Origin of the sequence: Nostoc sp. (genome assembly GCF_036916985.1) — a bacterium.
In the GTDB taxonomy this organism is placed as follows: Bacteria; Cyanobacteriota; Cyanobacteriia; order Cyanobacteriales; family Nostocaceae; genus Nostoc.
This window is the reverse complement of record NZ_JBALFD010000030.1, coordinates 1-44,019: the sequence shown is the minus strand read 5'-3', so window position 1 is coordinate 44,019 and position 44,019 is coordinate 1. Positions and strand designations below refer to the sequence as shown.

Annotated in this window: 41 protein-coding genes, 2 tRNA genes and 1 pseudogene; 27 read left to right on the top strand and 17 right to left on the bottom strand. The window is 41.1% G+C overall.

From position 1 onward, the window contains the following. Positions 1-182 precede the first annotated feature (182 nt). Positions 183-1,049, top strand: a complete 867-nt coding sequence (nadC, locus tag V7L07_RS12030; protein WP_335058031.1) for a carboxylating nicotinate-nucleotide diphosphorylase — start codon at positions 183-185, stop codon at positions 1,047-1,049. Positions 1,050-1,064: 15 nt separating this feature from the next. On the opposite strand, the gene V7L07_RS12025 is transcribed toward nadC, so the two are convergent. Together V7L07_RS12025 and V7L07_RS12020 are read right to left on the bottom strand one after the other, a co-directional pair. Next, complete coding sequence (locus V7L07_RS12025) at positions 1,065-1,397, bottom strand: XisI protein (RefSeq protein WP_335058025.1); 333 nt, start codon at positions 1,395-1,397, stop codon at positions 1,065-1,067. 73 nt (positions 1,398-1,470) lie between these two features. Continuing rightward, positions 1,471-1,773: a hypothetical protein gene (locus V7L07_RS12020; protein ID WP_335058023.1), complete on the bottom strand. Its 303-nt coding sequence runs from the start codon at positions 1,771-1,773 to the stop codon at positions 1,471-1,473. A gap of 417 nt (positions 1,774-2,190) precedes the next feature. On the opposite strand from V7L07_RS12020, the gene V7L07_RS12015 reads away from it, so the two are divergent. Next, complete coding sequence (locus V7L07_RS12015; protein ID WP_335058021.1) at positions 2,191-2,859, top strand: Uma2 family endonuclease; 669 nt, start codon at positions 2,191-2,193, stop codon at positions 2,857-2,859. Between the two features lie 45 nt (positions 2,860-2,904). On the opposite strand, the gene V7L07_RS12010 is transcribed toward V7L07_RS12015, so the two are convergent. After that, the gene (locus tag V7L07_RS12010; RefSeq protein WP_335058019.1) at positions 2,905-3,408 is read right to left on the bottom strand and encodes a GNAT family N-acetyltransferase; all 504 of its coding nucleotides are present in this window, start codon (positions 3,406-3,408) and stop codon (positions 2,905-2,907) included. 723 nt (positions 3,409-4,131) lie between these two features. Here V7L07_RS12010 and V7L07_RS12005 point away from each other — a divergent pair. Next, positions 4,132-5,076, top strand: a complete 945-nt coding sequence (locus V7L07_RS12005; RefSeq protein WP_335058017.1) for a hypothetical protein — start codon at positions 4,132-4,134, stop codon at positions 5,074-5,076. Between the two features lie 168 nt (positions 5,077-5,244). Here the strand turns inward: V7L07_RS12005 and V7L07_RS12000 are convergent, their stop codons facing one another. Beyond that, positions 5,245-6,915 (bottom strand): ABC transporter ATP-binding protein, encoded by a 1,671-nt coding sequence (locus V7L07_RS12000; RefSeq protein ID WP_335058015.1) that lies wholly within the window; start codon positions 6,913-6,915, stop codon positions 5,245-5,247. A 301-nt stretch (positions 6,916-7,216) separates the two neighbouring features. Between V7L07_RS12000 and V7L07_RS11995 the strand changes: the two genes are divergently transcribed. After that, the gene (locus V7L07_RS11995) at positions 7,217-7,465 is read left to right on the top strand and encodes a hypothetical protein (protein ID WP_335058013.1); all 249 of its coding nucleotides are present in this window, start codon (positions 7,217-7,219) and stop codon (positions 7,463-7,465) included. 18 nt (positions 7,466-7,483) lie between these two features. Here the strand turns inward: V7L07_RS11995 and V7L07_RS11990 are convergent, their stop codons facing one another. Then, positions 7,484-8,266 (bottom strand): TrmH family RNA methyltransferase, encoded by a 783-nt coding sequence (locus V7L07_RS11990; protein WP_335058010.1) that lies wholly within the window; start codon positions 8,264-8,266, stop codon positions 7,484-7,486. A 75-nt stretch (positions 8,267-8,341) separates the two neighbouring features. Next, positions 8,342-8,423, bottom strand: a tRNA-Leu gene (locus V7L07_RS11985). Positions 8,424-8,838: 415 nt separating this feature from the next. Here V7L07_RS11985 and murA point away from each other — a divergent pair. Then, positions 8,839-10,206, top strand: coding sequence for a UDP-N-acetylglucosamine 1-carboxyvinyltransferase (gene murA / locus V7L07_RS11980; protein ID WP_335058029.1), 1,368 nt, complete (start codon positions 8,839-8,841; stop codon positions 10,204-10,206). A gap of 916 nt (positions 10,207-11,122) precedes the next feature. On the opposite strand, the gene V7L07_RS11975 is transcribed toward murA, so the two are convergent. Beyond that, the gene (locus tag V7L07_RS11975) at positions 11,123-12,727 is read right to left on the bottom strand and encodes an iron uptake porin (protein WP_335058008.1); all 1,605 of its coding nucleotides are present in this window, start codon (positions 12,725-12,727) and stop codon (positions 11,123-11,125) included. Positions 12,728-13,132: 405 nt separating this feature from the next. Between V7L07_RS11975 and V7L07_RS11970 the strand changes: the two genes are divergently transcribed. From V7L07_RS11970 to V7L07_RS11950, 5 genes are all read left to right on the top strand, one after another. Beyond that, positions 13,133-14,074, top strand: coding sequence for a metal ABC transporter substrate-binding protein (locus tag V7L07_RS11970; protein WP_442936049.1), 942 nt, complete (start codon positions 13,133-13,135; stop codon positions 14,072-14,074). A 28-nt stretch (positions 14,075-14,102) separates the two neighbouring features. After that, positions 14,103-14,873: a metal ABC transporter ATP-binding protein gene (locus tag V7L07_RS11965; RefSeq protein ID WP_335058004.1), complete on the top strand. Its 771-nt coding sequence runs from the start codon at positions 14,103-14,105 to the stop codon at positions 14,871-14,873. An 11-nt stretch (positions 14,874-14,884) separates the two neighbouring features. Then, on the top strand, positions 14,885-15,757 hold the full coding sequence (locus V7L07_RS11960) for a metal ABC transporter permease (RefSeq protein ID WP_335058001.1): 873 nt from the start codon (positions 14,885-14,887) through the stop codon (positions 15,755-15,757). A gap of 75 nt (positions 15,758-15,832) precedes the next feature. Next, positions 15,833-15,905 (top strand) — tRNA-Phe (locus V7L07_RS11955). Positions 15,906-16,244: 339 nt separating this feature from the next. Continuing rightward, a complete protein-coding gene (locus tag V7L07_RS11950; protein ID WP_335057999.1) occupies positions 16,245-17,663 on the top strand; it encodes a hypothetical protein in 1,419 nt (472 codons plus the stop codon). A gap of 65 nt (positions 17,664-17,728) precedes the next feature. On the opposite strand, the gene ccmS is transcribed toward V7L07_RS11950, so the two are convergent. Both ccmS and V7L07_RS11940 read right to left on the bottom strand, forming a co-directional pair. After that, positions 17,729-18,157, bottom strand: coding sequence for a beta-carboxysome assembly chaperone CcmS (gene ccmS / locus V7L07_RS11945; RefSeq protein WP_292740741.1), 429 nt, complete (start codon positions 18,155-18,157; stop codon positions 17,729-17,731). Between the two features lie 38 nt (positions 18,158-18,195). Next, positions 18,196-20,004: an ABC transporter ATP-binding protein gene (locus V7L07_RS11940; RefSeq protein ID WP_335057997.1), complete on the bottom strand. Its 1,809-nt coding sequence runs from the start codon at positions 20,002-20,004 to the stop codon at positions 18,196-18,198. 247 nt (positions 20,005-20,251) lie between these two features. Between V7L07_RS11940 and V7L07_RS11935 the strand changes: the two genes are divergently transcribed. The 3 genes from V7L07_RS11935 (at position 20,252) to V7L07_RS11925 (ending at position 23,606) form a co-directional block, all read left to right on the top strand. Continuing rightward, on the top strand, positions 20,252-21,100 hold the full coding sequence (locus tag V7L07_RS11935) for a prohibitin family protein (protein ID WP_335057995.1): 849 nt from the start codon (positions 20,252-20,254) through the stop codon (positions 21,098-21,100). 82 nt (positions 21,101-21,182) lie between these two features. Further along, a complete protein-coding gene (locus tag V7L07_RS11930; RefSeq protein ID WP_335057994.1) occupies positions 21,183-21,599 on the top strand; it encodes a DUF1824 family protein in 417 nt (138 codons plus the stop codon). A 78-nt stretch (positions 21,600-21,677) separates the two neighbouring features. Then, on the top strand, positions 21,678-23,606 hold the full coding sequence (locus V7L07_RS11925; RefSeq protein ID WP_335057992.1) for an ABC-F family ATP-binding cassette domain-containing protein: 1,929 nt from the start codon (positions 21,678-21,680) through the stop codon (positions 23,604-23,606). A 156-nt stretch (positions 23,607-23,762) separates the two neighbouring features. On the opposite strand, the gene V7L07_RS11920 is transcribed toward V7L07_RS11925, so the two are convergent. Next, positions 23,763-23,966, bottom strand: coding sequence for a hypothetical protein (locus tag V7L07_RS11920; RefSeq protein ID WP_335057990.1), 204 nt, complete (start codon positions 23,964-23,966; stop codon positions 23,763-23,765). Positions 23,967-24,134: 168 nt separating this feature from the next. On the opposite strand from V7L07_RS11920, the gene V7L07_RS11915 reads away from it, so the two are divergent. The 3 genes from V7L07_RS11915 to V7L07_RS11905 all read left to right on the top strand — a co-directional run bounded on the left by V7L07_RS11915 (position 24,135) and on the right by V7L07_RS11905 (position 29,181). Then, positions 24,135-28,187: an NB-ARC domain-containing protein gene (locus tag V7L07_RS11915; protein ID WP_335057989.1), complete on the top strand. Its 4,053-nt coding sequence runs from the start codon at positions 24,135-24,137 to the stop codon at positions 28,185-28,187. Between the two features lie 261 nt (positions 28,188-28,448). Beyond that, entirely contained in the window at positions 28,449-28,703 is a 255-nt protein-coding gene (locus V7L07_RS11910) for a UPF0175 family protein (protein ID WP_335057987.1), read from the top strand. Next, on the top strand, positions 28,696-29,181 hold the full coding sequence (locus V7L07_RS11905) for a DUF3368 domain-containing protein (protein ID WP_335057985.1): 486 nt from the start codon (positions 28,696-28,698) through the stop codon (positions 29,179-29,181). The genes V7L07_RS11910 and V7L07_RS11905 overlap by 8 nt, the downstream gene beginning before the upstream one ends. Positions 29,182-29,233: 52 nt before the next feature. Here V7L07_RS11905 and V7L07_RS11900 read toward each other — a convergent pair whose 3' ends face one another. Beyond that, positions 29,234-29,479: a hypothetical protein gene (locus tag V7L07_RS11900; RefSeq protein ID WP_335057983.1), complete on the bottom strand. Its 246-nt coding sequence runs from the start codon at positions 29,477-29,479 to the stop codon at positions 29,234-29,236. 384 nt (positions 29,480-29,863) lie between these two features. On the opposite strand from V7L07_RS11900, the gene V7L07_RS11895 reads away from it, so the two are divergent. Together V7L07_RS11895 and V7L07_RS11890 are read left to right on the top strand one after the other, a co-directional pair. Next, the gene (locus tag V7L07_RS11895) at positions 29,864-30,082 is read left to right on the top strand and encodes a hypothetical protein (protein ID WP_335057981.1); all 219 of its coding nucleotides are present in this window, start codon (positions 29,864-29,866) and stop codon (positions 30,080-30,082) included. Between the two features lie 85 nt (positions 30,083-30,167). Next, on the top strand, positions 30,168-30,563 hold the full coding sequence (locus tag V7L07_RS11890; protein WP_335057979.1) for a hypothetical protein: 396 nt from the start codon (positions 30,168-30,170) through the stop codon (positions 30,561-30,563). A gap of 143 nt (positions 30,564-30,706) precedes the next feature. On the opposite strand, the gene V7L07_RS11885 is transcribed toward V7L07_RS11890, so the two are convergent. Then, complete coding sequence (locus V7L07_RS11885; RefSeq protein ID WP_335057977.1) at positions 30,707-31,150, bottom strand: DUF4288 domain-containing protein; 444 nt, start codon at positions 31,148-31,150, stop codon at positions 30,707-30,709. 291 nt (positions 31,151-31,441) lie between these two features. Between V7L07_RS11885 and V7L07_RS11880 the strand changes: the two genes are divergently transcribed. The 4 genes from V7L07_RS11880 to V7L07_RS11865 all read left to right on the top strand — a co-directional run bounded on the left by V7L07_RS11880 (position 31,442) and on the right by V7L07_RS11865 (position 34,573). After that, positions 31,442-31,807 (top strand): hypothetical protein, encoded by a 366-nt coding sequence (locus tag V7L07_RS11880; protein WP_335057975.1) that lies wholly within the window; start codon positions 31,442-31,444, stop codon positions 31,805-31,807. Between the two features lie 278 nt (positions 31,808-32,085). Continuing rightward, positions 32,086-32,847 carry an ATP-binding cassette domain-containing protein gene (locus V7L07_RS11875; protein ID WP_335057973.1) on the top strand — a complete coding sequence of 254 codons (762 nt, stop codon included), beginning with the start codon at positions 32,086-32,088 and terminating at the stop codon, positions 32,845-32,847. Then, complete coding sequence (locus V7L07_RS11870) at positions 32,844-33,476, top strand: ABC transporter permease (RefSeq protein WP_335057971.1); 633 nt, start codon at positions 32,844-32,846, stop codon at positions 33,474-33,476. Before V7L07_RS11875 ends, V7L07_RS11870 begins: the two co-directional genes overlap by 4 nt. Positions 33,477-33,664: 188 nt before the next feature. Further along, positions 33,665-34,573: a glycine betaine ABC transporter substrate-binding protein gene (locus V7L07_RS11865; RefSeq protein WP_335057969.1), complete on the top strand. Its 909-nt coding sequence runs from the start codon at positions 33,665-33,667 to the stop codon at positions 34,571-34,573. 69 nt (positions 34,574-34,642) lie between these two features. Here V7L07_RS11865 and V7L07_RS11860 read toward each other — a convergent pair whose 3' ends face one another. The 3 genes from V7L07_RS11860 to V7L07_RS11850 all read right to left on the bottom strand — a co-directional run bounded on the left by V7L07_RS11860 (position 34,643) and on the right by V7L07_RS11850 (position 36,703). Beyond that, positions 34,643-35,272 carry a Uma2 family endonuclease gene (locus V7L07_RS11860; RefSeq protein WP_335058027.1) on the bottom strand — a complete coding sequence of 210 codons (630 nt, stop codon included), beginning with the start codon at positions 35,270-35,272 and terminating at the stop codon, positions 34,643-34,645. Positions 35,273-35,405: 133 nt separating this feature from the next. Next, positions 35,406-35,669, bottom strand: a complete 264-nt coding sequence (locus V7L07_RS11855; protein ID WP_179067877.1) for a hypothetical protein — start codon at positions 35,667-35,669, stop codon at positions 35,406-35,408. Positions 35,670-36,103: 434 nt separating this feature from the next. Further along, entirely contained in the window at positions 36,104-36,703 is a 600-nt protein-coding gene (locus V7L07_RS11850) for a DUF1802 family protein (protein WP_335057967.1), read from the bottom strand. A 142-nt stretch (positions 36,704-36,845) separates the two neighbouring features. On the opposite strand from V7L07_RS11850, the pseudogene V7L07_RS11845 reads away from it, so the two are divergent. Both V7L07_RS11845 and V7L07_RS11840 read left to right on the top strand, forming a co-directional pair. Continuing rightward, a pseudogene (locus V7L07_RS11845) lies at positions 36,846-37,094 on the top strand (aldo/keto reductase); the annotation flags it as partial. Between the two features lie 919 nt (positions 37,095-38,013). Continuing rightward, the gene (locus V7L07_RS11840) at positions 38,014-38,733 is read left to right on the top strand and encodes a hypothetical protein (protein WP_335057965.1); all 720 of its coding nucleotides are present in this window, start codon (positions 38,014-38,016) and stop codon (positions 38,731-38,733) included. 82 nt (positions 38,734-38,815) lie between these two features. Here V7L07_RS11840 and V7L07_RS11835 read toward each other — a convergent pair whose 3' ends face one another. After that, complete coding sequence (locus V7L07_RS11835) at positions 38,816-39,748, bottom strand: alpha/beta fold hydrolase (RefSeq protein ID WP_335057963.1); 933 nt, start codon at positions 39,746-39,748, stop codon at positions 38,816-38,818. An 80-nt stretch (positions 39,749-39,828) separates the two neighbouring features. Between V7L07_RS11835 and V7L07_RS11830 the strand changes: the two genes are divergently transcribed. Further along, positions 39,829-40,776: a shikimate dehydrogenase gene (locus V7L07_RS11830; RefSeq protein ID WP_335057961.1), complete on the top strand. Its 948-nt coding sequence runs from the start codon at positions 39,829-39,831 to the stop codon at positions 40,774-40,776. 175 nt (positions 40,777-40,951) lie between these two features. Here the strand turns inward: V7L07_RS11830 and V7L07_RS11825 are convergent, their stop codons facing one another. Next, on the bottom strand, positions 40,952-41,737 hold the full coding sequence (locus tag V7L07_RS11825; RefSeq protein ID WP_104904777.1) for an RNA polymerase sigma factor SigF: 786 nt from the start codon (positions 41,735-41,737) through the stop codon (positions 40,952-40,954). 534 nt (positions 41,738-42,271) lie between these two features. Here V7L07_RS11825 and V7L07_RS11820 point away from each other — a divergent pair. Both V7L07_RS11820 and V7L07_RS11815 read left to right on the top strand, forming a co-directional pair. Then, positions 42,272-43,000: a Bax inhibitor-1/YccA family protein gene (locus V7L07_RS11820; protein ID WP_335057959.1), complete on the top strand. Its 729-nt coding sequence runs from the start codon at positions 42,272-42,274 to the stop codon at positions 42,998-43,000. Positions 43,001-43,219: 219 nt separating this feature from the next. Beyond that, entirely contained in the window at positions 43,220-43,705 is a 486-nt protein-coding gene (locus V7L07_RS11815) for a PCRF domain-containing protein (protein WP_335057957.1), read from the top strand. The last annotated feature ends 314 nt before the right edge of the window (positions 43,706-44,019 follow it).

The following is a 44,019-nucleotide window of genomic DNA, read 5'->3' as shown; positions in this document are numbered from 1 at the left end:
CTCAGCGTCGCTTTCGTTCGCTTCGCTTCAGGCACTTATTCAATATAGCGAACCCAATTCATTGTGTCAACTACTTTTTCCAAAATATTTTGGGATTGTTTCTTGGTCACTATCAAAGCCTTAGAGAGTAAGGGTTTTAGGCTATAGTATTGCTGGATGTCACTAAGGAAGCAATTAAAGTGGTGAGGAATTCTGGTATTTTGCCGCCCTGGTTAGTTTTAGATCCACTGTTGCATAGCTGGTTGATAGAGGATATTGGCAGAGGCGATCGCACTACAAATACGCTACTCATAGAAAATGTGACGCTAGGTTCTGCGAAATGGATCGCTAAGGCTTCTGGGGTTATTGCTGGCTTACCTGTTGCTGCTAGGGTGTTTCAGATTTTGAATGAAAAAGTCAGCTTTGTGACGGTTGCGGCTGAAGGTGCATGGTGTGAGCCGGGACAAGTGGTAGCTGAAATTCATGGTTCGCTGGATGCGCTGCTAATGGGGGAACGGGTGGCGCTCAATTTGGCTATGCGCTTGAGTGGGATTGCTACGCTGACTAATATATATATAGAGAAAATTGCCGATTTACCTGCTCAGTTGGTGGATACGCGTAAAACTACGCCAGGGCTGAGACTGTTGGAAAAGTACGCGACTGCTTTGGGTGGGGCGATTAATCACCGTATGGGTTTGGATGATGCGGTGATGATTAAGGATAATCACATTGCGGTGGCTGGGGGAATTGGAGAAGCTGTTACCCGCATTCGTTCTCAGATTCCTTATCCCTTGACAATTGAGGTAGAGACGGAAAGTTTAGAGCAGGTGAAAGAAGCTTTGCAGCACAAGGCTGACATTATTATGTTGGACAATATGCCTTTGGATATGATGCATCAGGCGGTGCAGTTGATTCGCCAGCAGGATAGTCGGGTGAAAATTGAAGCTTCGGGGAATGTGACTTTGGAAACGATTCGCGGCGTGGCGGAAACGGGTGTTGACTATATTTCTAGCAGTGCGCCGATTACTCAATCGAAGTGGTTGGATTTGAGTATGAGGATTGTACTTTAAATATCATGAGGTGAATCATCCTATTGCAAAGTCGGTGTAGTGTCGCATTTTTGGAGGATCAAAGCCTAAAACAATGTCTTCTTTGGGGACACCGAGTTCAACTAACTGGTTTGCAATCCCAACTTCGGTACCATCTTGTTGAATCCAAATTTTGCCATCAATGATGTCTAGGTGAAGGACAGTGCCATACAGTCGCTTTGAGCCGCGCCAACCAACGTAGACTAGTTGGTAGTGGTCGCGTTCGGTATCGAAAATAGTTTGGGCTTGGATGCGATCGTCCCACACAAGTTTAGCGCGTTCTGTTAGCAGATTTTGGATGTGTTGTCGGTATTCGTTGACGGTAGCCATTGTTGAATTACCTCCCCATCAATATTGTAAATCAACAGGAAAAGCTGGTTTTATCGAATCAATGTCCTAATTCTTAGTTTCCTTTTAAGGCTCTTTGGCGGTTACCTGGTAAAAATCCTAATACTTTTGATAGTATCGGTGGTAACAACGGTCTGATTAAGGTTGGTAAATTATTCATAATTACTTCTGTGAAGTTATTTAGAATATTCAAGGTTTCCTCAACCCAAGTGCGCTGCCTCTGAGTAATTTCCATATTTACCAAATGAAGCTTGTCTTCTAATTTTCCTCTTTCTTCATGATAGTAATTAAAATCATTTTTACTGAGTTTTCCTGCATTGTGCCAATTAGAAACATCATCTCCTAATTTCTCAGTCATAGAATAAATCTTAGCATGATGTTCTGAATTTTCTAAATCTTCAGTAGAGTATCTATGAATTTCTAAAATCCAGAATCCTTGCTTTTGGTGTATCTTCGCCTCAAGTAAATCGATTTAATTAAAAGCTCTTTTAAAAGCAACTTGAATTATTTTCGTAGTCATAAATAGCCAAGGTATGGAATAAATTATCTCAAGAGCGCACTAAAGGAAAGTGCAGACAAGTGTTATGTTTATTGTTTTGACACATATCCAATTATTTTCCCATAGAAATATTACTGAGTTAATGTATACACATCTACTAAATAGAAATACTTAATATATTGCACCAAGTTTGGTCAAGCTACGATGTGAAATAAGAAGATCGAGAAAAAAGCGATCGCTAACCCATCCTCTAAGAATTACCTGAGAATGATTGCAATGGTTACACAGCTACCATCTTCCACCCAAAAAGGCATTATTTACCCTGACAGCGATGGACAGCCAATGGCAGACAATACTAAGCAGTTTGAATTAATTGTCTGGATTAAAAATAATTTAGAACTGCTGTTTGGCAATGACCCAAATGTGTTTGTCGCTGGAGATTTGTTGTGGTATTCGGTGGAAGATGATAACAAGCTCCGTCAAGCTTCTGATGTGATGGTAGTATTTGGTAGACCAAAAGGATACCGAGGTTCTTATCAACAGTGGCTTGAAGACAACATTCCCCCGCAGGTGGTATTTGAGATTTGGTCGCCTGGAAACCGGATCTCTAAAATGGCGAAAAAATTAGAGTTTTATGAGCGCTACGGTGTGGAAGAATATTATCTGTATGAACCTGATGTGGTTGACTTGACAGGGTGGCAGCGACGGAACTCAAGATTAGAAGTGATTGACCAAATGGTTGGTTGGATTAGTCCTCGATTGGGGGTGCGTTTCGAGTTGACTGAGGAAGAACTGCAAATTTATCGTCCTGATGGCGATCGCTTTCTCACCTTTTTGGAACTAGATCAACAACGACAGCAAGAAAGACAACGAGCAGAACAAGCTGAAGCCCAGTTAGAAGCTCTCCGTGCTTTACTACAAGAACGGGGAATTAATTTAGACTAATTGTGAGCGAATTTAATTTACAAGTCTTAGAAAATAGCGATCGCTTTAAACAAAAGGTTTACTAATTCGTAGTCCCATGATCACTAAGTCCCGTTCAACACTATCAAGTTCGGCAATGTTAGGTAAATGTCCCCAGCGCTGAAAACCAAACGTTTCAAAGAGTTTTAAACTGGGCAGATTGTGGGCAAAGATGAAGCAAACTAGGCTCTTTATACCTAAACTAGGACTTTCGTTAATTGCTTGTGCTAAGAGTTGCCGTCCTAAGCCACACCGATGAAAGTTAGGGGCTATGTAAATACTAATTTCGGCAGTTTTACTATAGGCGGGTCGCCCATAAAAGGATTGGAAACTAAGCCATCCAGCGATTATTCCGTCTATTTCAATTACCCACAGTGGGCGTTGTGAAGGCGATCGCCCTTTAAACCAAGCAAGACGACTTTCCACTGATACTGGTTCTAAGTCAGCCGTTGCCATGCGGCTGGGAACTGCGGCATTGTAAATTGCCACAATTGCAGGTAAATCAGTTTCAGCCGCATGGCGAATAGTCATTGCTACCGTCTCGGAAAAAATTTTCAGAAAATATTCAAAAATAATACAGTGTTAACAGTAGCAATTCTACGGATTCTATCGTAATTGTCACAGATACTTTACCAGATAGGCGCTTCGTACCTTACATAAGATAATGGCTAACTCTACTAGCAAGTATGCGAGGGGCCACTACGAAAAACACCACCGTTGCCATAACAGAGGAAAATTCCAACGCACTACCTACTGTATTTTGTGTAGCAGAGAGACTTTATAACTCCTTACTTTTAAATTCTTAAGTTTTTATTCCTAACGCATTGTTCAGCATTCATCCTAGAGAAATAGATAATTTTTTATGATGTCAGCAAAAATGATCTATTTCTCTGAATATTTATATAGTATTTTTCTCATCTTGAGATAATTTATTTTTTTAATTCAGTAGATATAAATATTGTCGCAACGTTTTTATTACTATAAGTTTTTATCCACTGAAAACATCTAAACCCTTTATTAGCAAGATTTACAGATAATTTAATTATATTTTTATACATATCAAGCTTAGGTTCATATCTAAAACTAAATTGTATTTTGCAGTCATGTTTACAAAAAATGGTTTTAACTTCGTATTAATCAGTACAAATTTTATATATAGCTAAAGACAGAGGCTACTACCATATATAAGCCCTTAAAATTAATAAATATAATTCTAAGTATCAACTCAATAGATTAAAATTAAGTGAAATTATTATGTATATTAATTGCTTAAAAAATAATAAAAATTTTACTGAGCATCAAGATAGTAACATTCCAAATATTGTCGAAATAGCGCTTTTTATAGATCAAATAAAAATTACTATTTGGCTTTTTGGTATTCCATCTTGGCTTTTCGGAATAACCGATAGAAGCATAGCTGCATTTGCCAATGGTTATTTATCTCCTATAGAAATATTTCAGCTATTTACAGCCTCTTTCTTTTTCGTGAGTTGGCTATATCTCAAGCCGGAAGAAAGCTTTAATAGGAATGATTTAGACCCCAGCCAATATGAAGAATATCTTGCTCGCACTCAAGCTAACAAGCTTCAATTAAAAAAGCGACACATGATTAGCCAAGAGTATATCTTACCTTTCCCTTATATTTGCCAAATCTATCATCTATTGAACTTAAAACATTTGGAAACAGTTCATAGGTTTAGCCTAAATAATCTTAAAATTCTTAGTATTAGCGAGTTTCAAACTACAAGTGCTGGTGGTAAAATCACATTTCAAACTATATTAGATTCGCCAGCTAATCCTCTGAGAATTTGGCGACAACCAACTGTAGAGGTGGATTTAATATTACATACTCCCTACACTGTAGAACTGAGTATTCCAGTCTACAATAACAAAAGGATAATTGTTATATTTCATGCTTTCCCTTTAAATCACTCAGAACATCAGTTGTTTATAGATATTTATAGTGATCTAGGGTGGCCAAAGCCATTGTTACAAATAATATTGCATTTTGCTTCTTGTTTAACACTCTTTGAAGATTTGCCATATCTGAGAGCTTTAACCGAAAAAAACATAGAGCGCTTATTCAATTTAAGTAGGACTTCAAATCACGAAAGTGCGTTGCTGTTTAAAAGGTTCGTTGAGCTATATGGTTCAAGTGGAGAAGCAACTAAATTACTTGAAGGAAGAGAAAAGAGTTAGGAATTTTAAAGAAGCTAACTCTTGATTTGATTTAGGGACTACCAAGAAATAAATCATCCAAATAAACGTAGACGCAAAGCGGCTTGCCGCAGAGAACACAGAGAGAAGAGAAATAGAGAGGATTTTTGCGTCAGTTTTGGGATATTTTTTTATTTGGAAGTCCCTTAGTTAAGCACGTGCTAGTAAGGGAGCAGCAGCTAGTAAGGTTTTGGTATAAGTATGCTGAGGATTAGCGAAAATCTGTTTTGTCAGACCGAGTTCGACAATTTTACCGCCATTCATCACGGCAATGCGATCGCACAAAAATCGAGCTAACCAAAGGTCATGAGTAATGAATAGATAAGTTAACTCAAACTCTTCCTTTAATTGCAACATCAAATCCAGCACTTGCGACTGGACGCTAGCATCTAGCATACTCACTGGTTCGTCGCAGATTAAGAGTTTCGGGTGAGTAATCAAAGCACGAGCGATCGCAACTCGTTGCTGTTGTCCCCCAGACAAATCTGATGGATATCGCTCATAATACACTTCTGGCGGCGTTAACCCAACTTTATTTAGCATCCACAAAACCTGTTCTTTTGCCTTGGCAGGATTGGCAAGATTGTGGATAAATAAAGGATCGGCGATACTTTGTCCCACTGTCATCGCTGGATTGAGACAAGCATGAGGGTCTTGAAAAACCATTTGTATTTGTCGCCGTGAGGAACGAATTTCTTGACGAGATAGTTTAGTTAAATCCTGTCCTAAAAACTCAACTTTGCCACTAGTGGGGCGAATTAGTTGCAAAATTGTTCGTGATAGTGTACTTTTTCCACAACCTGATTCCCCGACTAAGCCGAGAATTTCTCCTGAATAAATATCTAGGTTGATCCCATCTACTGCTTTAATTGTCTGTGTTTGTGTATTAAACAGTCGTTCGATAAAGTTAGGTTCTATGGTGTAGTGTTGCTTGAGTTCTGTGACACTCAAAATTGGGGATTGCTGATTAATAATCGGTAATTGCTTTTCTGCATCATTGGCAATGATCAATTCTCCATCATCATTTACTGCTTGAATATGTAAAGCTGCTTTTAAGAGTGATCGCGTATATTCATGTTGAGGTTGCCTAAACACGGTTTCTGTAGCACCCATTTCAACCATCTTGCCGTTGTACATCACGCCAATGCGATCGCAATACTCAGCCACCATTGCTAAATCATGAGATATCAGCAACAATCCCATGTTTTCTTCACCGCACAGGCGAGTTAATTCTTGCAATATCTGCGCGGAGACGGTGACATCTAAACTGGTGGTGGGTTCATCGGCAACAATTAACTTGGGGTTGAGAAGTAAAGCTAAAGCGATCGCTACCCTTTGGCGCATCCCACCGCTAAACTCATGAGGAAACTGATTCCAGCGACTAGCAGGAATATTCACCTTTGCCAAGGTAGCAAGTGCTTTTTCTTTCGCTTCCCGCGTTGATAATTGTGGTGAGTGCGCCTGGAGAGTTTCGATACAATGTTTACCAATAGTCATCAACGGATCGAGGCGTGTCATGGGATCTTGAAAAACTAAGGCGATCGCTTCTCCCCGAAATTTCCGCAACTGGTTAGGTGTCAAGTCAAACACTGACTGTCCTTGAAATATCACCCGTCCCTGAACACGACTAGAGGGTGGTAGTAAACGCATTACTGCCCGTCCGATAGTTGACTTACCACAACCCGACTCCCCCACCAATCCCATTCTTTCACCTGGTTGCAAGGTGAAAGATACATCATCAACCGCCCAGCTTGCTTCTTCTCCACTCCGTTGAGGATAGGCAACTCGCAGATTTTCGATACAGAATAAGGCTTCACTCATAGTTTAGTTATCAGCCCTGAGCTACCAGTTTTTATAATTTCAAATTTAGGATAGTCTATCAAATTAAGTATTAGACCTGTTTTATAAAACTTACCTAAACGTAGCCAAACTTGATTTAGTGTACCCGTAGCGATCGCAATAAATTTCCAGTCTTAGCAATTAGAGACAGTTATCGATATTCTTGATAAGCACTGCTAAAGTTGATACAGCACACAACTATGATGTTATAAGTGCAAAATTTAAATCTGTAGGAACTAGAATCAAAATTAAGTCAGTAAATCAGGATTTTCAAGTTAATATTATGGAGCAAAATCAGCCAGAACAGCGCCGCGCTGCCGATCAAGTGTTTCAAGAATCCCTCGAACAGTTAGAGGATATCTTACAAGAAAATTCGACTGAGGAAGAGGAGATACCCCAACTGCATACTAGTAATTTCACTGAAGCTGAACTCGATCAAGACTTGATAGATATTGATTTAGCGGCTCTTGAAGACGCGGTTGCTGATATTGAAAAATATCTCGAAGAAATAACAAAAACCCAATTGGGGTAAAAAGTTAGTTAAAATTTATTACTGACAAATTAGTTGCCGTTGAGCTTCGTACAACATTAAAGCAGCTGCGATCGCTACATTCAAAGATTCCACTCCAGGACTCAAAGGAATTCTGACTTGCTGATCTGCGATCGCTGCTAAATCTGCTGACAATCCAGCACCTTCATTTCCCAGTAAAATCAGACTGGGTTTTCGCCAGTCTACTTCCCAATAAGTTAAAGTCGCGCTAGGTAAGGTTGCTACTACCTGCATTCCTGCTTGCTGACTTTGTTGGACTGTCGTTTTCAAATCTTCGGTTACGGCTATTGCTAGGCGGAACCATTGCCCTGCGGAAGCACGCAGAACTTTAGGACTATCTAAATCTACGCTATCTCCACTGACCCACAACCCCGATGCTCCAGCTGCGGCAGCAGTGCGAATCATTGTACCCAGGTTGCCGGGATCTTGTATTGTTTCTAAAGCTAGCACTAAACCAGTCAATGGTACTTGAGTTTGGCGTTCCCTGCGTTTTGCCGTTGCCACCACCCCATCTGGTTGAACTGTAGTAGCGATCGCATCCAAGACTTCTCTACTGACAATTTCGGCGCGATCGCATCGGCTACAAGCTTCATCCCACAGCAAAGGATGGGCTGCTTGCCAATCTGGGGTACAACACACGGTTTCTAGTGGGTAATTCACCGCACAAGCCTCTTCTAACAGGTGTGTCCCTTCTAGTAAAAATAACTGCTGTTTGTGCCGCTCCTTGGTGGAGTGCAGTTTGCGAATTTGCTTAACTAGAGAATTTTGTAAACTGGTCAACACAATTTTGGATTTTGGATTTTGGATTTTGGATTTTGGATTAATCTAAAATCGGCAATCTAAAATCCAAAATTAATATGCGGAACCCGGGACTTGAACCCGGAAGCCTTGCGGCACTAGAACCTGAATCTAGCGCGTCTGCCAATTCCGCCAGTTCCGCTGGCACTTTTAACTTATCGACAATTTCCTATTATTGCGTAATTTTCTACCTTTGTCAAGTAAAAATCTAACGCCTAGTTAATAATCTCAGACTGGAAACGAGTCTGATGATTCAAGCGATCGGTCAAATCAAAATATTAACTGAAACAATACAGCATTGATTTTTAGAGAATACTTAAGTTATTTTACTGAGTATTTAATTTTGCTTAAAACTACTAATTCTTCGTTATTTTTTATTAAATTTTTCAAAAGCTCAAAAGCCTTGCTATGAATTGTTTTCAGCCTCTAATTTTCATCCAAAAAGCCATTTTTTTATGCAAGATGCTGCTTTAAAACGTGGACATTTTGAATCTTTACTGTAGAATCAAAACCAACTTCAAACATATAAAATACGTATTACTTTTGGAGGTAGGCTTATTAATCCTTCTACCAGCTTACCAGATGCCAAAATTGCTCCAGAAGCAGACTCCTCAGTCTTGCAAATTTGGGGTGGGCATCCTTTGCGAGGTCATGTGAAAATTAGCGGGGCAAAAAATGCAGCACTGGTAATCATGGCTGGAGCCTTGCTGTGTCCGGGCGATTGTCGTATCCGCAATGTCCCCTTGTTAGCGGACGTAGAGCGTATGGGTCAGGTGTTATTGGCTTTGGGTGTGCAATTAACACGACAAGGCGACATTTTAGACATCAACGCCAGCGAGATTAAAACATCAAAAGCTCCCTACGAACTAGTTACCCAGCTGAGGGCGAGTTTTTTCGCCATTGGAGCCATTCTGGCAAGACTAGGAGTAGCACAGATGCCATTACCAGGCGGTTGTGCTATTGGGGCAAGACCTGTTGACCTGCATGTTCGAGGACTGCAAGCAATGGGAGCGGAAGTACAAATTGAGCATGGCATTTGTAATGCCTACGTCCCTGGCAGTAGCCGGAGATTAAAAGGTGCGAAGATTTACTTAGACATCGCTAGTGTTGGAGCGACGGAAAATTTGATGATGGCGGCTACCCTGGCAGAGGGTGAAACGATCATCGAAAATGCTGCCAGAGAACCGGAAGTAGTCGATTTGGCTAACTTCTGTAATGCGATGGGAGCGAAGATTAAAGGGGCGGGGACTAGCAGAATTATTGTCGAAGGAGTCCCCAAATTGCATTCTGTTGACTACAGTATTATTCCCGATCGCATTGAGGCTGGAACATTTTTGTTGGCAGCAGCAATTACCCGCTCAGAACTTATCCTCTCACCAGTGGCTCCAGAACACCTTATACCAGTCATTGCCAAGCTGCGGGATATTGGAGTGACAATAATTGAGGACAAGCCTGAACACTTACGCATTCTGCCTGCGGAAACCCTCAAGGCAACGGATATTGAAACTCAATACCATCCAGGTTTTCCCACAGATATGCAAGCGCCATTCATGGCTTTGCTGACATTGGCAGAAGGCGACAGCGTGATTAACGAATCTGTCTTTGAAAATCGCTTGCGTCATGCCTCAGAGTTAAATCGCTTGGGGGCCGATATTCGTGTCAAAGGCAATGCTGCTTTCGTTCGGGGAGTACCAAAATTATCTGGCGCACCAGTATTAGGTACAGATTTACGAGCATCGGCAGCGCTAGTCATCGCCGGACTAGCAGCAGAAGGACAAACCACAATTCAAGGATTACAGCACCTCGATCGCGGCTACGATCGACTTGATGTGAAGTTGCAGCAATTGGGGGCTAAAATCCTCCGAGTGGGCGAAACATCAGCAGATGCAGAAGTTGCTCCCACCATCAGCAGCTTGTCAAGTTGAAATTGATTTGGTTAAAACTGACGCTGGGATGAGGGAGATAAGTTCACTAGGGGTGTAGGGGTATAAGGGTGTATTGGCTCTGGTGCGTTGGACGAGGATTGAAACCTCGTCCAGCGCGGTCGTCCCAAGGAACGGGGCTTTTAAAGAGAGGGGTTGTAGGTGTTGCCTCTTTTTTCCCTACACCTCGACACCCGCCCCAACGGGGCTTGGTAAAACTTTCCCTCCCTGCTTCCCTTCATTTCCCCATCTATACCTTGCGATCTGCTAAATTCTCCTGATAGATAGAGGCTTTTAAGCTTTGTTAATATCTTTTTTTGATGAATATTCAGGAAAAATCTGTGTTGGCTGTTACAATATTGTTAAGAAAAGTTGCCCGTTGCATTTTGGGAACGCGCAATTGGGTTTTAACTCTCTTGAGAAGACAACGCAAAAAAACATTTTCTAGACCAGCTGTGGGAGGCTGGTCTTTTTGTATTAAAGGTAGTTTAGGATTCGTATTTGATTTTTGAAAAAACTCAGTACACGTCTATTCCCTGTTCCCTCTCTATAGAAGCTACGGTGTACACACAAGTCCTAAAAACCTTGTTTGATAAGACTTTCCTCGTTCCCAGTCTCCGACTGGGAATGCATTCATTGAGTCTCTGACTCAATATCTGACTTGAGGCAGAGCCTCTAAATCAGGCATTCCCATGCAGAGCTTGTGTTCGAGAGCAACGAGAAAACAATGAAAAATCAAGCTTTTTTCGACTTATGTATACACGGTAGCCCTATACAAGTAAGTTCAGTAATCAAATCGGATTCCTATATTGTTCTGAGATATTAAGACCAGCAAAAATACTGACCTTTATTTTTGATATCACACACAAAATAAAAGACGCAAATTTATACTTTGCGTCTTCTTTTAAGATTTTAAAAATTAGAAAGTGAATGTGGTTCTCACCGTACCAATCACGATATCGTCGTTTTGATTGTTATGATCTGGTGCTGTCAGCCAGATAACTCCTGGGGTGATGCTGATATTGTCACTCAGCTTATATTGATAGAAACCTTCAATGTGATATGAAGTGTCTGGATCTTTGTTGATGCCTGCATTGCTGAGAGAACTGCTTACACTGGTAACTTTAGGTTCCATACCCACAATAATGCCTGCAATGTTACCTGTTTTACCAAGATCAGGGAAAGCTAGGGTAACGGCATAGTTCCAGATGTCAGCATCGCCAGGAGTAACCGAAAGAATGCGAGCTTTAGTAAAGCCAGCCCAACCGCCAATCACAAATTTTGAGCTAGGTTGAAAGGATGCTTCTATACCGTAGGAGTTACTAGAAGCATTCTGCAATATGTTATTGGCATTATTACTACCACCACTACCATTGGCAAAAAAAGTATTGTTGTAGGCGTTAAGGTAGGTTAAACCAAGGGTAATTTGGTTGGTAGGCTTAACAGTTAACTGCGCCATAGCACCATAAGCACCATTGAACAGTCCAGAGCCTAGCTGAGGGTTAGCAGCATCATTTGCTAAATACCCCAAGCTTAGTTCCAGCTTATCGCTGAACTCGTGTTTGATTCCGATACCAGTACCATTGGCTAGATAATAAATTGGGTTGCGAGTCCCAAAATGGGAAAGGGCACCAGTACCACCATCCCCATCTAGGTATGGGTTGACTGTGTTAGTGAAATCATCAATTGCACCTGCATTTGCTTCCAAGGTGACGTTTGTTTTCTTACCAAGAGGGAACTGATACAACAACGCATCTATCACAACTCCATTACTGTTGTTACCACCAGCAAATCGGAAGTCACCTTCTGGTGTAAAGGTAGCAGTCTGAGAGAAGGCGTCTAAGTTTGTTGCCTGAAGTCTTGTTCTGAGTAAATCTTTACCTGTGAAACTGGTGTCGAGGTTCAGACGCACCCGATCTGCAAGGACAGCATTTTGGTTGACTTCTTGACCATTAACTGTGTTTCCACTTACGACACTGGCGATCGCAATTACCACTTCTCCATTCAGTTTGGTTGTGGTTGAAAACTGATGTGCCTCCAATTCCGCAGTACGTGTTTCTACTGCATCCACCCGACCTCGGAGTGTCGCTAGTTCTGCTGAAAAGTTTTCTTGCAGCTTTTGTAATTTGGCTAAATCTTCTTTTGTCACCAAATCAGCTGTGCCAGTGGCTATTAGTTCGTTAACCCGATCCAGACAAGCATTCAAACCAGCAGCAAACTCATATCGCGTTAATGCCCGATTACCACGATAGGTGCTATTTGGGTAGCCTGCAATACAACCATAGCGCTCTACCAACGATTGTAAGGCTTGGAATGCCCAGTCTATAGTTTGCACATCAGATAACTGAGACACTGAGTTGACTTGCGCCATTGTCTGATCTTTGGTGCTTGGACTAGCTGAAACTTGTGGTTGATTGATTTCAGAGGTGCTAGATGTTTCACCTGCAAATACAGCCGTATTTACAAATAGCATTACACCGCAGACTGCTGGACTAACTAGCAGATATTTACAGAATTTTTGCATTTTTCTCCTCACACTGATCTCCAACTCACACCCAAACCACGTTTTTTCAAACGTATATTTTATGAGAATATTTCTCAGTAATCTTATCAGAAGTTAGCAACCTTTTTGAGAAAGAAGTCAAGAAATCTTAATTACTCAGGGAAAACTAAATTACAAAGGACTGTAGCATCTGAAAAAGTTTGGTTGTTACTCATTACACAGGAAATCTAGAATGATATTATTTATTTTGAATGAGAATGAGAATTATTCTAGTATAGAATTTAAAATAGCTCTCATTGTCAATGGGAACTGTGACATAGGTAGAGCAAGCATCGGTTTTGAGGAGAAAACACCGTGATTGTAAATTGCAGAGGACTTAGAACTGGCAGGCAAAGAAGCGGCATCTTGCCCATCGTTGCTGTGCTAATGTTGTCGATGGCTACCGGCTGTAGCCAATCGAACCCGAATCAGGGAAAAACTTCCGAACAGTCGCCAAAAGTGCAAGAAGTTGCTTCTACCCCACCGATGCAGTCGGGAAAAACTAAAGTAGTGACGACATTTTTGCCGATATATTTGTTTACTAAGGCGGTAGCTGGAAATGTCGCAGATGTAGAAATTTTAGTGCCGCCGGGTACGGAGGTACATGAATATCAAGCGACACCAGAAAATGTTAAAGCGATCGCTACTGCCAATGTGTTAGTAAAAAACGGTTTAGGTTTGGAGGAATTTCTGGAAGGTACTGTCAAAAATGCTCAAAATCCCAAATTAACTGAAATTGATGCAAGCATTGGTATTAAACCCTTAAATGAAATTTCACCTGTTGTCAAAACAGCGCAAGATGAAAAAGACCACGACCACCTCCAAGGTAATCCTCACGTTTGGTTAGATCCTGTTTTGGCAAAACAGCAGGTAACAAATATTCGAGATGGATTAATTGCTGCCGACCCTGCAAACAAAGCTACTTACGAAGCAAATGCTACGGCTTATATTAAAGAATTAGAAAGTTTAAATAACGAATTTCAGCAGACTTTGCAAAAAAATCCCAGTTGCACCTTTATTACTTTTCATGATGCGTTTCCATATTTAGCTAAACGCTACAATCTCAAGCAAGTTGCAGTGGTACAAATTCCCGAAGATCAACTTTCACCAACAGATGTACAAAATGCAATCAATGCTGTTAAAAAATACAAAATTAAAGCTTTATTTAGCGAACCAGGAGTAGATAATAAACTGCTGGTCAGCCTATCCGAAGACTTGAAATTAACTTTGCATCCTCTGGATTCTCTAGAAACTGGCGAAACTGATCCGCAGCATTATTTTAAAGCGATGAAAGCTAATTTAAAAATCTTGGACACCTCCTGTAAATAAGTTGTAATTTATCCTTTACTAATAACTAATGACCAATAATATTTTAAAAGTAGAAGGTTTAACTGTTTACCAAGGCAGCCATCTAGCGGTTCGAGATGTTTCCTTTGAATTGTTGCCAGGAACAGATACAGCCATCGTTGGCCCCAATGGTGCTGGTAAAAGTACTTTGGTAAAAGCGGTTTTAGATTTGATACCTCGAAGTGCTGGGACGATTGAAATATTGGGTCGTCCAATTACCAGACTGGGGCATTTACGCCACACGTTGGGCTATATGCCACAAAACTTCATTTTTGACCGTAGCTTTCCCATTTCTGTTAGGGAATTAGTAGGGTTGGGATGGACTAAGGAAGGGAAAAAAAAGAATTCATTTTTCTCCAGCCTATGGAAACAAGACCGAGAAAAATCGGTAGCAGTAACAGAAGCTTTACGGCGGACTGATGCTTATCATTTACAGCATCAAGCTATTGGTACTCTTAGCGGCGGTCAACTCAAGCGGGTTTTATTGGCTTATTGTTTGGTAATGCCTCGGAAGCTGTTGGTACTAGATGAAGCCTTTGCTGGTGTTGATGTACAAGGTGCAGCAGATTTTTATGCTTTGCTAAATGAATTAAAACGGGAAGAAGGTTGGACAGTATTGCAAGTTTCTCACGATATTGATATGGTAAATCGCCATTGCGATCGCGTGCTTTGCCTTAACCAAAGCATTGTTTGTACTGGTAAGCCAGAAATTGCCCTTTCACCACAAAACCTGTTAGCAACCTACGGCCCAGGTTTCAGCCGCTACCAGCACCAACATTAATGCCCATAAGTATGAATTTCTTCAATGATTGTCAGATACCTTGGCTTGCGATCGCCAATAATATTAATGACTTGGTAAGCTTATTAACATTCCCCTATATGCAGCGTGCGATCGTCGGTGCTGCCTTGATGGGAATACTTGGCGGGATGTTGGGTAGTTTTGTCACCTTGCGCCAGTTATCATTTTTCAGCCATGCGGTTGGTCATGCAGCACTCGTAGGTGTGGCATTAGGCGTGCTGCTACAGATAAATCCTACTTGGATGCTGTTACCTTTTACCTTGTTTTTTGGTGTTATTGTTCTTTACTTTATTGACAAAACCGATTTAGCTAGCGATAGCGTACTTAGCATAGTGCTATCTGGGGCATTAGCGATCGGTTTAATTCTCACGAGCCAAATTAAAGGCTATCGTGGCAACTTGATGGCTGTGCTGTTTGGGGATATTCTAGCGATCGACACCACAGATTTGGTTTTGACGTTGGTAGTACTTGTGGGAGGTAGCATATTTTTACTATCAACCATGCGGCAGCAAATTTTATTGACCCTTAATCCAGATGTAGCACAAGTTCAAGGTGTTCCCGTCCAATTGTATCGTTACACTTTTGTGGTCTTGCTTTCACTCGCCGTTGCTGTCGCGATTAAAGCTGTTGGTGTTTTATTGGTGAACGCCTTTTTAGTTATTCCCGCCTCCACCGCTAAACTGATGAGTCACCACTTTAGCCACTTTCTAGCTATGTCGGTGATAGTTGGTTCCATTAGCAGTATTGCTGGAATTATGGTGTCCGGTCTTTTCAACCTGGCTTCTGGCCCAAGTATTGTTCTTGTCCAGTTTCTACTATTTGTAGCCGTTTTCATTTGGTTCAAGTTGAAATTGAAAACTGCATAAATCTTTTTTCTCCAAGGGCTTGCTATATTTTTAGATGTTTGCTACATTAAATAATCGTGGCTCACAAAAGCCCCAGCCGGGATAGCTCAGTTGGTAGAGCAGAGGACTGAAAATCCTCGTGTCACCGGTTCAAGTCCGGTTCCTGGCACTTTTAAGACCGAATATCAAGGGATTTTGACCAAAAGTCATAAATTTTGGTTAGGCAAGGTTTAGTCACAAGATTTTACCGCTTTTACTGCTTTTAATAAGCCAAAAGGTGAGGAAGCTGGGGGCGAACGTTATTATTCGCCATCATTTCAAAAGCTCTTAATCACATTCGTAAACTCGCGGAGTTTTTTCATATTTAGCCTGCTGCTTTTTTTGAATCATAACAGGGAAAACTTTACAGATCCTCATTGCGTATGTGTAGACTTGACAGAAAGCCAACTGATGTAGCAAGATTCATTTAAATCCCTTTCGTCCCACATCTCGCAGTGGGTAGGAGGCAATGCATGATTGGCAGTATTTCTTTAACCACGATCGCAGCAATTTAAATCAAGGCACTTACCGCATCTTTGAGCCGGAGTGGAAAGCAGAGATTCTCCACTGGTTCAGCCAAAAGGATGTAGATAAGCAGCAGAAAGAAGATTTTATCCAAGCTTTAATAGATTTTGATGACAGTTGCGGCGATTTTTATCGGTATCGCGCCTACTTTTTGGCGGCTGAGGCTTTATCCCAGTTCCCAGAATCTAGTTTGGGTGATGCAATTGTAGAACAGCTACTCAAATGGAGTTATGCTTATTTTCGGCAAGATAAACGAGATTGGCAGATATTACCAAAACCATTGGTGAATACAGCTAGAAAAACGCTGGAATTAACCGACAGAAAACGGGTAATTGCTGCTTTTGTGCATTTGGTTCATACTACAGAAAGTCGTTCAATTCTCCGAGTTGCAGCCGAGAAATTAGGAACACTCGATCCGGGTAATAAAAGTGCGATCGCAGCCTTGGCTTTGATGCCGATTACTGAGGAGAGATACGGATACCAGAGAAGTTCTAGTCTAAGCAAAATCGCCGTTGGTAATGAAACTGCGATCGCTGTTCTAGTTAATGACATTAAAAATATACCAGATCGGAAAATTTGCACGCATGGAATTACAGCTTTGGGAGATATCGCTGACGGCAATCACGCTGCGATCGCTGCATTAGTTCACCTTGTAGAGACTACCCTGAATAAGGACAATTGTTCCAATGCGATCGCAGCTTTGAGAAAAATTGCAGTGGGTAATCAAACTGCGATCGCAGCCCTTGTCAAATTCTTACAGATAAACCAGGGTGATAGAATCTGTTTTGATGCAGTTCAAGCTTTGTGGCAAATTGATCCTGGTAATGCAGCTGTACTCAAGAGTTTAGTCCACATTCTCGAAACTTCTGCGAATACATCTCTTATAAATCGCGCGGCGACATATCTACTGGAAATTGAGCCAGAGAATAAAACTGCGATCGCGACTTTATGCCAAATAATGGAAATAAATCCTTATCAAGATGAATCAATCTTGACGGATGCAGTTCAAAATTTAGAACAACTCAATCTAGAAAACAAATTGATTAAAGAGAAGCTCAACGAAGTTATCTCTACTCTGATCCAATTTATTCAAATCTATCAACAAGATGATGACAATAAAGACTGCTTCAGCAACAAAGCCACTATTCGGCTACCCTATGAATCCTGTCTTTTGGATATAGCTGATAGTTTGACAAAAATCCTCCAAAAAGAACATTTACCACAAGTAGTCATAACCCTAAAAGACTATCTAAGTAAACAGTTCTACAAAAACAGTTCATATCGCTACGAAGCCGTATTTAAAATCATCTGGCATTGTGCTGAAAATCTAACTTACCCAGATTTCCATAAAGCAATCAACTAAACAACAAGCGCAGAATTCTTATCTTCCTCCGCGTACCTCTGCGCTTCCCTCCGCGTCCCTTTGCGTTAAAAAACAATCTCCTCCCTCATCCTCTCCTCCAACACATCCAACAACCCATCCACATCCTTCCCAACTTCCTCAAAACAAATCGGTGGTGCAGGTTCCGGTGCAAACTGAATTAACTTAATTTCCCCCTTCCCAATCCCAATCATCACAACTTCCACATCCGGCTTGTGATTCTCCACAATCCCCAAAATTTCCTGAAGCCGATTCTCAACCCTAATATTTAAATTCTCTATCTGTTCTTTCGGACAATAAACAAAATGCGGCGTTGGTTGCAAATCAATACCAACAGTACCCTGACTGTCACCATTTGCTAACCACAATCCCCAAAACAGCGCCGCCAATTCCTGCTGATTTGCTTTGACAAACTTATCCAACTGGCGACGCCACTTAGTATCACCTGATTCTGGTTGACTATTACCAAAAAACATAAATAATTCGTAATGAAGACACAGACAATAGGCGAAACTTATCTCAAACCTGACTGTACACGCCAGAGGCCGGAATAAATACCGTCTTTCTCCAGCAATTGCTCATGGGTTCCCGACTCTACTAATTTCCCATGTTCCATGACATAAATGCAATCGGCATTGCGGATGGTGGAAAGACGATGAGCGATCGCAATTGTAGTTCTATCTACTGTAATCCGTTCTAGTGATCGCTGGATTGCCGCTTCTGTTTCATTATCCACCGCCGAGGTAGCTTCGTCTAAAATCAGAATGGGGGGATTTTTCAAGACTGCGCGTGCGATCGCAATCCGTTGTCTTTGTCCACCAGATAACTTTTGTCCTCTTTCCCCCACAATTGTCTCATAACCTTCGGGCAATTCAATAATAAATTCGTGCGCCTCGGCTATCTTCGCTGCCGTGATGATTTCTTGCTCTGTAGTTTCAAAGCTACCATAGGCAATATTCTCCGCTACAGTGCCATGAAATAGAAACACATCTTGACTCACCAAACCGATGCAGCGCCGTAAATCTTGCAAATTCAAACTTTGCAAATCAATACCATCCAGAGTAATGCTTCCCGCTTGCACTTCGTATAACCGCAGCAAAAGTTTGACTAAAGTGCTTTTACCAGAACCAGTTGAACCGACAATTGCAATGGTTTTTCCCGCCGGAATATCCAAAGACAGATTTTTAATCACTGGAAATCTATCTTTATAGGCAAAATAAACATTGTTAAATTGCACTTCACCGCGCACTTCATCTATAGGTAACGCCACATCACCTGTATGAATAGCGATAGGAGTATCTAATAGATTCATGACTCGATTAGTAGAAGCCATTGCCCTTTGATATTGGTCAAAAGTTTCGCCTAATCTAGTTAAAGGCCACAGCAATCGCTGGATTAAAAACACTAATACGCTGTAAGTACCTACAGACATTGTTCCCGAAACCGCTGCCATCCCGCCATACAAAAGTAATGCCGTGAACCCCACCAAAATCAGCATCCGAATTAGCGGGACAAAAGCAGCAGAAAGAGTAATTGCCTTAGAATTACTGTGGCGATAAGCATCACTATCTAATTCCAAACGAGAGGCTTCATAAGCTTCAGATGTGAAGCTTTTAATAGTAGTAATTCCGCTGATATTATTTGACAACCGCGAATTGAGAAAACCTACCTTTTCGCGGACATCAGCGTAGCGAGGTGCAAGTAATCGTTGGTAGGCAAAAGAACCCCAGAGGATAAATGGCATCGGGGACAAAGCCATCCAAGCTACACTAGGAGCCAAAATAAAGAAAGCAGCGCCAATAATTAGAACAGTTGCGGAAACTTGGATAATATCATTCGCTCCCCCATCCAAAAACCGCTCTAATTGGTTAATATCATCACTGAGGATAGACATTAAACCGCCAGTGCTGCGTTCTTCAAAATAAGCCAATTCCAACTCTTGCAAATGTTTGTATGCATCCAAACGTAAGTCATGTTGAATATTCTGAGCCAAATTCCGCCAAAGTCGAGCGTAGGCGTACTCAAAAACAGATTCGAGTATCCAAATGATCACAGTCAGGAAGGAAATAATCAAAAATTGTTGAAAGACATCCCGTACCCCTAACTGTGCAATTATGGAATCCTGTTGCTTAACTACCACATCCACTGCCACGCCAATTAAGCCGGGTGGTGCTAAATCGAAAAATTTATTGAGGGTAGAATAAGTAGTCGCCAGCCAAATTTGTTTACGATACTGGTGTCCATAGTCCAGCAAACGCTGGAGAGGATGCGCTGAATGTTTACGCCTTCTTGATGCCCGATGAGATTTTAATACAGTAGCCACAGCTTTTTGCGATTTTGTGTCACTGATATTACCACGGAACAAAGTCTTGAGTCCTAAGTCCTGAGTCTGAAGATTGATTCAGACAGACTAGTGAGAAACTTAAATTGGTGACTGGGGACTGGGGACTGGGGATTGGGGACTGGGAAAAGGAGACAATAAGTAGAATAATCACTCTTAACTCCTAACTTCTAACTCTTAACTACTAACTCTTAACTCAGCACTCAGCACTCATATTGGAGAAAGGAATTTGAAAAATCAGCAATTGGGTAATTGGCAGACCACAGTTTTCGGAATTGTGTTAGCAATACTAGTGATTATCGGGCTAAATTCCTTTATCATTATTAACCCAGGACAAGCAGGAGTAATTAGCATCTTGGGTAAAGCGAGAGATGGCGCTTTATTAGAAGGGATTCACGTGAAACCGCCTTTTATCACTGTGATCGATGTGTATGATTTAACAGTGCAAAAATTTGAAGTACCAGCAGAGAGTTCTACTAAAGATTTGCAAAATTTATCTGCGAGATTTGCAATTAACTTTCGCCTCGATCCGATAAAGGTAGTTGAAGTTAGAAGAAAACAAGGAACCTTAGAGAATATTGTCTCAAAAATCATTGCCCCTCAGACACAAGAAGCATTTAAAATTGCCGCAGCTAGAAGAACAGTAGAAGAAGCAATTACCAAAAGAAGTGAATTGAAAGAAGACTTCGATCAAGCCTTAGGCGATCGCTTAGACAAATATGGGATAATTGTGTTAGATACTAGCGTAGTTGATTTAGCATTCTCGCCAGAATTTGCCAAAGCAGTTGAAGAAAAACAAATTGCTGAACAGCGAGCGCAAAGAGCGGTTTATGTAGCACGTGAAGCCGAACAAGAAGCACAAGCAGACGTGAATCGCGCTAAAGGTAGAGCAGAAGCTCAAAGACTCTTAGCAGAGACACTCAAAGCCCAAGGAGGACAGTTAGTTCTACAAAAAGAAGCAATTGAAGCTTGGAGAAGTGGCGGCGCTCAGATGCCGAAAGTCCTCGTTATGGGTGGTGACTCAAAAAGCGGCGTTCCCTTCATATTCAATCTTGGGAATGTTCAAAATCAACCTTAATTAGAGTCAATAATACTTAGTCAGTTGGGCTAGTCCCAACTCAAACACAACAGAAAAACCAACAAGATAAAAATCGAAGTTTATGTCAACCTCCAATCCTCAAAATCTCACCGCCGAAGAAGCGAAAAAATTACTGAACAAATTCAACTGTTTAGACATTGCTCCTATCCTCGACTCATCAGAAAAAGTAGTAATTCGTAATGCCTTAATTTTGCTCACCAAGCTTGCTGATTACCAAATTTTAGGAATTTGCGCTGATACAGCAGAAGAAGGAATATTGGCAATGAAAACCTATTCTCTGGCTTTAGGTTATGAACCACCAGATAATTTACTTACACCAGAAGGTCCAGTTTATATCAAATTAAATGGTAAAAATGGTCTGTGTTATCTTGATTCATACTCTGGACATCATCGTGGTGTATTAGTATCTTGCCAGTCTTACCACGAAGATGGAATCAACGAAATGTATGGACATCTACCCTTGGATTTATTTGTATAGAATTCGGCAATGCATAATGTAGGTAAGGTATGAGCCTTGCCTACTCACTAATGAAAAATAATTAACGACTTCAATCTTATGAGTATTATTACACTACAATCAGTCAAAAAAGACTTTGGCATCAAAGAGATTTTAAAAGATGCTAGCTTTAGCATTGATGCTACCGATAAAGTTGGTTTAATTGGTACTAATGGTTCTGGTAAATCAACTCTATTAAAAATGATTGCTGGTTTAGAATCCATTGATAGCGGGCAAATTTTAATCAACTCCGGTTCTAAAATTATCTACTTACCCCAGCAGCCAGATTTAGATGAGAATCACACAGTTTTAGAGCAAGTTTTCGCCGACAGTGGCGAACATATTGCTTTGGTGCGTGAGTATGAAGAACTTTCTGATAAATTGGTTCACTATCCAGATGATAGTCAACTGATGTCTCGTCTTTCTGTGGTGATGCAGCAGATGGATACAAATGATGCTTGGGAACTAGAAACTAATGCCAAAATTATCCTGACAAAATTAGGAATCTCTGACTTTGATGCCAAAATAGGCACTTTATCTGGAGGTTATCGCAAGCGCATTGCTTTAGCATCAGCCTTGCTATCAGAACCCGATGTTTTGCTGATGGATGAGCCGACAAACCATCTTGATGCTCTTTCTGTAGAATGGTTACAAAGTTATTTAAATCGCTATCGCGGCGCATTGTTTCTCATCACCCACGATCGCTACTTTCTAGATCGCGTTACCAATCGGATTATTGAAATCGACCGAGGCGACATTTACACTTATACAGGTAACTACTCATATTACCTCGAAAAGAAAGCTTTAGCTGAAGAATCTGCCGTCAGTAGTCAACGTAAACATCAAGGCTTGTTGCGCCGCGAGTTGGAATGGCTCAAAAAAGGGCCAAAAGCCAGAAGTACCAAGCAAAAAGCGAGAATTGACCGCGCTCACGCTCTGCGGGATACTGAATTTAAACAAGTTCAGGGTAAAGTTGATATTTCGACAGTTGGTCGTCGCATTGGCAAAAAAGTTATTGAATTAAATAACGTTTCCAAAGCCTATAATGGGCGCACCCTAATTAATAATTTCACCTACGAATTTAGTCCAGAAGACCGCATCGGCATCATCGGCGCTAATGGTGCTGGTAAATCCACTTTAATGGATATTATTACTGGTCAGATTCAGCCAGATTCAGGTATTGCGGAAATTGGGACTACAATTCACATCGGTTATTTTGACCAGCATTCGGAAGAATTGCTCACAGCCTTAAACGAAAATCAGCGCGTGATTGACTACATCAAAGAAGAAGGTGAATTTATCAAAATTACCGATGGGACTCAAATTAGTGCTTCGCAAATGTTGGAGCGGTTTTTGTTTCCTGGTAATCAACAATATGCCCCAATTAATAAACTTTCTGGTGGTGAAAAACGCCGTTTATTTCTATTGCGGGTGTTGATGGGTGCGCCCAATGTCTTAATTTTAGATGAACCGACAAACGATTTAGATGTGCAGACATTGGCAGTACTAGAGGATTATTTAGAGGATTTTGTCGGGTGTGTAATTGTAGTTTCTCACGATCGCTACTTTCTTGATCGCACCATCGACACAGTATTTTCCTTTGAGGAAGGCGGTAATCTCCGGCAATATCCAGGTAATTACTCGATTTATCTAGACTATAAGAAGGCTGAAGAGGCACAGCTACAGGCTGCTAATGCTAAGGAGAAGCCGAAAAATGTTGAAACCCAAAATGGTGCGGCTTCACCCAAGGATGTAGAGAATACCAAGCGGCGGAGGTTATCTAATTGGGAGAAAAAAGAATTTGAGCAGTTGGAAGGTAAAATTGCCGAGTTAGAGGCTGAGAAAGCGGAAACCGAGAAAACGCTGGCGAATGTCTCACCGGGGAATTATAGCCAAGTGCAGAAATTATACGATCATGTGGAAAAGCTCAAGCACGCGATCGATGTGGCGACTGAACGGTGGTTAGAATTGGCAGAGATGGAGTCTTGATTTTTTAACGTGATGTGAATTAAGACAGGAGACGCGATGAATCGCCGTCTCTACAAAAGACTGATTGTAGAGACGGCGATTTATCGCGTCTTTATGATGATTTATTCAGCGTAGGTGCGTTACAGGGTTCCGTTAACACACCTACCACTTCATCTTTTACTTTTGAGAATCGGTTTCCTCTTTTTTATCCTGCAAGCTACGAATTTTAACCAGCACTGAAATATATTGTTGAGTCATCCAAATCAACGCCTCAAGGGATGAGTTACCTTGGTCAATCTGGCTTTTAGCTTGGAAGCCAATCAAGAATAGTTGCATTGCCAGCAACAAAGCAATAACTTTACCGAGAACATCTTTTGACATTTGTTTCTACCCCAAAGAGTTGTTAAATACAGGTTCTCTTTGGGGTTGTGTCCCTAAGCAAATACCCCAATGTCGCTGAAAATGCCTTAGAATCTGGATTACATGAGTTTGGGGTGGTAGTTTCAACCTGGGGTAGCCCCAAACTTCTTACTCAACTTTTTGGATGTAATGCCACGAACTACCTATGGGCCTCAGATTCAAAAGCGAGTCAAGCGTCTGCTAGAGGCGTTGCTTTGTTTTGTTGATGGAGAATTTGAGGACGATAATTTTAAAATTGAGTCCGACTCGAAAGAAGCAGACAGCGCTAACCCCAAGCTGACTGTGCAGACTACGTTAGTCGTGTTGGAGTTGCTGACGCAAAAAGACAAATATTCTGGCAAGTTAACTAAGGTGCAAATTCGAGAAGCGCTGAATTTGCTGAAGGATTTTTTGAAGATTCTGGAAGATAACCGTCTGCAAACCAAGGGTGTTGAGGAATGGCACTTTACACTCAAGCTATGGTCAAGAGATAGGGAAAGGAACTTAAAACGGTTTGATGAGGCTTGGGAAAGTAGTAGACCAGAGAAATCGAAATTAAATAACCCCTCTCCAAACCTCTCCCCCACAGGGAGAGAGGCTTTGAATTTTCCCCATTCCCTTGTAGGGAAGGGGGTTAGGGGGTTAGGTAACACAAGTATATTTCAAGCGCCACCCTTACCCACATACTTTGTAGAACGCCCAGAGTACAGCGATGATTTAAAGACTCGTCTTTTAAATGGTTCATCGTCTGATAGTCGCACTTTAGTAATTACTGCGATTCACGGTTTGGGTTCCGTGGGCAAATCTACTTTAGCTGCGGCTTTAGCCCATGATGCAGAAATACAATCTCGTTTTTGTGATGGCATTCTTTGGGCAACGTTAGGTCAACAACCCAATGTGCTGGCTTTACTTAGTGGCTGGGTGCAAGCATTAGGAGACTATAGCTTTAAACCTACAAGTGTTGAAGCAACTTCCTCGCATTTGCGGACTCTGCTTTATGACAAGGCTGTGTTGCTGGTGGTGGATGATGCTTGGAATACTGAAGATGCACAAGCGTTTAATTTTGGTGGGGCGCGTTGTCAAGTTTTAGTAACTACTCGTGAAGGTCACATTGCCGATGCCTTAGCAGCCAACACCTACAGTCTGGATATAATGAAACCAGACCAGGCAATGGAATTGCTGACGAAGAAATTAAGACGCGAGATTACAGGCACAGAACGTCACTCAGCAGAAAATTTAGCCAAAGGTGTTGGTTATCTTCCCCTAGCATTGGAACTTGCAGCCGCCGAAGTTGCCTGTGGTACGACTTGGAATGAACTGTTGGCGGATATTCAGCAAGAAGTAGCCAGATTAACAAGTTTTGATCGACCGGAAGCCGAAGAAATTACTGATGAGGCTAGTTTAAAACGCCTGAGTTTAACCGCATCATTAAATTTGAGTGTCAAGAGAATGCCACCAGAAAAGCAGCAGCATTTCTCTTGGTTAGGGGTGTTGCCGGAGGATGTCAACATTAATAAGATGATGGCAGCAACGCTGTGGCAGATGGATAAGCGTGATGCTGCCAAGATGTTGCAATATTTACGGAATAAAGCATTGCTATTAACAGGAGTACCGCTTGCTGATGGTATGCCTACCTATCGCTTACATGACTTATTCCACGATTTAGCTTGTAATTTGTTAACTGCTCCCTCTAAGCCAAAGCGCCCAGGAGATTTGGCTGGGTTGGGTTTAAACCTTGCTGATGTTCACGCTGCTTTTTTAAAGAAGTATCGGCAGAAAACCCAGAATGGTTTATGGCATACTTTACTCGATGATCGTTACATTCATCAGTATTTAGTTTGGCATTTGGAAAAGGCTGGACAGTTAGAAGAGATTCACCAGTTATTGCGGGAAGAGTCTGCAACTGGAAGCAATGGCTGGTATGAAGTGCGAGAACAATTGGCACAAACTGGCGGTTACATCACAGATATTTCTCGTGCCTGGGAACTAGCAGAAGCGAATTGGACTGAATCAACGTTGCCGCAAGTTGTGAGTTTGCAGTGTCGCTATGCTTTGATTACAGCATCTCTGAATAGTTTGGCAGCTAATCTACCAGTAGAACTGCTAGTGGCGTTGGTCAAAAATAAGGTGTGGACTGCTGAACAGGGACTATCTTACGCTCTCCAAAACCCAGATCCATCTGATAAGGCTAGCTCGCTTATAGAGCTAGTCAAGTATTTGTCACCAAATATTAAAACAATAGCACTGCAAAAAGCGCTAACAACGGCAAGGGCAATTCAGGATGAGGAATATCGTGCCGATGCCTTGAGAGCTTTAGCTGATAAATTGCCAGAAGTGTTGCTAGAGGCACTGGCGGCGGCAAGAGCAATTCAGGATGAGCAGAATCGTATCGATGCCCTGAGAGCTTTAGCTGATAAATTGCCAGAAGTGTTGCTAGAGGCACTGGCGGCGGCAAGAGCAATTCAGGATGAGAAATATCGCGCCGATGCCCTTTGTACCTTAGCCAATCAACTACCAGAAGTGTTACCAGAAGCGCTGGTGGCGGCAAGGGCAATTCAGGATGAGGAATATCGTGCCGATGCCCTTTGTACCTTAGCCAATCAACTACCAGAAGTGTTACCAGAAGCGCTGGTGGCGGCAAGGGCAATTCAGAATGAGAAATATCGTGCCGATGCCCTTTGTACTTTAGCCAATCAACTACCAGAAGTGTTACCAGAAGCACTGATGGCAGCAAGGGCAATTCAGGACGAACAGGATCGTGTCAATGCGTTTTGTGCCTTAGCAGACAAACTACCAGCAGTATTGCCAGAGGCGCTAGTGATTGCGAGAGCCATTGAGAAGGAGTATCCTCGCGGCTATGCGATGAGAACTTTAGCAGAAAAGCTGCCAGAAGTATTGCCTGAAGCACTGGCTGCGGCAAGCGCTATGCAGCACAACTTTTCTCGTGTCTCTACTCTTGCTGCCTTAGCTAACAAACTGCCGCCAGATTTGTTGTCAGAAGCGCTAACGGCGGTAAGGGCAATTCAGGATGAAAAAGATTGCTTTGATGCTCTTTGTACTTTAGCAGAAAAGCTGCCAGAAGTTTTGCCTGAAGCACTGGCTATCGCCAGGATGATTACGGACGAGAAGGATCGCGCTGATGCTCTTTGTACTTTAGCCGACAAACTGCCAGAAGTTTTGCCTGAAGCACTAGTGATGGCGAGGGCGATTGAGTATGAGTATTCTCGCGTCTATGCTCTTTGTACTTTAGCCGACAAACTACCAGAAGTTTTGCCAGAAGCACTAGCGGCAGCCAGGATGATTCAGGAGGAGTACTTTCGCGCTTCTGTTTTTTCTACCTTAGCTGATAAGCTGCCAGAGTTGTTGCCAGAAGCACTAGCGGCAGCAAGAGCAATTCGGTATGAAGAGTTACGCGCTTCTACCCTTTCTACTCTAGCTGACAAGCTGCCAGAGTTGTTACCAGAAGCGCTAGCGACAGCGAAAATGATTCAAGATGAAAAATATCGTGCCGATGTGCTTTCTGCTTTAGCTAACAAACTACCCCCAGATTTGTTACCGGAAGCGCTATCGACAGCAAAAATGATTCAAGATGAAAAATATCGTGCCGATGTGCTTTCTGCTTTAGCCAACAAACTACCCCCAGAGTTGTTGCCAGAGGCGCTAGCGGCAGCGAGAATAATTCAGGATGAGAAATATCGTGCCGATGTGCTTTCTACTTTAGCCGAGAAACTGCCAGAGGTGTTGCCAGAGGTACTGGCGGCAGTGAAGACAATTCAGGATGAGAAATATTGCACCGATGAGCTTTCTGCCTTAACCGACAAAGTACCGCCAGAGTTGTTAGCAAAAGCGTTGGCGGTGACAAGAACAATTCCAGATGATAACTTTCGCGCTAATGTTCTTTCTGCTTTAGCCAATAAGCGGCCAGAAGTGTTGCCAAAAGTGCTGGCAGCAGCAAGGGCGATTCAAGATAGCAAATATCGCGCTCATGTACTTTCTAATTTAGTTTATCAATTATCAAATCTGTCAACAGTAGAACTTTTCCCTCTCTGGCAAGATACAGTACATGAGCTATCCCTTTGCACTCGTCCTACCTTGCTGCAAGATATTAAGGCGTTGTTTCCAGTTATCTTTGCATTAGGTGGTGAATTTGTAAAAGCAGAACTGGCCCGCGCTATTATAGATGTGGCGCGATGGTGGCGATGATTTAACAGTTATCAGTTCGTTAGACATTGCCTATTTACAGCTACTCAACCATCAAGCAGGTATCGAATTTACAAACTCTCTCTGGTGTCGATGAGTGAGCGATCGCAATTAGTCATAAAATCATCACAGAAATTGTCTAGACTGTCAATGAGCGATCGCCAGGGGTTATCTTTGGCCTTGTTTTCGTCTTTATTAGTAATGGTAGTATTTGATTGTTATTGTTGATCGCGCTATTAGCTCTCCATAAATAATACTGAATTTATGACCATACAAATTAATATTCAACTTCCAAATGATGTTTTTTCAGCACTCCGCACTAACCCAGAAACATTTGTTCAAGAGATGCGTTTAGCGGCTGCTGTCAAATGGTATGAAGTTGGTACACTTTCCCAATCTAAGGCTGCTGAAATTGCCGGAGTTAGCCGTCACCAATTTCTAGAAGCACTCGATCGCTATAATGTTTCACCCTTTCAAGTAACTCCTGAAGAATTAGCCCAGGAGTTAGCGCGTGACTAGACAATGGGTTGTAAATGCTTCTCCATTAATTGTACTGACTAAGATTAACCAAGTTCATTTGCTCTCAGAACTTTGTAGTCAAGTTGTTATTCCTAGCGGTGTTGTTCAAGAAATCTGCATTGCACCGGATAATGACCCTGCAAAACTCTGGATTTTGAATGAAGGAACTAGCTATATTCGAGATGTGGAACAAGTCGATCCAGTGATTGCTGCATGGGGTCTTGGTTTAGGAGAGAGTCACGTTCTCACCTGGATATATAACAATCCTGGCTATGAAGCAATTTTAGACGATCGCGCTGCAAAAACCGCAGCACTTGCTTTAGAGATACCTGTGCGGGGAACCCTGGGTGTTATTCTACTTGCGAAACGGGAAGGTAAGGTAGAAGCCGCTAAACCGATTTTTGAGCAACTGATTCAGGTTGGTTTTAGAGTCAGTACACAAGTTTTGGAGTCAGCACTTAGACTTGTTGGTGAGTAGTGTATTAAATATGTAGATTTATCTTATAGGCAAAAAGCGATCGCATAACTCATTATCTCTGCTCTGAGCGGTTAGCAAGATATTCATCTATAGTCACGGACTCACCATCGTTATACTCAGCGCGAACTGCTTCAATTTCTGCCAGTGTTTCTGCATCGTCTTCGTACAACGCTTCTTCGGCTTCAAAAATTTGCTGCTCAATTAGCTCTTGAAGTTGACGTTTTTCTGTTAAATCAAGGGAAGATATTGCTTCTGCTAAAGTTTTTAAGGAGAGTTGTAGTTTAACAATGGCTGGCATTTTTCTCCTTTTGGGTGTGTTTTATTCGCATTTTGCTAATTTTAACAGTTATATTTTTGTCAAGTCCAAAGCTTTTAGGTTGTATTTCACGCTTGTGGGGTGCGGCGCAGAAATTGGATTTGCCTAAACTGCGTAGTTTACCGCCGTAGGCATCGCTTATATCTTTTCTACAGAATACTAAGCGATCGCTTAGGAAACTCTAAGAAATAAATTATCCAATATTGTGGGGTGGGCAACATGAGCGCCCAGTCTGTATGGCGGGCGAGACGCCCACCCCACAATAGTTAATTGAATATTTTTTTATTTGGAAGTCCTTTAAAAAAGTTTTGCCTACGCAGGAATATTCATTAACAAGCTATTTTGCGTTTATGCACTCCCCAAGTTATGGGAGCAGCTACAGAACTTATGGGAGCAGCTACAGAACTTGTGGGAGTAGCTACAGAACTTATGGGAGTAGCTACAGAACTTGTGGGAGTAGCTACAGAACTTATGGGAGCCGCTACAGAACTTACGGGAGTAGCTACAGAACTTATGGGAGCTTATAAATACCAACATTTAGTAATTAAGTTCCGAAAAATTACTGTTATCAATCAAAAATTTTAGTAAAAAAAGTTGCGAGTTTTACTGAACCGAAACGCAGTTTAATTGAGGCAAGCTAGCTCTAGGAGCATCTTAAAGGAGTAATTTTATGTCTCGTAAAAAACGCACATCCCGCATTTTAGAAAAAGCTCAGTTAAGATCCGCCGGACTGAAATCAATTGTTCCAAGCGTCAAATTTGATGAAGATTATAGTCTAGAAAAATTAGTTGAGTCAATCGACCTGTTATGCAACAAAATTGATGTTTATAATACTGCTCTGTCTGTAGTTGACTCTTCTAAAACTGAAATTGAAGAGATGGAAAAAAACTTGAGTCAGCTTTCTGAGAAAATGCTGATGGTGGTTGCAATTAAGTACGGTAAAAACAGCCGTGAGTATGAAATGGCGGGTGGTGTTCGTGATAGCGATCGCATCCGCAAAATCAGGTCAAGCCGCTTGAAAAATGTTGCAGAACACGCAGCAGATGAGAATGCTAAAACTGCATAAAATACGGGATAAGGTATATCAGTCTCGCAGTGGAAAGAGAGATAAGAGTCAAAACGCAAAGGGGCGCTAAGGTTTAACGCAGAGGAACACGGAGAAAACTCTGCAAAACTTTGCGCTTTCTTCTGCGAACCTCTGCGTTTAATTTAACCCACATCTCCATTCATTATTTTTTCTACTTCATTCATAATTTCTTTACTGCTATAGTCTGGCTTAGATGGATCTATTGGTTCTAACGGACGAAAGATAGCTAACTGAGATTTTGGAGTCAACATTTGTTGTAACTCGCTTTCACATATACCAATTTTTTCCTCAAACATCAGTTCAGCACCATGTTCTAATTCATCATGAATAATATTGAGATCCCGTAAGCCTCTATAAGTAAAAGTTACGGTTTTATTTTTGGTATTGAGATATGTGCTGTTACTTTCATAACCAAGTTCTTCGGCTTTCTCAAAAGCTTCATCTGGTGAAGAAGCGCGGACAAGAACAATATTTACATGAATAACATTGTGTGGATTTCCCTCAACGTTACACTCGATCACCAATTCAGCAATATACCACGTTGCGTTCTTGGGAATGTATGCCATTGTTTATAAAACCAAAATTTTCTATCAATCATGCTATCACTGACGATTAATATAAGACTCATATTTGATTTTTGAACAAAACTCAGTACACCTTTATTCCTTCTTCTCAGTCCCCATTACCCCTTATTCCCAGTCCCTTACCTCTACGAGTGATTCAAAAATCAAATCGGATTGCTATATTAAGTACTTTCATTACATTTGCGCTCATCAAGTTTGTGAACTCTGAACTATATAATTGCTCAACTTAAGTATTAAATAAAAAGATTACCAATATTTAGGAAAAGCAAAGACGTGAACCGTTTCCAAAAACTATCCTCAATTGTGTTCCTGCTATTAACCTTCACTTATCCACCTGCTTTAGCTGAAGCTAAGGATAATACTCTAAATAATGTTCTCAATCAACAGAGTATTGACCCACAGACAAAATTAGTTGGAGAGCAAAGTGAAGAACTTTTGTTAGCTTGCAGACGAACTCGACGACGTTATCATAGACGGCAACACACTGGAACGTATTATTATCAATGCCAGCGAAATCGACGACATTATTATAGACGACGCTATCGCTCTATAGGTTATCACGGACAACGATATCGTCATGGAGAATGGGAACTTGTGCGCGATCGTCATGGACGATTAATGTATGATTGGCAGCGTTAATAGTAAACTTTACATTCAATTTTTCCAAATAATCTTTATGCGTAAATCCTAATGTAGGCAGATTTGTTCGAGATAATTCAGGAGGCACGAGGGAACCCACATAAAGTTTATCTTGGACACCTGCCCTTGATGTCTTGTGGCACTTTCTACGACACCAGACTACATCAATACGGTTCGGTTAAGATTTTTTGATGAAATAACGCTACAGCAATCGGGCGTTAGCACACTAGCAAAATCAGCACATAATACATACAGCTAGCGTCCACCAAAAGCCACTCATGCCTCAAAATAACCAAACCGCCGCCGTCGAATTCCGCGATGTCACTTTTAGCCGCAATCATCGCCCATTGGTGTCAAATCTCAATTTCACTATCCGCCAAGGAGAAGCACTGGTATTACTTGGGCGCAGTGGTAGTGGCAAAACCACCACAATGAAGTTAATTAATCGCCTATTTATACCCACACAAGGCGAAGTTTTATTTGATGGTATTCCCACAACTCAATGGGATGAAATTAAACTGCGGCGAAAAATTGGTTACGTCATTCAAGAAATTGGTTTATTTCCCCATTTTACTGTAGAACGTAATGTGGGTTTAGTTCCTTCTTTAGAAGGCTGGCAACCAAAACAAATTAAAACGCGGGTTTATGAATTGTTGCAATTAGTAGGCTTAAAACCAGCACAATTCGCTGGGCGTTATCCGCACGAACTTTCGGGAGGACAAAGGCAAAGAGTCGGTGTAGCCAGGGCTTTAGCAGCAGATCCACCTGTGTTGTTGATGGATGAACCCTTTGGCGCACTCGATCCGATTACGCGCCTAGAACTGCAACAAGAATTTCGGCGTTTGCAGCAAGAGTTAGGCAAAACAGTGGTTTTTGTCACCCATGATATTCAAGAAGCTTTAGTTTTGGCATCGAGAATTGGTTTAATGTATGGCGGAGAATTGGTAGTATTGGGGACGACAGATGAATTTATGCGATCGCAACATCCAGAAAGTCTCGCCTTTCTGCAATGTCTGCATTCCCTGCAAGATACTTTATGAAAAATTTCTTCCTGGTTAAGTATGCCCCAGAAATTCTTCAGCATACTCTAGAACATCTATTTTTAGTAGGAATCGCTATCGGAATTGCTATACTTATAGGCATTCCCTTAGGCATTTTAATTACACGTAAAACTTATCTCCGCCAACCAATTCTCGGCATAGCAAATGTTCTTCAAACTATTCCTAGTTTGGCACTCTTTGGTTTACTCATTCCTGTTCCCATAATTGGCGGAATTGGGGCAGTCCCAGCAATTGTTGCCCTGATTGTATATTCCTTGCTGCCGATAATTCGTAACACTTATACAGGGATTACTAGCGTCGATCCAGCGATTCGAGAAGCTGGCAGAGGTATGGGGATGACAGATAGACAATTATTGTTACAAGTTGAGATTCCCTTGGCAATGGAAATAATTTTGGCAGGAGTGCGAGTAGCAACAGTAATCGCCATAGGTATTGCAACCATTGCCGCAGCGATTGGTGCTGGTGGTTTGGGAGTATTTATTTTTCGCGGCATATCTGTAGTTAACGATCAATTAATTTTAGCTGGTGCAGTTCCGGCGGCAGTAATTGCATTACTGGCTGACTTTGCAATTGGCTGGTTGGAGAATAAATTAAAAATTAAAAGTTAACCCTAAACTTAATCCCCAGCCCTGGCGACTAGAAGTCGCAGCTACACAGACAAAACCTGCCTATGCAGGTTAAAAACCCTTAATTTTTTCTTAGTCCACGGAGGTGGACTTTGTTTGTGTAGTAGCGAATTCTATTCGCCCAATACTTGTAATACATTCTCTAAAATTTAATTTATAAATGGTCTCTCATGAAAAGATTTTTCAGGCTTTGCTGTTTAACTTTTACTTTGTTACTGCTAATCACTAGCTGCACACCAAATGTAAATAGTAATAACGGTGGTAATATAATTGTTGCTTCCAAAGATTTTACCGAACAAGATATTTTAGGTGAACTGTTAGCACAGCAAATCGAGGCGACAACCAAATTGAAAGTATCTCGTCGCCCTCGTCTGGGTGGTTCATTTGTTTGTCATAGCGCTATTACTGCTGGTAAAATTGATGCTTATATTGAGTATACAGGCACAGCTTTTACTGCAATTTTAAAGCAGAAGACAGTTAATGATCCAAAAGAAGTTTATGAAAGATTAAAACAAGCATACTCTCAGCAATTTAAGCTGGAGGTAATGCCAAGCTTGGGTTTTGAAAATACTTTTGCGATGATTGTCCGGGGTGAGGATGCCAAACGCTACAACATTCAAACTCTCTCGGAAGCTACTCAATATACACCGAAGTGGCGTGGCGGTTTCGGCTACGAGTTTTTAGAACGGGAAGATGGTTTTCCAGGATTAGCTAAAACTTACGATTTACGTTTTGCTAAATCTCCCCAAATTATGGATTTGGGTTTAATATATCGCGCTTTGATTCAAAAACAAGTGGATATGGTAGCGGGTAATTCCACTGACGGACAGATTTCTCGCTTGGGTTTAGTTGTACTCAAGGATGATAAACATTATTTTCCACCTTACGAAACTGTGCCAATTGTTCGACAAGAAATATTAAAAAAGTATCCCGAATTAAAAACAGCGATCGCTTCCCTTGCTGGAAAGATTTCGGCAGATGAAATGCGACAGTTAAACTATTTAGTGGAGGGAGAATTACGTGATGTGAAAGATGTTGTGCAGGACTTTCGGAAATCGAAGGGTTTAAATAATTCGTAATTCGTAATTAAGGGTTACCGTAAGGCATCGAAAACCTAAAGGGCTGCGTTACTGAAGCCATAGTAAACTCTACTGTTGTCCACGCAAAAAGTTCTTTAACCACCTAATGACTTCACTTGTTGTTTGCTCATTGGCCATTTGGAGACATTGCTGCACAATTTCTCTGACGTTAGGAAAGTAGCTGCTTTCTGTTACCACATAACTTTGTCCCTGCAATCGATAAATTAATAACCGATTACTCTTTAATATCCAAACTTCTGGCACTCGATATGGCAAGAAATCGTTAATGTCGGTGTAGCTTGTTACATCTATTTCAATTGCTAAATCTGGTGGTGGATCTGACTCCCAATCAATCCTTTTTTTGCCTACTACGGCTCTGCAATTTTCAATGTAAAAGCAAAAGTCTAGCTCAATACCACTAATTTCTGGCAAACTCATGGTAATGGGCGTAAATGACTCGTATATGCGGTTTAAGTGATCCAGCAAAACCTTAGCAATATCTGCCAGCAAACTCGCATCTCTTCCATGCTCTGGTAGCGGTGCCATCAGTAAAATTTCTCCAGGTCGATATTTAATCCGAGGCGAGGAGCGATCGCCTAGTTGCTGACATAATGCTTGATAGTCTTGCCAGTTTCCCAAAAGTTTCAACAGCGCGCCAGGTGGTAACTCAATTTTTTGTGGTGTAATTACGGTATCCATATTAGCCACATTGTAGATATTACCCGCATTTTTACATGGAAGATGAGCGATCGCCAGATTCATGAATTCAATGAGGGATGAGGCAGTAAAGAAGATGAGGACAATAACTACTGCCTAATGCTCTTATTGATTTTTATTGATTTTGAATTGTTGACTCTGCGTAGCTGCTGGTACCAAACTCGTTTGCCCGTGCGCTAGGTACTAGTGTCCAGCCTGCTTTGATCAGTTTTTGATAAGTTGCCCAACCTTGAGAACCACCTTGTATTTTATAATCTGGGACTGCCAAATGTCCAAAAGCTGTGTAGGGACGCCAAGGTTGATTGGGTTCTGCTTGCAAATACAAAATTTTTTCTCCGTCGCCACTAGATTTAGATAACCAGCACATTTGTCGATGCATTGCAAACTCCTTTGCTTTTTTGCTAATCATGATAGCAGACTTTTGTCAAGAGAATTCTCACCCTTGTGGGGTAATTTATTGCCTAATACTTTAGACAAAATGTAATTAAGTTTTATCCTGTAAGGGATAATTGTTTAAAAATTCATACCTTGGAAGACTGCTGCTAGTAGTACATCAAGATAAACAGCTTCGCCACACCTTCTTTATGAGGTGAGATTTTTCTAATGTTATCCGCGTTTTTTGCAATCGTGTGTAACAATAACTACTTTTTTGAATGAGGCTCGTAATCTGATGCCACCCATATCGCCTGTGCCGAAAGAAGTCAGGCTGATGTATTTCTCACAACAGATAATAGACTCTTCAATTTTGAATTTTGAATTGTTAAATACCCGACTTATTCAAAAAGTCAGGTATCTGGACAGCAACTTGGGTTATTAGAAGGATGGAGCGTACAATTTATCGCCGACAATCTCGCGAATTGTCTCTACTAGTTGGCTGTATGCAAAGTTAGATAAAACTGGTTTTGCTGTTTGCAAGTGAATTGGTCGATCTAAATCAATCCATGACTTACAGCCAGCGTACTTAACGTAATAGGGAATTTCTTGCTCTTGGGGTAGTTTGTAAGTCCGCAGGAGGAGAATATAAAGGGGTTGACGTGGTTTCCATTTGAGGCGATCGCTAATAAAATGCTCGTTCCAAATATGGAAAGGAAGCAAGGTGTTGACAATAGACTCGTCACTTACTGGCAAAATATCGGTAATTTCAGCCCAACTGCCGATGCGAACTGTTTCAGGATGCCAGCCTGATGTTACTGGATAGACACTATTGGCATACTCAGCTTTCAGCATGAAAGCTTGTTGATGTTCATAAGTGGGGTAAAGCAAAATTTGCTTGTGGGCAACTTGGAAATGTCCATTTCGTTCATGGATACCGCCTTTGCGGAGCAACATAATTGTTTTGCCACTTTCCAAGGCATTTATGGCAACTGCCCATTCTTTGAGGGCATGAAAAGTTGTAGTCAATTCCATCAGCATCTACTGTAACTCTGATTTAATTTGAAGCTAAAACTGATAAAGTATGAACCTATCCAAGGGAATGAATTAGGAAGCAGTTAAAGTTTTTGCTAACCATCTAAAGTATGAACAAGTGATTGAAGCTTGCGATCGCTCCCTAACCAAAGAAGCCCTAGAAAAACTGCGTCCTATAGCCCTTCTTCATAATTGTACCCTTGCTCAGTTAGCTTTGGCCTGGTTAATTGCTCAACCGCAAACAAATGTGTAGACGCGCAGCAGCTTGTCGCCAGACATCGCTGGGGCACGTTATCCTGAACAACAACGCCTTAGCCACTCAAATCAAGCTTTCTACCGCCGAATTGGCAGAAATTGATACCATATTGATAACAGTCAAATTATGTGGAATTGGTGACAATGCAGATTGCTGAGTCATACCGCTCTCTCCAAGATCCCTTTAATTTTCTTAAAAAGAAGGCTAGGGATCAAATCTATAGCTTTAAATTGCAAAATCTAACAAAACATCAACTTTAGTAAACCAAGGGTTGCAACTCACGAACAAAGTGATAAGTTAGTTAGTAGGACACCAAATAAAAGAAAACCAAACAAAAAAGGTCAATGACTTAGTGTCCCCTTGTCATAAGACCAAGCAAACTTCAGCATATCAAATATTACGAAAGTGGCAAAAAGCCTAATTGTAGAAGGCAAAGCCAAATCCTAAAGCGGAAAAACGCAGGAATGCTGATTTTGTTAGTTATTCAGTCCACCTTAGTTATTAACCTTCAGTTAGTTAATTAGTTTAAAATTGAAATCTGTAAACTCGATAAAACCTGGTCAACCTCGACCAGGTTTTTGGTATTTTATAAGAAGAATTCAGAACTCAGGAGTCAGAATTCAGTATGAATTGGGATTGCTTGTCTGCGACACGCTACGCGAACGCAATGACAGAAGATTGTTTGATTTTGTAGAAGTGGGATGCTCCCAAAGTCTTGTAATTCACACTTGAATAGCTAGTTGTGAGACTAGGACAACATTAACAAAAAATAGTTAATGTACTTAATAAATCTAAAGTTTTTTACAATATAAACTCCAATTCAGACTAAGTAAGTCGGTGCTAATATTTCCAGCTATGTTAAGGAATTTTAATGTAGGGAGTGTTGTCGCCAAGCGCCGCACCGTCAACAATCTCAGGTGCGTTAGCTTACGGCATAACACACCCTACAGCTAATTTATATTTCTTCATATACATTGAATTTTTCTCACCGACTTACTTATGGTGATTTTTCCAGCAGGCAATAAAATAAGACAGCAACATATCCTGATAGGAGAATTTTATGAAAACTTATAGCTTTTTAAAACAAATTACTACAGCTATTGTTATAGCAACCATTTCTTTTTCTTGTAAGTCTTCTATTAGCAGAAATACCGAACAAGCAAAAGCAACTGACAAACCACAGCCACAACCAAATATTGTCTATGGCGATTTAATTATTAAAGAACAATCAGATTATCTGATGATTCCTGTTGCTCTTTCAGAGCAAAACAAAGATAAAGGAATTGATTTAAAAACTTCACGTTCTTATGAGAATGAAAGAAGTAACCAGTTGTATAACATCATATTTTATCAAAAACAAAGTGGCGAAGCTCATCTTTTATTAACTAAAAAAGCCATTATCAACTCCTTTGATTTGTTGGAGATAAAAGCAGCACAGAAGCCAACTACAAGAGTTTGGTTATATAAAATCATTGACCAAGACACAAATGCAGATAAAAAGCTTAACAGCGAAGATGCTACTATTGGCTATATTTCTGATTTATCAGGTAAGAACCTCCAGCAGATCACCCCAAATAATACTCGAATAATTAGTTGGGTTGTTGTTCCCAGTCAAAATACACTTTTTCTAAAAATTATCAAAGACTCAGATAATGATAAAAAGTTTACAGCAGAAGACAAAACAAATTTTGTTAGGGTCAATCTCGATAAAATCGGTATGGGAACTGAGATAATTGGTGATCAAATCGAGCAAGAAATTAAATCATATATTTTTAAATAAGAGAACTCCAAGAAATAAATTATCCAATATTGTGGGGCGGGCATCTTGCCCGCCTTATGGACTGAGCAGGCGAGGCACTCACTTACTTAGACAAAACCCAATCGCGTAAAAGTTGATTAATTGTATCGGGTATTTCATCATGAGGACAATGACCTGCTGTTAAGAAATGCTCTGTGAGTTGAGGACAATATTGACGAAATTTTTGAGAACGCTCTCTAGTATTCATCCAAGGATCAGCTTCTCCCCATAACATCAACAAAGAACAACTTAATTGCTTCAACAGCACATCAACTTTTTCCCCTTGAGGACTGCTAAAAACTGAAACAAATACATCCAATGCACCTGCATCAAAAGCGGGACGATAAATTTCTTCTACCAATTGGTCTGTAACTGCACTTTTATCAAGATATACCTTTTCTAAAGTTTGGCGAATTACCCAACGTTGTCGCACGTATTGAAATAACACAAACTGAGCTAAAGGTTGTTGAAAAATCCACTTAACTGAATTACCCAAGAGTTTCTCTAAAGAAGAGGGTTTTTTGGGTGGCTGAATTTCGCTTTGCAAAGCTTCAGGTTCAGATGTCGACTGGCTGTCGCTAAAAGGCCCGGCGCTATTGAGCAATACTAATCCAGCTACGCTGTCGGGACGTTGGGCGGCAACACATAAGCAAGCATAACCACCAAGGGAATTACCTGCTAATACTGTTTTTTGACCAATCACTTCGCTGATAAAATCATGGAGTTGCTCGCGCCATAAGTCGCCACTGTACTGCAATTTTGGTTTTGCCGATCGCCCGAATCCCAAAAGGTCGATCGCAAATACTTCAAAATCTTGGCACAATCCTGTGATATTCTTGCGCCAGTGGTCTGTAGAAGCACCAAATCCGTGTACCAAAAGCAAGGGCGGACGTTGCGTTTGTTTCTCTCCCGCACGCACGTAGTAAACGTTGTGCCCGCGCCACTGCCAATATTTACCAGGAATTGGAATTGTAGAGGGGGCTGTAGTTACCTGCATGATTCAAAGAAATGTTAAGTAGCTTTTAATAATTGTAGGCTACTGGAGAGTGAGGGAGATGAATTAATAACCAATGACCAATGACTAAAAAAATTACAGGTAAAACTAAACTACTAGGAGTCATTGGACATCCTGTAGAACATTCACTGTCACCAGTGATGCATAATGCTGCGTTAGCGCAGCTCGTCCTTGGCGATCGCGTTAGCGTCTCTGAAAGAGAAGCCTCTCGTAGAGAAGACATCGCACAATTAGGATTGGATTACATTTATCTACCTTTTCCGATTGAACCACAAAATTTAGAGGTCGCGATCGCAGGTTTCGCGGCTATTGGAGTTGTGGGCTTTAGTGTCACAATCCCTCACAAACAGGCAATCATCCCCCTACTTTCCGAAATTACTCCCTTGGCTCAAACTATCGGAGCAGTGAATACTGTTAGCCGCCAAAATAACCAATGGGTAGGCACAAATACAGATATAGAAGGATTTATTGCTCCTTTGCAAACAACATATAAACAGGATTGGAGTCAAAAAGTAGCGGTAATTTTAGGTAATGGTGGTGCAGCCAGAGCAGTTGTAGTAGGTTGTATTCAGCTAGGTTTTGCCCAAATTCATGTTGTTGGACGCAATATGCAGAAATTAGAAGAATTCCGCAACAGTTGGAGCAATTCACCCCTAGCTGATAAATTTCAGGTTCATCAATGGGAGGAATTACCAAAACTTATTCCCAAAGCCAATCTGCTGGTAAACACAACTCCGATTGGGATGTATCCCAAAGTTGATGAATCGCCTTTGAGTGTAGAAGAAATAGCAAATTTACCAACAGGTGCGATCGCTTACGATTTAATATACATTCCTAAACCGACGCAATTTCTCCAACAGGCACAAAAACAAGGCGCAATTGCAATCGATGGATTAGAAATGCTAGTTCAACAAGGGGTAGCAGCATTAAAAATCTGGTTGCAGCAGGAAACTTTGCCTGTAGAAGTAATGCGCCAAGCGTTACAAAATCATCTGGGTTTGGGGAAATGAAAGTTCTATAGGACAATACAGTTCAGATAAACCCAAAACACTTGTAGAGACGTTCCTCTACTGGAAACTTTTTTGATAGTTCAAAAATTATCATGGCTCAATCAAAAGCCATTTTATCAACTTCTAAATCTTTGCGAGCTTTAATAACTTGTTCTCCCCCGTCTCCCTCAAACGACTACGAACCAGTGGGCATTACCTGTGGTTGCAAATAACAAATCAAATCTTGAATTCCCTTTTGGAGATAGCGCGTTACTGTCATTGGGCTAGTACCAATGTTTTTAGCCGCATCCTTGCGAGAAAGTTCCTTCAAAAATACCATTTCAACTGCCATGCGGGGTTTTTCTTCCAACATATTGATTGCGCCTTGGAGTTGTTGGCGTTCTTCTTCTTGTTGCAGAAGCACATGAGAACGAGGACAAGGAAGTGCTTCACCCAAGGTTATTTGACAATCAACATAGTTAACTGCGGTTGCATCTAAACTCAAAGGCATCCGGTTTTGAGCCGCTAACTTGGTTTCTTGCCATTCTTGCACAGATACCCGGAGTTGGTTGGCAATTTCAGCATCCTTGGGTGGGCGACCTAAAGAGATTGACAAGTCCTTGCGAATCTTTTGTCCTTCGTTGTACAATTCTTGCCAACGACGAGGAATTTTTAATAGAGTACTGCGATCGCGCAAAAAGTGCAGCATCTCACCGCGAATATATGGCACTGCAAAGGAACTAAAAGCATATCCTTGGCTAGGGTCGAAGCGCTCAATTGCCCTAATTAAACCAAAATAACCGATTTGTTCTAAATCTTCATAAGGTTCGTTACATTGATGGCTAAATTTATGAGCCATCTTTCGCACTAAGCCAGTATGTAACTGTACAAGTTTATTACGAAGTTTAATAGAAGGATTCTGGTGGTACAAGTGTAATAATTCTATACCATCAGTTCGTAAAGAGGACTCACTTGTTGCCATATACATTACCTTTGTTGTAACTCCTAATTCCTGAGAAAATGGAGCTGCGTATATTTTCTTCTAAGCTGTTATTATTTTGCTGAGTCAGGGAAGAATAAGCCATCGTCGTTTCACTGAACTTGTTAGGGGTCTAACTCCACAATTCAGTATTTGTACGCATGATTTTGCGAACCCCTCTGTTACAGGTGATTTTTGGTTTTTATATAACTCTTGAATGGTAAATAATCTTTAGCTTTCGCAACAAAAACTAGCTATTTATGCTGCAAAATGTATGACTGACCTAATACGCATCTGTCATACTGAGTGCAAGTCGATCGGTACTGAATTAATCGTAAAATAGGTTGCAATCAAGGGTAAAGAGTATGCTATCAGTACTAAAGAGGCTGTGAAATCCTCAAAAACTGACGACTCTAATTTTCAACAACAAAGCCGTCCTTCAGATTTGACAACGATATTAAATCCTTGTCCGTTAACCGTAAAGATTGGTAAGAATAAGAATAGGCAGAACGTTTTCCTAAAAAGCAGTTTTTCAATATGAGCAATACCAGTAATTTTCGTGAAGCTATCCGTGAGGCTAAATCTCACGCCCTTGTTGGCCCAAACGTGATTGCCAACGCCCTCCCCTACGTTGGTGGTGGATTGGTGCTAACGGCATTAGGAACCTACGGCGGTTTGGGAGTTATCCGTACTAACCCCGAAATCTTCTTTCCCACCTTCATTGGTGCGGTGATTTTGGAGTTAATTTTGTTCTTTGTTGCCCAAAATGTTGCTCAAAAAGGTAATAAGGGGCTTGCACTACCCCTGTTGGCAACCTACAGCCTCTTGTCTGGATATACTCTCAGTGGCTTGATATTTGTCGCTTTGAGATCCCAAGGTGTTGGCATTCAAGGCATTGGTTTAGCTGCCCTTGGTTGTGGTGTCACTTTTATTTTCGCTCGTCAAATTGGTTCAAATCTTTCTGAACAAGATGGCATGGCTTTGACGAAAACCATCAATCTTGGCGTTATAGCCTTGGTGGTTGTGTGCCTTGCCCAATTCGGCTTTGCTATGTTTGGTGTTTATACGCCAAATTGGTTAGAAATTGCCATCTCCGGTTTAGGAGTATTCCTGTTTGTTGGAGTTTCTGTTGTTGATTTCTACATCTTGCCCCGCACTTACAGCGATGACCAATATCTGCCTGCTGCTTTGTCGATGTACTTAACTTACATCAACTTGTTTATCTTTATCTTGCGGTTACTAATTGCCATCAATGGCCGCGATTAATTGTCTGTAGGCGCTAACAAAAGTCAAGTTTTATAAAGTAAAAACCGTGGTTAAATTTTTAGCAACCACGGTTTTTTCATCGTTTTAATAGTATAATATGTAGATAAGTTCAGCCTCAAGTGAGCAAAACTATGCTAGAACTGTTAAACATCAAACGCGAAGTAGAAAGGTTGTCTAATATCTTGACCAAGGCTGAAGGCTGTCTTTGACCTCTCAGAATTGAGTACAAGAATTGAAGACTTAAATCAATTAATTTCTCAACCTACTTTCTGGCATAATTCTGTCACTTACTATCAGAAACTTCAAGAAATTGAATTCCTCAACACTAAGAAGAAACAATATCAGCGATCGCACCTCATTCTAGAAGATATCAAGGCTGCACTAGAACTATTAGAATTATACGCTGATGAAGAATTGTTGGCAGAGGCACAAACCAACCTTACCCAACTCCAGCAAGAACTCGAAATAGTAGAAATACAACAATTACTGTCCGACCCCTGGGACGAAAAGTGTGCATTTTTGACAATTACGGCTGATGTTGGAGGTATAGATGCCCAGTCCTGGGCAGCTATGTTATTGCAGCTATACCATCGTTGGGCAGTAAATCATGACCATAAAGTATATCTAGTCCAAGAGTCAGCAGGTAATTTAGGAGAGGTTAAACATACCATCCTAGAAATTACAGGGCGTTATGCTTATGGCTGACTGAAATCGGAACAAGGAACTCATGCAAGAATAGAGCGAATTTCTCCTGTTCATGGCAATGGCAAACGGCATACTTGCCTAGCCAGCGTAGAAGTCAGCCCGATTTTAGATGAGTCTATTGATTTTGAGATTCCAGAGAAGGATTTGGAAATTACTTTTTATCGCCATCGGGGGAATGTCAACCGAACAGAAACATGGGTAAAGATGGTTCACATTCCTACTAGACATCTCCAAAATAGTATGTTTTGTGGTAAAAGAGCATCATGAGGTATTTTTTGACATAAACAATGAGTAATATACTGAATTACATTGAA

Bases quoted from the DNA above. Each gene is read 5' to 3' on its own strand.
- V7L07_RS11835 (WP_335057963.1), bottom strand. From the start codon at position 39,748: ATGCAGGTAACTACAGCCCCCTCTACAATTCCAATTCCTGGTAAATAT.
- V7L07_RS11870 (WP_335057971.1), top strand. From the start codon at position 32,844: ATGAAAAATTTCTTCCTGGTTAAGTATGCCCCAGAAATTCTTCAGCAT.
- V7L07_RS11915 (WP_335057989.1), top strand. From the start codon at position 24,135: ATGCCACGAACTACCTATGGGCCTCAGATTCAAAAGCGAGTCAAGCGT.
- ccmS (WP_292740741.1), bottom strand. From the start codon at position 18,157: ATGTTTTTTGGTAATAGTCAACCAGAATCAGGTGATACTAAGTGGCGT.
- V7L07_RS11820 (WP_335057959.1), top strand. From the start codon at position 42,272: ATGAGCAATACCAGTAATTTTCGTGAAGCTATCCGTGAGGCTAAATCT.
- V7L07_RS11920 (WP_335057990.1), bottom strand. From the start codon at position 23,966: ATGTCAAAAGATGTTCTCGGTAAAGTTATTGCTTTGTTGCTGGCAATG.
- V7L07_RS11885 (WP_335057977.1), bottom strand. From the start codon at position 31,150: ATGGCATACATTCCCAAGAACGCAACGTGGTATATTGCTGAATTGGTG.
- V7L07_RS11970 (WP_442936049.1), top strand. From the start codon at position 13,133: ATGTTGTCGATGGCTACCGGCTGTAGCCAATCGAACCCGAATCAGGGA.
- V7L07_RS11850 (WP_335057967.1), bottom strand. From the start codon at position 36,703: ATGCTGATGGAATTGACTACAACTTTTCATGCCCTCAAAGAATGGGCA.
- V7L07_RS11900 (WP_335057983.1), bottom strand. From the start codon at position 29,479: ATGCCAGCCATTGTTAAACTACAACTCTCCTTAAAAACTTTAGCAGAA.
- V7L07_RS12025 (WP_335058025.1), bottom strand. From the start codon at position 1,397: ATGGCTACCGTCAACGAATACCGACAACACATCCAAAATCTGCTAACA.
- V7L07_RS12000 (WP_335058015.1), bottom strand. From the start codon at position 6,915: ATGAGTGAAGCCTTATTCTGTATCGAAAATCTGCGAGTTGCCTATCCT.
- V7L07_RS11950 (WP_335057999.1), top strand. From the start codon at position 16,245: ATGCATGATTGGCAGTATTTCTTTAACCACGATCGCAGCAATTTAAAT.
- V7L07_RS12005 (WP_335058017.1), top strand. From the start codon at position 4,132: ATGTATATTAATTGCTTAAAAAATAATAAAAATTTTACTGAGCATCAA.
- V7L07_RS12010 (WP_335058019.1), bottom strand. From the start codon at position 3,408: ATGACTATTCGCCATGCGGCTGAAACTGATTTACCTGCAATTGTGGCA.
- V7L07_RS11960 (WP_335058001.1), top strand. From the start codon at position 14,885: ATGAATTTCTTCAATGATTGTCAGATACCTTGGCTTGCGATCGCCAAT.
- V7L07_RS11855 (WP_179067877.1), bottom strand. From the start codon at position 35,669: ATGCATCGACAAATGTGCTGGTTATCTAAATCTAGTGGCGACGGAGAA.
- V7L07_RS11965 (WP_335058004.1), top strand. From the start codon at position 14,103: ATGACCAATAATATTTTAAAAGTAGAAGGTTTAACTGTTTACCAAGGC.
- V7L07_RS11925 (WP_335057992.1), top strand. From the start codon at position 21,678: ATGAGTATTATTACACTACAATCAGTCAAAAAAGACTTTGGCATCAAA.
- V7L07_RS12020 (WP_335058023.1), bottom strand. From the start codon at position 1,773: ATGACTGAGAAATTAGGAGATGATGTTTCTAATTGGCACAATGCAGGA.
- V7L07_RS11910 (WP_335057987.1), top strand. From the start codon at position 28,449: ATGACCATACAAATTAATATTCAACTTCCAAATGATGTTTTTTCAGCA.
- V7L07_RS11840 (WP_335057965.1), top strand. From the start codon at position 38,014: ATGAAAACTTATAGCTTTTTAAAACAAATTACTACAGCTATTGTTATA.
- V7L07_RS11825 (WP_104904777.1), bottom strand. From the start codon at position 41,737: ATGGCAACAAGTGAGTCCTCTTTACGAACTGATGGTATAGAATTATTA.
- V7L07_RS11860 (WP_335058027.1), bottom strand. From the start codon at position 35,272: ATGGATACCGTAATTACACCACAAAAAATTGAGTTACCACCTGGCGCG.
- V7L07_RS11865 (WP_335057969.1), top strand. From the start codon at position 33,665: ATGAAAAGATTTTTCAGGCTTTGCTGTTTAACTTTTACTTTGTTACTG.
- V7L07_RS12015 (WP_335058021.1), top strand. From the start codon at position 2,191: ATGGTTACACAGCTACCATCTTCCACCCAAAAAGGCATTATTTACCCT.
- V7L07_RS11975 (WP_335058008.1), bottom strand. From the start codon at position 12,727: ATGCAAAAATTCTGTAAATATCTGCTAGTTAGTCCAGCAGTCTGCGGT.
- V7L07_RS11930 (WP_335057994.1), top strand. From the start codon at position 21,183: ATGTCAACCTCCAATCCTCAAAATCTCACCGCCGAAGAAGCGAAAAAA.
- V7L07_RS11995 (WP_335058013.1), top strand. From the start codon at position 7,217: ATGGAGCAAAATCAGCCAGAACAGCGCCGCGCTGCCGATCAAGTGTTT.
- V7L07_RS11875 (WP_335057973.1), top strand. From the start codon at position 32,086: ATGCCTCAAAATAACCAAACCGCCGCCGTCGAATTCCGCGATGTCACT.
- V7L07_RS11830 (WP_335057961.1), top strand. From the start codon at position 39,829: ATGACTAAAAAAATTACAGGTAAAACTAAACTACTAGGAGTCATTGGA.
- V7L07_RS11895 (WP_335057981.1), top strand. From the start codon at position 29,864: ATGGGAGCAGCTACAGAACTTATGGGAGCAGCTACAGAACTTGTGGGA.
- V7L07_RS11890 (WP_335057979.1), top strand. From the start codon at position 30,168: ATGTCTCGTAAAAAACGCACATCCCGCATTTTAGAAAAAGCTCAGTTA.